This is a genomic window from Klebsiella sp. CB_Kp196 (assembly GCF_040061575.1).
GTDB classification, from domain to species: domain Bacteria; phylum Pseudomonadota; class Gammaproteobacteria; order Enterobacterales; family Enterobacteriaceae; genus Klebsiella; species Klebsiella michiganensis.
The window spans coordinates 1-57,671 of sequence record NZ_JBEAFH010000048.1; the positions used below are offsets into that span (position 1 = coordinate 1).

Consider the following 57,671-nt stretch of genomic DNA (forward strand, 5'->3'; position numbering starts at 1 on the left):
CTGTCACGCAGGGGGTCGCGGGTTCGAGTCCCGTCCGTTCCGCCACTTATTAAAAAATTAAGCCTGCTGATTAAGCAGGCTTAATGATAAGAAACTTTAGGGGCGTAGCTCAGTTGGTAGAGCACCGGTCTCCAAAACCGGGTGTCGCGAGTTCGAGTCTCTCCGCCCCTGCCATATATAATCCTTTGCTCAGGCAAAGGATTTTTTTTGCTTTAAATTTCCCGCCGATCGTCCTCCATCCCTGGAGGAGTGCGTTTATCCCAATATATTGTGCTTCAGGATCTCCCGAATCTGCGCTTGTTTATCGCTGTTCTGTAGCCAAATCGCATAGAGAGGCCTTGAAAGCGTCGCACTGTCGGTCACCGTATGCAGATTATTTTTCCCCTGTGCCCAGAGCACGGGCAGCCATGTACAGCCCTTAAGCGCGCTGAGCTGTTGGTAAGCTAACTCGGCAGAACTGGTGGTCAGCAGAGGAATATCATCATTTCCGATCAATCCCGCTTCGTTTTGTTGGAAATCGGGCCCCCATTCCAGGCGTAAATAATTCAATTCATTTGTGTATTTAGCCGGAGAGGCACAATAAAGCGCCAGGGTAAAATTACCCAGCAACTGGCTGCTTAGTTCATCCATCTTCGGCGATTCTGTCGTGATCAGGAGATCAAGCTGACGTTCGTGCAGCTGTTTGACCAGCGATTGCCGCTGCGCAATCCGCGCCTCAAACTGTAGGTTATAGGGCTCTGTATAGAGCTTTCCCAGCCATCCATTAAGCAGGCATTCCCACAGAGAAGCGCTGGCACCGATCGAAAATTCATTATGGCGGGAAGCATTCGCGACCTCCTTGCGCGCAGCTTGCCAGGTATTCATCAGGGTTTCGGCGTAGGGTAGCAGTTTCTCTCCGGCTGAGGTCAGACGGATATTATTACGATGACGGGTAAAAAGATTTACCCCCAGCTGGTTCTCCAGCTGACGAATACGAAAGCTAACTGCTGACTGCGTCAGATAAAGCGCCTCTGCGGCTCGGCCAAAGTGGCGAGTTCTGCTCACCTCAAGGAAAGTCTTGAGCAATTCCGTATCCACACTCTTCTCCGCAAAATTATTTGTCGTGATGATTTAAATGTTTTGTTTGACGCTCTGTCAAGCGTAACTAATACTCCGCGCCATAATTAGCTCGGCCAAAGAATCAGGAGCGTGTAGGATGGCGGAAAGCTTTACGACAACTAATCGTTTTTTCGACAATAAAAATTATCCGCGCGGGTTTTCCCGTCATGGAGATTTCACCATCAAAGAGGCGCAACTGCTGGAACGTCATGGTTATGCCTTTAATGAACTCGAACTAGGTAAACGCGAGCCTGTCACCGACGATGAAAAACAGTTTGTTTCGGTATGCCGTGGTGAACGTGAGCCCGCAACGGAAGCAGAACGCGTCTGGATTAAGTACATGGCGCGCATTAAGCGTCCGAAGCGTTTCCATACCCTGTCCGGCGGCAAGCCGCAGGTGGAAGGTACGGAAGATTACACAGAAAGCGATGATTAAGAAAAAGGGCGTAAGCCCTTTTTTTACGCCATCATTTTTTGTAGATGGCTCAACATTCTGTCTATTGCCCGATAGCCGAGAGCCTCCTGCAAATGATGACGTTCGATGCGTTCGACTGCCTCAATATCGGCAATAGTTCGGGAAACTTTAATCAGGCGCTGCCAGGCGCGGATTGAAAGACCGAGCTGTATTAGCGTCTGCTCCAGCCAGACAGCGTCATCTTTATGAAGCCGGCAGCAGATTTTCATCTCATCATTTCCCAGATGCGCGTTAAGTTTTTTCTGCCGCGATAGCTGCCTTTCGCGTGCGGCCAGAACACGTTGGCGTACGCAGGCGCTACTTTCCTCTTCGTTTGTTCCCTGGCTGAGCACCCCCGGCGGCGGAAGCGGGATCTCCAGGGAGAGATCGAATCGGTCAAGAAACGGGCCGGATAAACGACCCAGGTAGCGTAGCGTCTGTTCCGGTGAAGCGCGATTATGCTGGCCCTGATAGTGTCCTGTCGGGCTGGGATTCATCGCTGCAATAAGCTGGAAACGGGCTGGATAATCGATTTTGGCGCGCGTGCGTGAGATATGGATAACCCCTGACTCAATGGGTTCGCGTAACGCATCCAGCACCCTGCGTTCGAATTCAGGCAGCTCATCCAGGAACAGGACTCCGTTATGGGCAAGGGAGATCTCTCCCGGTGCCGGAATTGAGCCTCCGCCCACCATGGCCGCCAGGGAGGCGCTATGATGCGGGGCACGAAAGGGCCTGCGGCGCCAATTTTTCATGGCATGCCTGGAATCGACCAGGCTAAGTATTGCCGCGCTTTCCAGCGCTTCCTGATTACTCAGCGGCGGCAGTAGTCCCGGTAATCGACTGGCGAGCATCGTTTTTCCTGTGCCGGGCGGGCCTATCATCAGCAGGTTGTGACCACCTGCAGCGATGATTTCCAGCGCTCGTTTCCCCTGCCGCTGGCCAATAACATCACGCAGATCAACCGATGTTTCATCCGAATATTCCCCTTCTGGAAGGGGGTTAGCCAGGGTATGTCGACCTTCGAGAAAAGCGCAGACTTCCTGGAGATCGGTGGCGATAAGGCAGTCACTGCCGCCGATTAACCCCACCTCTGGAGAATTCTCATTAGAGATAACAATCTTCCGCCCCGCTTTTATGGCCTCCATGGCGCTGGATATGGCCCCAGGAACGCCACGCAGAGCGCCTGTAAGCGCCAACTCGCCGACAAACTCATATTGATTTAGCCTGGGGGCTTTTAGCTGCTCTGAGGCCACCAGAAGCGCGAGAGCGATAGGTAAATCATATCTTCCCCCTTCTTTTGGCAGATCGGCCGGGGCCAGATTGATGGTGATTTTTTTCGCCGGATAAGCGTAGCCGCTGTTGATAATCGCACTACGTACCCGGTCACGCGCTTCTCTAACCGTTGTTTCAGGCAGTCCTACCATTGTCAGGCCTGGGAGCCCGTTGCTGATATGAACTTCAACCGTGATAAGTGGGGCACCGATCCCGAGAGCGGCGCGGGTGTAAACAATGGCGAGTGACATAACACCTCCTGAGAACCAGGATTATGTCGGGGATTTGCTGTTGAGTAATTCGGCAATATTAAATTCTGCATGCTTGCTCCCAGCCAATTTCCCGGCAATTTCCGTGTTGCACTGGTGTTGGATGCCGGCTCGTAAAATGCTGTCATCAGGCAACAAGATGAGAAAGTGCTGTGGAGCACGCCACAAATTGAAATATTTTCATTTCATATTTTTCCCATTAAAAACAATTGTTTTTTCTTAAATGATTAGCAAGGTAAGGAATCAGGTCATAAAAAAATCTTGTGTTTAACGCGAAGTCTGTGGTACCTCTTTAGGTATTCCTTCGAACATGAAGCCAGAAAGAACATAAAATGACAGCCCTTCTACGAGTGATTAGCCTGGTCGTGATTAGCGTGGTGGTGATTATTATCCCACTGTGCGGGGCTGCACTTGGACGAGGAAAGGCTTAAAAAACAAGCCTTAACGAACTAAGACCCCCGCACCGAAAGGTCCGGGGGTTTTTTTATAACTTAAAAACAGAAAAGAGGAGCAGACGATGGCTGGTAGCATAAAATTCTGTTTCTCTCGATCTACGACGGGGAAGTAACTATGAATGGGGCGCGGTGGGTAGTACATGCTTTGCGAGCACAGGGAGTCGATACCGTTTTTGGCTATCCGGGTGGCGCAATTATGCCGGTTTACGATGCATTGTATGACGGCGGCGTGGAACACCTACTGTGTCGGCATGAGCAGGGCGCGGCTATGGCGGCTATCGGCTATGCCAGGGCTACCGGCAAAACCGGCGTGTGTATCGCCACTTCGGGGCCAGGTGCAACCAACCTGATCACCGGCCTCGCCGACGCGCTGCTTGATTCCGTTCCCGTTGTTGCTATCACCGGCCAGGTTGCGGCCCCGTTCATTGGCACCGACGCATTCCAGGAAGTTGATGTCCTCGGTTTATCGCTGGCATGCACCAAGCACAGTTTCCTGGTGCAGTCGCTGGAAGAACTGCCGCGCATCATTGCCGAAGCTTTCCACGTAGCAAACTCCGGTCGTCCCGGTCCCGTGCTGGTCGATATCCCAAAGGATATCCAGCTGGCTCAGGGCGATCTCGATCCGCATTTTTCCATGGTAGCTGACGACGTTGATTTTCCATATGCGGATATCGAATACGCTTTGCAGATGCTGACCCAGTCGCAGAAGCCGATGTTATACGTTGGCGGCGGCGTGGGGATGGCGCAGGCGGTACCGGCGCTGCGCGAATTTCTTGCCGTTACGCAAATGCCCGTGACGTCTACCCTGAAAGGGCTGGGTGCGGTAGCGGCGGATTATCCCTACTATCTGGGCATGCTGGGGATGCACGGTACTAAAGCGGCCAACCTTGCAGTACAGGAATGTGACCTGCTGATCGCGGTAGGCGCCCGTTTTGACGATCGCGTTACCGGCAAGCTGAATACGTTTGCCCCGCACGCCAAAGTTATCCATATGGATATCGATCCGGCTGAACTGAACAAGCTCCGTCAGGCACATATCGGCCTGACCGGCGATTTGAATGTGATGCTGCCCGCGCTCCAGCAGCCGCTGTCTATCGACGCCTGGCGCCAACGTAATGCGCAGCTGCGCGCCGAGCATGCCTGGCGCTACGACCATCCGGGAGACGCTATCTATGCCCCGCTGCTGCTGAAGCAGCTTTCCGATCGCAAACCCGCAGACTGCGTCGTGACAACCGATGTGGGCCAGCATCAGATGTGGTCAGCGCAGCATATGACCTATACGCGCCCGGAGAATTTCATCACTTCCAGCGGATTAGGCACTATGGGTTTCGGCTTGCCCGCAGCGGTAGGCGCGCAGGTGGCCCGTCCAGACGATACGGTTATCTGTATCTCCGGTGACGGCTCCTTCATGATGAACGTGCAGGAGCTGGGCACCGTAAAACGCAAGCAGCTGCCGCTGAAGATAGTCTTACTGGACAACCAGCGTTTAGGAATGGTTAGACAATGGCAACAGCTGTTTTTTCAGGAACGTTATAGCGAAACCACCCTTACCGATAACCCCGATTTCCTTACTCTGGCCAGCGCCTTCGGCATCCCTGGTCAACACATCACCCGTAAAGACCAGGTTGAAGCGGCACTCGACACCATGCTTTCGAGCCAGGGGCCTTACCTGCTTCATGTCTCAATCGACGAACTTGAGAACGTCTGGCCGTTGGTGCCGCCCGGTGCCAGTAATGCAGAAATGCTGGAGAAATTATCATGATGCAACATCAGGTCGCCTTGCAGGCTCGCTCTAATCCAGAAACGTTAGAACGCGTGCTGCGCGTCGTGCGCCATCGCGGGTTCCAGATTTGCGCGATGAATATGGCAACCGCCGCCGATGCCCGGAATATTAATATTGAACTGACCGTTGCCAGCCAGCGGCCCGTCGAATTACTGTTTAGTCAATTAAGCAAACTGGTGGACGTCGCCTGCGTCGAGATCCAGCAACCTACATCACAACAAATTCGCGCCTGAGCGCAAAGGAAGAACAATGACGACGAAAAAAGCTGATTACATTTGGTTCAATGGTGAGATGGTTCCGTGGGGCGAGGCGAAGGTTCACGTGATGTCCCATGCGCTGCACTACGGGACTTCCGTATTTGAAGGCATCCGTTGCTACGACTCTCACAAGGGACCGGTGGTGTTCCGTCACCGTGAACATATGCAGCGTTTGCATGACTCAGCAAAAATCTATCGTTTCCCGGTTTCTCAGAGCGTTGATGAGCTGATGGAAGCCTGCCGTGAAGTCATTCGTAAAAACAGTCTGACCAGCGCCTATATCCGCCCGTTAGTCTTCGTCGGCGACGTGGGCATGGGCGTCAACCCGCCTCCGGGCTATAACACTGACGTGATCATCGCGGCGTTCCCGTGGGGCGCCTACCTGGGTGCCGAAGCGCTGGATCAGGGGATCGATGCGATGGTTTCTTCCTGGAATCGCGCGGCGCCAAACACTATTCCGACCGCGGCCAAAGCCGGCGGTAACTATCTCTCTTCGCTGCTGGTCGGCAGCGAAGCGCGTCGCCATGGCTATCAGGAAGGTATCGCGCTGGACGTGAACGGCTACATCTCTGAAGGCGCCGGTGAAAACCTGTTTGAAGTGAAGGATGGCGTGCTGTTTACCCCGCCGTTCACCTCTTCCGCGCTGCCTGGCATCACCCGCGACGCTATCATCAAGCTGGCGAAAGATCTCGGTCTGGAAGTCCGCGAGCAGGTATTGTCCCGCGAGTCCCTGTACCTGGCCGACGAAGTGTTTATGTCCGGTACTGCCGCAGAGATCACGCCGGTACGCAGCGTTGATGGTATTCAGGTGGGTGAAGGCCGCTGCGGCCCGATCACCAAGCGCATTCAGCAAGCATTCTTTGGCCTCTTCACCGGTGAAACCGAGGATAAATGGGGCTGGTTGGATCAGGTTAATCAATAAGCATAAAAAAATGGGGCGACACGCAACGCCCCATTTCACCGAAACTGGGAGTAACTAAAGCATGCCTAAGTACCGTTCCGCCACAACCACTCACGGCCGTAATATGGCGGGTGCCCGCGCGCTGTGGCGCGCCACTGGAATGACCGACGATGATTTCGGTAAGCCGATTATCGCCGTGGTGAACTCTTTCACCCAGTTCGTGCCGGGCCACGTTCACCTGCGCGATCTCGGCAAACTGGTTGCTGAGCAAATCGAGGCCGCTGGCGGCGTCGCCAAAGAATTCAACACCATTGCGGTGGATGATGGGATCGCGATGGGCCACGGGGGTATGCTTTATTCACTGCCATCCCGCGAACTGATCGCCGACTCGGTTGAGTATATGGTTAACGCCCACTGTGCTGATGCGATGGTCTGTATCTCCAACTGCGACAAAATCACCCCGGGGATGTTAATGGCGTCTCTGCGCCTGAATATTCCGGTCATTTTTGTTTCCGGTGGCCCGATGGAAGCCGGGAAAACCAAACTGTCCGATCAAATCATTAAACTCGACCTCGTTGACGCGATGATTCAGGGCGCTGACCCGAAAGTCTCCGACGATCAGAGTAATCAGGTTGAGCGTTCCGCCTGCCCGACGTGCGGCTCTTGTTCGGGAATGTTCACCGCGAACTCCATGAACTGCCTGACCGAAGCGCTGGGCCTGTCGCAGCCGGGCAACGGCTCGCTGCTGGCGACTCACGCCGATCGTAAACAGCTGTTCCTCAATGCGGGCTCACGTATTGTTGAGCTGACTAAACGCTATTACGAGCAGGACGATGCCTCTGCGCTGCCGCGTAATATCGCCAATAAGGCGGCGTTTGAAAACGCCATGACGCTGGATATCGCCATGGGCGGTTCCACCAATACCGTACTGCATCTGCTGGCGGCGGCGCAGGAAGCGGAAATCGACTTCACCATGAGCGATATCGATAAACTTTCCCGCAAAGTGCCGCAGCTGTGTAAGGTCGCGCCAAGTACGCAGAAATATCATATGGAAGACGTGCATCGCGCGGGCGGCGTATTGGGTATTTTAGGTGAACTGGATCGTGCCGGGCTGCTGAACCGCGATGTGAAAAACGTGCTTGGTTTGTCCCTGCCGCAGACGCTGGAGCAGTACGATATCACCGTCACGCGGGATGAAGCGGTTAAGAAGATGTTCCGCGCTGGCCCTGCGGGTATCCGCACAACGCAGGCTTTCTCTCAGAACTGCCGTTGGGACACCCTGGATGACGATCGCGCAGAAGGCTGTATCCGCTCGCTGGAACATGCTTACAGCAAGGACGGCGGTCTGGCGGTTCTGTACGGCAATTTTGCCGAGAACGGCTGTATCGTGAAAACCGCCGGCGTTGACGACAGCATCCTCAAATTTACCGGCCCGGCGAAGGTATACGAAAGCCAGGACGCGGCTGTGGATGCGATCCTCGGCGGCAAGGTGGTCGCCGGTGACGTAGTCGTCATCCGCTATGAAGGGCCGAAAGGCGGGCCGGGGATGCAGGAGATGCTCTACCCGACGACCTTCCTGAAATCAATGGGCCTGGGTAAAGCCTGTGCGCTGATTACCGACGGGCGCTTCTCCGGAGGTACCTCGGGTCTCTCTATTGGTCACGTTTCTCCGGAAGCGGCCAGCGGTGGCAATATCGCGATCATTGAAGATGGCGACATGATTGCTATCGATATCCCGAACCGCGGCATTCAGCTGCAGCTGAGCGATGCCGAGATTGCGGCGCGCCGCGAAGCTCAGGAAGCGCGCGGTGATAAAGCATGGACGCCGAAAGATCGCGAGCGTCAGGTTTCCTTTGCCCTTCGCGCCTATGCCAGCCTGGCAACCAGCGCCGACAAAGGCGCGGTGCGCGATAAATCGAAACTTGGGGGTTAATGATGGCCGAGTCTCTACCCCTGTCCGCCGCCCCCGAGGGGGCGGAATACCTCAGAGCGGTACTGCGCGCGCCGGTATACGAAGCCGCGCAGATCACGCCGCTGCAAAAAATGGAAAAGCTCTCGTCGCGCCTCGATAACGTTGTGCTGGTGAAGCGTGAAGATCGTCAGCCGGTGCACAGCTTTAAGCTGCGCGGAGCCTACGCGATGATGGCGGGCCTGACGGAAGAGCAAAAATCGCATGGCGTGATTACCGCTTCGGCGGGTAATCATGCGCAGGGCGTGGCTTTCTCGGCATCTCGCCTGGGCGTGAAGGCGCTCATCGTCATGCCAACCGCCACCGCGGATATCAAAGTTGATGCGGTGCGCGGCTTCGGCGGCGAAGTGCTGCTGCACGGCGCGAACTTCGATGAAGCCAAGGCCAAAGCCATCGAACTGGCGCAGCAGCAGGGGTTCACCTGGGTTCCGCCCTTCGACCATCCGATGGTGATTGCCGGGCAGGGGACGCTGGCGCTGGAGCTGCTGCAGCAGGATGCCCATATCGATCGCGTATTTGTCCCGGTCGGCGGCGGCGGTCTCGCGGCCGGCGTGGCGGTGCTGATCAAACAGCTGATGCCGCAGATCAAAGTCATTGCGGTTGAGGCCGAGGATTCTGCCTGTCTGAAAGCCGCGCTGGATGCGGGTCATCCGGTCGATTTACCCCGCGTTGGGCTTTTTGCCGAAGGCGTGGCGGTGAAACGCATCGGCGATGAGACTTTCCGTCTGTGCCAGGAGTATCTCGACGACATCGTTACCGTCGATAGCGATGCCATCTGCGCGGCGATGAAAGACCTGTTTGAAGATGTGCGTGCGATAGCAGAACCTTCCGGAGCGCTGGCGCTGGCGGGGATGAAAAAATATGTCGCTCAGCATAATATTCGCGGCGAACGCCTGGCGCACGTGCTTTCCGGCGCGAACGTCAACTTCCACGGCCTGCGCTACGTTTCCGAACGCTGCGAGCTGGGGGAACAGCGCGAAGCGCTGCTGGCGGTCACCATTCCGGAAGAGAAGGGCAGCTTCCTCAAGTTCTGCCAGCTGCTGGGCGGCCGTTCGGTGACCGAGTTCAACTACCGCTTCGCGGATGCGAAAAATGCCTGCATTTTTGTCGGCGTGCGCCTGAGCCGGGGGCTGGAAGAGCGGAAAGAGATCCTCAACCTGCTGCACGACGGTGGCTACAGCGTAGTGGATCTCTCCGACGATGAAATGGCCAAGCTACACGTGCGCTACATGGTCGGCGGGCGTCCGTCTCAGCCGCTGCAGGAGCGTTTATTCAGCTTCGAGTTTCCGGAATCACCCGGCGCGCTGCTGAAGTTCCTGCATACCCTGGGCACCCACTGGAACATCTCTCTGTTCCACTATCGTAGCCACGGTACCGATTACGGCCGCGTGCTGGCGGCATTCGAACTGGGCGATCACGAGCCTGACTTCGAAACCCGCTTGCATGAGCTGGGCTACGATTGCCATGATGAAAGCAATAATCCAGCGTTCAGGTTCTTCCTCGCCGGTTAAGAAGCGCTGTACTTGTCAGGCCTACGATCGGCTTGTAGGCCGGTTCAGGCATCCGGCACTAGTGGCCAGGCAGCAAATTCCAGAACGCATTAATCAGCGGCTCATGCAGCCGCTTTTTTGGCGCGCAGACGCCCAGCTCAAACGGGGTTTTCTCGTCGCTACGCTCCAGAATCATCACGCGATTGCGCACTGGCTCAGGGCTGTTTTCCAGCACCACTTCCGGCAGCAGCGCGACGCCGCAGCCGAGCGCCACCATGGAGACCATGGCTTCATGCCCGCCCACCGTGGCGTAAATTGACGGATTACTGATTTTATGGCGGCGAAACCATAGCTCAATGCGGCGACGCACGGGGCCCTGGTCGGCCATAATAAAGGGTACCGTTGCCCAGTCAGGCTTCTCCACTGAGACCTGGTTACGAACCGGACAAGGCAGCGCCGGGGCGATCAGCACCACCGCCAGATTCTCCAGCATGGAAAAAGCCACCGCGCCGGGCAGCGTTTCCGGTTTCCCGGCAATCGCCAGATCGGCCTCACCCGTCACCACTTTTTCCATCGCATCAGCGGCATCGCCGGTGGTGAGCTTTATTTCCACTGAGGGATGCTCGGCGCGGAACCGATCGAGAATCGGCGGCAGATGGCTATAAGCGGCCGTCACCGAACAGAAGATATGCAGTTCGCCCGACAGCGACGGACCTTGCTGATCGATAGTGTGGCGCAGCTGCTGATACTGCAACAGGGTCTGCTGGGCAAACGTTCGTAGCTCTTCTCCCGCTTCGGTAAGCGTTACCGTGCGGTTATCGCGGACAAACAGCGGCTGCCCGAGGTCTTCTTCCAGGCGTTGAATTTGTCGGGAAAGCGTGGAGGGGCTGACGTGCATCGCCCGCGCGCTGCGGCCAAAATGGCGGCTTTCAGCCAGATGCAGGAAGGTTTTCAGATCGCGTAAATCCACCGGCGACACTCCACGATTTTACATTGCAGAAATTGCAACGTGACGTTGTGAATATATCAATTTCCGCAATAAATTTCCTGTTGTAATGTGGGTACATTCTCGCTGAAAGGCGAACCGAACAAAATAAGACACACAACATCACGAGGTATCACCATGGCTAACTACTTTAATACACTGAACCTGCGCCAGCAGCTGGCGCAGCTGGGCAAATGTCGCTTTATGGGTCGCGACGAATTCGCCGATGGCGCAAGCTACCTTCAGGGTAAAAAAGTGGTCATCGTCGGCTGTGGCGCTCAGGGCCTGAACCAGGGTCTGAACATGCGCGACTCCGGTCTGGATATCTCCTACGCGCTGCGTAAAGAAGCGATTGCCGAAAAGCGCGCATCATGGCGCAAAGCAACCGAAAACGGCTTCAAGGTGGGTACCTACGAAGAGCTGATCCCGCAGGCCGATCTGGTGGTTAACCTGACGCCGGACAAACAGCACTCTGACGTTGTACGTTCCGTTCAGCCGCTGATGAAAGACGGCGCGGCGCTGGGCTACTCTCACGGCTTCAACATCGTAGAAGTTGGCGAGCAGATCCGTAAAGATATCACCGTCGTGATGGTGGCGCCGAAGTGCCCGGGTACCGAAGTACGTGAAGAGTACAAACGCGGTTTCGGCGTTCCTACCCTGATCGCGGTTCACCCGGAAAACGATCCGAAAGGCGAGGGTATGGCCATTGCTAAAGCCTGGGCTGCGGCGACCGGCGGTCACCGTGCGGGCGTGCTGGAATCGTCCTTCGTTGCCGAAGTGAAATCCGACCTGATGGGCGAGCAGACCATCCTCTGCGGTATGCTGCAGGCCGGTTCTCTGCTGTGCTTCGATAAGCTGGTGGAAGAGGGTACCGACCCGGCATACGCCGAAAAACTGATTCAGTTCGGCTGGGAAACCATCACCGAAGCGCTGAAGCAGGGCGGTATCACTCTGATGATGGATCGCCTGTCTAACCCGGCTAAGCTGCGTGCTTACGCGCTGTCCGAACAGCTGAAAGAGATTATGGCGCCGCTGTTCCAGAAGCATATGGATGACATCATCTCCGGTGAATTCTCCTCCGGCATGATGGCTGACTGGGCCAACGACGATAAAAAACTGCTGACCTGGCGTGAAGAGACCGGCAAAACCGCGTTCGAAACCGCACCGCAGTTTGAAGGTAAAATTGGCGAGCAGGAGTACTTCGATAAAGGAGTTCTGATGATCGCAATGGTGAAAGCGGGCGTTGAGCTGGCGTTTGAAACCATGGTGGATTCCGGCATCATCGAAGAGTCCGCTTACTACGAATCACTGCACGAACTGCCGCTGATCGCCAACACCATCGCTCGTAAGCGTCTGTACGAAATGAACGTGGTTATCTCCGATACCGCTGAATACGGTAACTACCTGTTCTCTTACGCTTGCGTACCGCTGCTGAAAGAGTTCATGACCACCCTGCAGACCGGCGACCTGGGCAAAACGATTGCCGAAGGCGCGGTAGACAACGCTCAGCTGCGCGACGTGAACGAAGCCATTCGCAGCCACGCTATCGAGCAGGTTGGTAAGAAACTGCGCGGCTATATGACCGATATGAAGCGTATTGCGGTAGCGGGCTAATTCCCCGTCGTCTTTCAACTTGCAGATGCGTTGGCTGCGTTCGTACACCCCAGTCACATAGTTATCTATGCTCCTGGGGCTGTACTCACTTGCCGCCTTCCTGCAAGCTGAAATTCTTAGGGGAAAGCTGTGAGATAAAAAAACCGGTGCAATAAGACACCGGTTTTTTAATTGCGGTACAGCACCTTGATGATGTGATAACCAAACTGGGTGTGCAGCGGGCCGGTCGGCTCCAGCACCGGACAGGAGAAGACGACTTTATCAAACGCCGGCACCATCTGGCCCTGGCGGAATTCACCTAAATCGCCGCCGCGTTTGCCTGACGGGCAGATCGAGTGCTTCTTCGCCAGTTTACCGAAATCGGCGCCGTTTTTAATTTGCTCCAGAAGATCCAGTGCCAGCTGCTCTTCTTTAACCAGGATATGCAGTGCTGCTGCCGTTTTTGCCATGATCGTACCTTGATGGAATAGGAGATGAATCAGGGCGCAATAGTAGCATGGGCTAGCGGCGATACAGCACCTTAATGATGTGGTAGCCGAATTTGGTTTTGACCGGTCCGTAAGGCTTGAGCAGCGGGCAGCTGAAGACCGCCTTATCGAACGGCCCGACCATAACGCCTTGATTAAACTCCCCGAGATCGCCGCCGTTGCGTCCGGATGGGCACTTTGAATAGCGCTTTGCCAGATGATCGAAGCTCACGCCACGTTCCAGTTTGGCGAGGATCTCTTGCGCCAGCTTCTCTTCTTTTACCAGGATATGCAGGGCTGCTGCGCTCTTTGCCATTATTTTGCTCTCATGTCTCAAAGATATCCCGTTACTTTACCATCCGCTTTGGTCGCGGACCTATACTCTTCGCCATCGCGGGACAGGTGTCTCGCCTGATAGACGGAAGCGGGAGATGGGCAACACTTTTCTTCGGCGTTTTCCTTCTGGCCGGGGACAGCCGTCCTGTCCTTATCGTCGTGGAGCGAGATAACATGGATACAATGAAAAAACCTGAATTTTCAGTCGGCTGGCTTTCCGGGCTGAGCGAGATTGTGCGCGATCCGCTGCTCTATGAATTACTGAAATATTGTCCTCTGGAGATCATGCGGCGCTGGCGCTTCGAAGACATTCCGCGCGGTGATTTTATCTGCCGACAGGGGGAAGTGTGCCAGCGTTTTTCGCTGATTATCGCCGGTGAGGTAGACGTTTTCTATGAGGCTGAAGACGGGCGCCGCTACCGCCAGGCCCGCTACCGTAAAGGCGACATGGTGGGCGAACTCGAGATCTTTGAGTCGCGTCATTACATCTGCTCGGTGGTGGCGGTGGACCATGTGCAGCTCCTGAGCCTGTCGCAGGAACATTTCTGCCGCTGGCTGGCGCTGGATAACCACTTTAACCAGCGGATGCTGCGCTTCTTTAGCCAGCAATATTATCAGCTGTCGAAAAAGGCCAGCAGCGACAATCTCTACTCGCTGCATCAGCGGGTGTGTCAGGCGCTATGGCTGCGTTATCAACAGGATGGCGCGAATGAAATCTTGCTGGATAAGCAGAATCTCAGTCAGGAGTTCGCGGCGACGACCCGCAGCATTAACCGTATTTTGCATGACCTGAAAGCGCTACAGATTATTGATACCGATGGTGAACGCATTGTGTTGTTAGCTCCTGAAAAACTGAAGCAGGAGGCTGATATCGGATAACCGCAAGAGAAGGAGGCGGGAGAATGTCGCTGCAACCCCATATCCAGTTAAGCAAAGAGATGACCGGCGCGCGGTACGCGCTGCTGCCGGGCGACCCGCAGCGGGTCGACCGCATCGTCAATTTTCTTGATAATCCACAGCTGCTCGGTCAGAACCGGGAGTTTCGCGCCGCGCGCGGCTGGTATCAGGGCATCGAGATTTTGGTGCTCTCCACCGGCATCGGCGGACCCTCCACGGCGATCGCCATTGAAGAGCTGCGCCAGATTGGCGTAACAACCCTGATTCGTATCGGCAGCTGCGGCGCATTGCAGGATAATCTTGCGCTCGGCGATGTGATTATCGCTCACGCTGCGGTGATGGATGATGGTACCAGCCGAACCTATGCGCCGGCGGGCTATCCGGCCTGCGCCGACCCGCTGCTGACCTGGGAACTGGTGGCGCAGGCGCGGCAAATGAACATCCCCGCCGCGTGCGGGCTGGTGCGCAGCCACGACAGTTTCTATACCGATCGTGAGGCGCAACTGGATGCGCAGTGGTCGGCGCGAGGCGTTCTGGGCGCGGATATGGAGAGCGCCGCCCTGATGACTATCGGCGCTCTGCGCGGCCTACGTACGGCATCATTACTCAATGTGGTTGTTGCCCACAACGGTTGCCTGGATAGCAGCATCAATGATTATGTCCAGCAGGAGGCGCTGTGCCAGCAGGGCGAAGAACGGCAAATTACCCTGGCGCTGCGCGCCATTTATTCCGCTAGCCAGCAAGGAGGTCTGTGATGGACTTTTTTAGCATTAACAATGTGATGGTCAACATTCCTCTCGGCGAAGGCGGCTATGCGCTATCGTGGATTGAGGCTATCGGTACCGTATTCGGCCTGCTGTGCATCTGGTGCGCCAGCCGGGAAAAAATCATCAACTATCTGTTTGGCCTGATTAACGTCACGCTGTTTGCGGCGATCTTTTTCCAGATCCAGCTCTATGCCAGCCTGCTGCTGCAGGTCTTTTTCTTCGCTGCTAATATTTACGGCTGGTACGCGTGGAGCCGGCAAAACGAGGCGCAGGAGGCCGCGCTCAAGGTACGCTGGCTTTCCCGTCAGCAAACGCTGGCGCTGGGCGGCGTCTGCGCGGTGGCGATTGTGCTGATGACGCTGTTTATCGATCCGGTGTTCGCGACGCTCACTCGTATCATGATTGCTCTGCTGCAAACGTTCGGTATGCAGGTCGCGATGCCCGACCTCCAGCCCGACGCCTTCCCGTTCTGGGATTCCACCATGCTGGTGTTGTCGATTGCCGCCATGGTGCTGATGACGCGTAAATTCGTCGAAAACTGGCTGCTGTGGGTGGTTATCGACGTAATTAGCGTGGTTATCTACGCGGTACAGGGCGTTTACGCCATGTCGCTTGAGTATGTCCTGCTGACGGCGATCGCGGTAATGGGTTCATACAGCTGGATCAAGAGCGCACAGCGTAACGGCTATACGCCGCTTGCCGCGGCCGCATCCTGATTGACCGATTTCCAGGCTGCCTGAATGGGCAGCCTGTTGCTCTCTGTGCCCCTCTTTCTGCTACAATCCCCACCCCGTTCGAAGATTGAGCAAAAGACTCCCATGCGTTTAAATCCTGGCCAACAACAAGCCGTCGAATTCGTTACCGGACCGTGCCTGGTGCTGGCGGGTGCCGGTTCCGGTAAGACCCGCGTGATTACCAATAAAATCGCCCACCTGATCCGCGGCTGCGGCTATCAGGCGCGTCATATCGCGGCGGTCACCTTTACCAACAAGGCGGCGCGCGAAATGAAAGAGCGCGTCGGGCAAACGCTGGGACGCAAAGAGGCGCGCGGTCTGATGATTTCCACCTTCCACACGCTGGGGCTGGATATCATCAAACGCGAATACGCCGCGTTAGGGATGAAATCAAACTTCTCGCTGTTCGACGATACCGACCAGGTGGCGCTGTTAAAAGAGCTCACCGAAGGGCTGATCGAAGACGATAAAGTGGTGCTGCAGCAGCTGATCTCGACGATCTCCAACTGGAAAAACGATCTGCAAACCCCTGCCCAGGCCGCCGCTGGGGCGAAAGGGGAACGGGATCGGATCTTTGCTCACTGCTACGGGCTGTACGACGCGCACATGAAAGCCTGCAACGTACTAGACTTTGACGATCTGATCCTGCTGCCAACGCTGCTGCTGCAGCGCAACGAAGAGGTGCGGGAGCGCTGGCAGAATAAGATTCGCTATCTGCTGGTGGATGAATACCAGGACACCAACACCAGCCAGTACGAGCTGGTGAAACTGCTGGTGGGACAGCGGGCGCGCTTTACCGTGGTCGGCGATGACGATCAGTCGATCTACTCCTGGCGCGGCGCGCGGCCGCAGAACCTGGTCCTGCTAAGCCAGGATTTCCCGGCGCTGCAGGTGATCAAGCTGGAGCAAAACTACCGTTCTTCCGGGCGCATCCTGAAGGCGGCTAACATCCTGATTGCCAATAACCCACACGTTTTCGAGAAGCGTCTGTTTTCCGAACTGGGCTATGGCGTAGAGCTGAAGGTGCTCTCTGCCAATAACGAAGACCATGAGGCGGAGCGCGTTGCCGGTGAACTGATCGCGCATCACTTTATTAATAAAACCGCCTATAAGGACTACGCGATTCTGTATCGCGGCAACCATCAGTCGCGGGTTTTTGAAAAGATGCTGATGCAGAACCGCATCCCGTACAAAATTTCCGGCGGCACGTCGTTCTTTTCCCGCCCGGAAATTAAAGACCTGCTGGCCTATCTGCGCGTGCTGACTAATCCCGATGATGACAGCGCTTTCATGCGCATCGTCAATACGCCAAAGCGTGAAATCGGTTCGGCGACGCTGAAAAAGCTGGGTGAATGGGCGATGGGGCGCAATAAAAGCATGTTTACCGCCAGCTTCGATATGGGCCTGACCCAGACCCTGAACGGACGCGGCTATGAGTCTTTGACCCGCTTTACCCACTGGCTGCGGGAGATCCAGCAGCTTTCAGAGCGTGAACCGATTGCCGCCGTCCGCGATCTGATCCGCGGCGTGGATTATGAATCCTGGCTCTATGAGACCTCGCCCAGCCCGAAAGCCGCCGAAATGCGGATGAAAAACGTCAATACGCTGTTCACGTGGATGACCGAAATGCTCGAAGGCAGCGAGATCGATGAACCGATGACGCTCACTCAGGTCGTTACCCGCTTTACCCTGCGCGATATGATGGAGCGCGGCGAGTCGGATGAGGAGACGGATCAGGTGCAGCTGATGACGCTTCACGCGTCAAAGGGGCTGGAGTTCCCCTACGTCTACCTGGTTGGTATGGAAGAGGGGCTACTGCCGCACCAGAGCAGCATTGATGAAGACAACGTCGATGAAGAGCGCCGTCTTGCCTACGTGGGTATCACCCGTGCGCAGAAAGAGCTGACTTTTACCCTGTGCAAAGAGCGCCGTCAGTACGGCGAGCTGGTGCGGCCGGAGCCGAGCCGTTTCCTGCTGGAACTGCCGCAGGACGACCTGATTTGGGAGCAGGAGCGCAAAGTGATTTCGCCGGAAGAGCGCATGCATAAAGGCCAGGCGAACGTCGCCAACATCAGGGCGATGCTGGCGAAAGCGCGTAAATAGCGGCTAGCGGCTGTTTTGCTGTTGAATCTGGAACTGACGTAGCGCTTTGCGACCGGGTGCGCCGTCTGAACCGGGTTGACTGACGACAATGGCCGCCACTTCATTGCCCAGCCGCGTTGCCTGCTGCAAATCCATTCCACAGGCCAGCCCGGCGATCGTACCGGCACAGTGGCTGTCTCCTGCGGCAATCGTGTCGTGGACCTTCACGCGGCAGGCCGGAATATGCTGCGGTGCTGCGTCAGGTTCAACCACCCATGCGCCATCCTTATCAAACCGACAGATCGCCCGAATATGCCAGTCGCTGGCGAGCCGTGAGGCGGCATCAAGGGTCGCGCTATCCAAATCGTATAAACGCGCGCACAGCACGCTGAGTTCATCGCGATTCAGGGTGAGCAGGGGGCGTTTGCGCAGCAGCGCCTGGATAAAGTGAATATCCAGGTCGCACAGACGCGGGCCAAAATCGACGAACAGCGTTTTATCTTCCGTCTGGGCAAGGATCCACTGGCGCAGCGCTTCGCTGGCCAGTTCGTATCCCGAGACGTAAATAATCGCCTCCTTCGGCAGCGGTATTTGCGCTAATAGTTCATCAGTCCAGTGCTGTTCGCAGCCCTCAATGGTGATAAACGTCCGCTCTTTGCTGGCTTCGACAAGAGCCAGACACCAGCCGTTATCGTGGGTGGGATGGCGCAAGAGGACGGGCAAGTTTTCCAGCGCCATTTTTTGCGCAACGGCCTGCCCCCAATCGCCATTGCCTACCGGTATGGCGTTAATGGGAAACAGTTCGAGGCGCGAGAGCGCGCGGGCGACGTTGAACGCACAGCCGCCAATCTGCCGTCCGCCGTCGCGGGCGGAGACATCGCTACCGCTTTGCGGCAGCGCATCGAGATGGAGAATAATGTCGCCAAAAGCGGCGCCGATAACCACGATCGGCCGCTGAGGCGATAGCAGGTCAGCGCTGATTGTCACGGCAGGCCCCCTTTCTCGTTCCGAAGGCGAGATACAGCGCCAGGCTCAGAATAAAAGAGACGAATAACCCGAGGCTGGAGTCCGCGAAAATACCGACCGCGAAAGGTCCGTCGATAAAACCGGTTTTAGAGACCATCAATCCTGCCAGCGCACCGACAATCCAGCAGCCCAGCGCGGTACGGTTTGCGCCGCTCTCCCTGAATAAATCAGCTTCAGGATATCCGGCACGGCGGCGCAGCCGATAAAAATCGACCATAAAGATGGCGGCCCAGGCGGCCAGAAATACGCCGCAGAAAATCAAAAACGCGATAAACGGCCCGAGAAAATCTTTCGAGACAAACAGCACGTAGAGGGCAATCCCCAGCACCAGCACGGCGTCGAGGGCCACGGCGGAACGCTGCTGTAGCTTAATCCCCATGCTTAACAGGTTAAGGCTGGCGGAATAGAGGCTCAACACGGCGATGGTCACGACCCCGGCGGTAGCCGCGGCCAGATAGGGGATTGCCATCCACGAAGGCAGCAGTTTACCGATCGCTGAAATGGGGTTCTCGCTGGAGGCCAGATCGGGGATCTGCGCGGTAAGCAGTATTCCGGTGAGCATCAGCAACAGCAGCGGGAGGGCGGCGCCGCTGACCACGGCGAGAAAAATAGGCTTTTCCCCGGAGTCAGGGCGCTGATCGCGACTATAGTCGGCGCCGGCGATAGCCCAGCTGATGCCGGTGCCTGCGGCAATAATAGACACGGCAGGCAGAAAGCCGGTCAGCCAGCTGCCTGAAGGCAGCGCGAGGATGGCCTGCCAGTCCGCGGTGAAGAGTAAATAGATCACCACCAGCAGCGTCATGGCGCCAAAGATCCGGGTGATCCATTTTTGCATCATCAGCACGGCGTTTTGCCCGAGCACGCTGACCAGTACGGTCAGCCCGCCAAACAAGAAAAGCGACAGCGCGGTGGTGGTCAGACTCTCTTCAAAACCCATGGCGGCAAACAGCGCGACGAGGGTGAGCGTGCCGGTAATGATATTGACTGCTTCCCAGCCCATCAGATTCACCCAACAGAAGCTGGTGGGGGCGATATTACCGCGTTTGCCAAAAATGACGCGGGAGAGGGTTAGCGTCGTCGTACGACCAATTTTTCCGGCGATGCTGGTGATGCCGACCAGCGCAAAGGAGGCGACGCCCGCCACGGCGGCAAGAATCGCCTGCCAGAATGAGAGGCCGAACGACACAATCACCGCGCCGTAAACGACGCCAAGAATGCCAATATTCGCGGCGCACCAGACGAAAAACAGCTGGACCGGTTTCTGGGTCTGGTGGACCGGGGGGACCAGACCGATCCCTAATTCTGCCATTCCGGGATCTGCCGCCTGGATATTTCCATCGTATGAAGCTTTGCTGTCCATAGTGATACCCTCTGTGAATTATGCGAAGCGGTAGCCTGCAAGCCGCTGTGCGTAAGGCGTGAAGTCGATGCTGTTGGCCTGCTTAATCCGTTGTATATGTTCTTCAGGAAAAGCCTCTATGCCATGAAGCGCGCCGCAGATGGCGGTGGCCATCGCGCCAATGGTGTCGGTGTCGCCGCCTAAATTGGCTGCCAGCATAGCGCATTTCATAGGCTGCGTTTTTGCCAGCTCAACCAGAGCAATCGCTGCGGGGACGGACTCGATAATATCCATACCGGCGCCGATGTCCTCATAAATCCGTTCAATACCCGTCAGATGGTCAGTCTCCCCGGCGATCGTTTCCAGCGCCAGGTGGATACGGTTTCCCAGCAGTGGACTAAAAGTGGACTCATAATGGCGCTGCGTCTCATTGGCGAGCGACGCCAGCTCCGTTTTGATTAACGGCCATTCGGCCCCTTCAATAGCGCGGCCGATCGCCCATGCAATGACCACCGCGCCGGCGATAGCGATGTCTGATTTATGCGTCGGCAGGCAGGATAGCCGCACTTGCTCAATGAAAAACGTTCTGTCCCCGGTGGGCAGTAGACAGCCCATCGGCGCCACGCGCATTGCCGCGCCGTTGGTTACGCCGTTGGCCGCGATCTCCTCCAGCGGCTGCCCCTGTTCAAGCGCGATCAGGGAAGCCTTCGAGGTCGGGCCAAGAATATTTTTTTCAAAGGCCTGACAGCGTCTGGCCCACAGCAGAATATGCCTGGCGATGACCAGTGGATCGGTCACGCCGTTGGTTTCATTCAGGGCATCCATGAGTGCGATGCACTGATGGGTATCATCGGTGAACTCAGCGGCGCGAAATTCGCAGGCCGCAATATTCTCTTTCGGTCCGGGGAGGAAGCGCTCAATCCAGCCAAAATGGTTGATAATTCGGCGCTTAGGCCACAGTTCGGAAGGCATACCCATCGCATCACCAATGGCTTGCCCATAAAGGCAGCCGAGGATGCGGTTTTCGGTGGTATAGGTAGGGTGAATAGCAGACATCATCGGCTCCCTGGAAGAAATGAATAAAAGTTATACTAAAAGTAGATCCAGATTAAGTCCAGTTAAAGTCCTTTGTGGCCATGCTGTGATCGAAGACGCATTCTGAAAGAAAAGTGAGAAGCTAAAAAAGGGTGGGGAGACGTTATGAGGGGGCTATTGATTCCAGTATGGATCCACTATGATAAATCCACTGCCACTGAATTCCGGAAGACTACGACATTATGCCGCAATCGCTGCTTGAGTATATAAAAGGGCGTCTGAATGCAGAGGCTCCCGCGCCGCTTTATATTCAACTTAAACAAGCTATTGAAGCGGCAATGACCGAGCGGTTGCTGACGCACGGCAGCATCCTGCCTTCCGAACGCAAAATGTCGCAGACGCTTGAGCTATCGCGCGTGACGGTCGTGAAGGCGCTTGATGCGCTGCTGGAGGCCGGGCTGGTTATTAAACGCCACGGAAAAGGGACCGAGGTGAATCTGCCGGTAAGCTATAACCTTGCCAGCGGCGGATTTTCTGCCCAGCTACAAAATTCAGGCGCGGTGTCCAACCGATGGCTGGTGAGGGAAAAGCTGGCGGCGGATGATTTTCTGGCCCGTGAGCTGGAGATCGCGGTCGGCGATCGGGTGGCGAAAATCAAACGCGTCCGTCTGGTCGATGCCCTCCCGGTGTCTCTCGAAACCATGTTTATCCCCGAGCGTTTCTTACCCCGCCCGGATCTACTTGAAGGTTCGCTGTACGCGCACTGGGCGGAAAATGATATTTATCCCGATCTTCAGGATTACTCACTGACGGTGCATATTCCTTCGGCGGAAGAGCTGAATTTGCTCGACCTGCCGCAAGGCGTGCCATTGATGAAAATTACGCTGAAAAGCCGCAATGCTCAGGGAGAGGTGCTTGAGTACGGAACCGCATTCTGCCTGAGCAATTACTTTAATTTTGATTTCAGAGTGAAGCTGCAATAAGCGCTTTGGCATGGCCGGTGTATAAAACCCGCCATCGCTTTATGCGAGAGCGGATCGTAGCCGACTACTGCTCGTTAAGCCGCAGCGGCCAGTGAACGTAGCTCTGCCACTGGCACTCCTGTTCGACCATTTCCCGGCCCAGCGGATGATTCTCCAGCCAGCCCTGCGGCAGCGTTAACGTCAAATTTTCATCTTCGGCAGCCAGCGTAAGCATCGGCAGCAGATCGTCGCGTCGGCGGCTGGCAAACAGAATCGCCAGACGCAGCAGACGGCACATATGCTCCGCGACTCTCGGAGGCACCGCGTTTTGTTGATGAATGGATGAAAGGTCGACGGCGTTGGTTTGGTTTAACAGCAGCGTTGCCAGCAGCTTCTTTTGTGCGGGGGTAAAGCCGGGCAGGTCAAGATTGCGCACCAGCCAGGCGGCGTGCAGGGGGGCCTGCTTGTACTCCACGCTCAGACCAATTTCATGCAGCTGGCAGGCACTTTGCAGCAAATCGAAGCATAGCGGCTCAATTTCCCAGCTGTTTTCCACCTGATGAACGAAATGGGCGGCCAGTTGGGCAACGCGCTGTGCCTGTTCAGTATCAACCAGAAACCGGCGCTGAATATTGCGTAAGGTACGACTGCGAATATCCTGATCGATCGACAGGTGCAGCATGCCGTAGACCAGACCTTCACGCAGCGCGCCGCCGGCGAGCGTCATACACTGAATATTCAGCTCGCTGAAGATGGCCATAAGAATCGCCAGCCCGCTGGGAAAGACGAGCGCCCGTTCAAGCGTCAGGCCTTCGATCTCCAGCTCTTCCAGACGACCGCACTGAATGGCGCGCTGTTTGAGCTGCTGTAGCTTGGCTAAGGTGATGCGTTCATCCATCCCCTGCGCCATCATGATTTCCTGTAACGCCTGAACCGTACCGGATGCCCCGACGCACACTTTCCAGCCGTGATAGCGCAGCACATCGGCGACGGGACGCAAAACTTCACGCGCGGCGGTTTCGGCCTGGTCAAAGTTCTCTTTGGTCAGGCTGCGATCGGCAAAGTAGCGTTCCAGCCAGGTCACGCAGCCCATGGACAGGCTGAAAAGCGAGGTGGTTTGCGCGCCGGTACCGGTAACCAGTTCGGTGCTGGCGCCGCCAATATCCACGACCAGACGCTGATCTGCGCCGCCTGTTGTATGCGCAACGCCCTGATAAATCAGGCGCGCTTCCTCTTCACCGCTGATAACCTGAACCGCGCAGCCGAGGATTTCCCGCGCTTTCTCCAGAAACTCACCGGCGTTAACCGCCAGGCGCAGCGTCGCCGTGGCGACCACGCGGATTTGCGTCGGGGGGATATCCTGCAAACGCTCGGCAAACAGGCGTAAACATTGCCAGCCGCGCTCCATGGCTTCCGCCGAGAGCGTATTGTCGCCGCTGAGTCCAGCGGCCAGACGGACTTTGCGTTTGATACGACTCAGGGTCTGGATGCTTCCGGCAACCTCGCGTACAACCAACATATGAAAGCTATTGGAGCCAAGATCGATAGCGGCATAGAGCGAGGTGGAGCTCATACACTTCATCCTTCAAGTTGCCTCTGTGTTGGCTGCGTTCTCTTACCCGAATCACTTACCAGCGTCAGCTTGCCGCGATTCGCTTTCCTGCGGCCTTGATGCAACTTGAATGATTTTGTGTATGGCATAGTGCTTTAACCTGAACGACGACGATTACGTGGCGGACCGTTACGACGCGGGCCGTTGCCCGGGCGCGGGCGCGTAAGACGTAGCGGTCTGGGCAGTTCAGTCATCAGCGCGTCCGAATTGTATTTGCTGACCGGAATTGAATGGCCGATATAGGTTTCAATTGCCGGCAGATTCAGCGCGTACTCTTCACAGGCCAGGCTGATGGAGTGACCGCTGGCGCCAGCGCGGCCGGTACGGCCAATACGGTGAACGTAGTCTTCGCAATCGTCCGGCAGGTCGTAGTTAAAGACGTGCGTAACGGCCGGAATATGCAGACCGCGGGCGGCAACGTCGGTTGCGACCAGAATGTCGATATCGCCGCGGGTAAATTCATCGAGAATGCGCAGGCGTTTTTTCTGCGCAACGTCGCCGGTTAACAGACCAACGCGATGGCCGTCCGCCGCCAGGTGACCCCAGATATCTTCACAACGATGTTTGGTGTTGGCGAAAATAATCGCGCGATCCGGCCACTCTTCTTCCAGCAGCGTCTGCAGCAGGCGCATTTTTTCTTCGTTGGAAGGATAGAACAGCTCTTCTTTAATACGGTGGCCCGTTTTCTGCTCAGGCTCAACTTCGACGTACTCGGCGTTGTTCATTTGTTCGAACGCCAGTTCACGGACGCGATAAGAAAGGGTGGCAGAGAACAGCATGTTCAGGCGCTGATTCGCTGGCGGCATACGGCGGAACAGCCAACGGATATCTTTAATAAAGCCGAGATCGTACATGCGATCGGCTTCGTCAAGCACGACAACCTGAATGGCGCCGAGGTTAATATGGTTCTGTTTGGCGTAGTCGATAAGGCGACCGGTGGTACCGATCAGAATATCCACGCCGCTTTCCAGCACTTTCAGCTGCTTATCGTAGCCGTCGCCGCCGTAAGCCAGGCCGAGTTTCAGACCGGTAGCCTGCGCCAGCGGTTCGGCGTCAGCGTGGATCTGAACCGCCAGTTCACGAGTCGGCGCCATGATCAGCGCGCGCGGCTGGTTGACCTGGCGGTCAGCGATCGCCGGGTGAGTGAGAAGATAATGAAACGTTGACGTCAGAAACGCCATCGTTTTACCGGTACCGGTTTGCGCCTGCCCGGCGACATCGCGACCTTCCAGCGTAAGCGGGAGGGCGAGTGCCTGAATGGGTGTACAATTATGAAACCCTTTCTTTTCAAGGGCTTCAATCACTGCCGGGTGCAGGGCGAAGTCGGAAAACTTCTGTTCTGTTAAATGTGTTTTGCTCATAGTGTGGTAGAATATCAGCTAACTATTGCATTAAGAAAGCGTATCCGGTGAAATAACGTCAACCTTTCGTTGGCTATGTATGAAATTATTCAAGGTGCGTCTGCGGCAACTGAACGAATCTTCGAAAGCTTAGACTACTAAGCGAGGCGAGGGTGACAAATCTGCGATAAGCCGGTTTGAACGCTGGTTGCTTTATCTTTTGCGGGGCAAAGTTCATGATGGGCATTGTGATGCAGAGAGATAAAAGAGGCATTCTGAAGAACAGCGTGCATAACGTAGCATCGACACGTCGTTGATGGCCGCGACACCAACACACCAGGCTTATTCCTGTGGAGTTAAATATGAGCGATAAAATTATTCACCTGACTGACGACAGTTTTGACACGGACGTACTCAAGGCTGACGGGCTAACCCTCGTCGATTTCTGGGCAGAGTGGTGTGGTCCGTGCAAAATGATCGCCCCGATTCTGGATGAGATCGCTGAAGAGTATCAGGGCAAACTGACCATTGCGAAACTGAACATCGATCAGAACCCGGGTACTGCGCCGAAATACGGCATTCGCGGCATCCCGACCCTGCTGCTGTTCAAAAATGGCGAAGTGGCAGCGACCAAAGTTGGCGCGCTGTCCAAAGGACAGCTGAAAGAGTTCCTCGACGCCAACCTGGCGTAAGCGGCTTGTTCTCCCGGCGTCCAGCGTCCAATTTTTTGCGGATCTCTGGACGCCCGGCGAGAGTCGTGCTAAGTTAATCTCAGACTTCGTTTTAAACATACCTTTGTTTGAATCTTGTTTTACCCAAAGCGTCCCGCAAAAATGCGCGTGAGGCTTATAATCCGGGCTTATCACTCATTCCGTTTAGTCGTTTCAGTTCTGCGTTCTTTCCTGTGACCAGGCAACGTACAGACACGAGATGAAGGCCGTTAACAGGCATGGATGTTCCTGCCATACCATTCACAACATTAAGTTCGAGAATTACCCCGAGTTTAAGAACCCACACCATTATGAATCTTACCGAATTAAAGAATACGCCGGTTTCTGAGCTGATTACTCTCGGCGAAAATATGGGGCTGGAAAACCTGGCCCGTATGCGTAAGCAGGATATTATTTTTGCCATCCTCAAGCAGCATTCGAAGAGTGGCGAGGATATCTTTGGCGATGGCGTACTGGAGATACTGCAGGATGGATTTGGTTTCCTCCGTTCAGCAGACAGCTCCTACCTCGCCGGTCCCGACGACATCTACGTATCCCCCAGCCAAATCCGCCGCTTCAACCTCCGCACTGGTGACACCATTTCCGGTAAGATTCGTCCTCCTAAAGAGGGTGAGCGTTACTTTGCGTTGTTGAAAGTTAACGAAGTTAACTACGATAAGCCGGAAAACGCGCGTAACAAGATTCTGTTCGAGAACTTAACCCCTCTGCACGCAAATTCACGTCTGCGTATGGAGCGTGGTAACGGCTCAACGGAAGACTTAACCGCTCGCGTCCTGGATCTGGCATCGCCGATCGGCCGCGGCCAGCGTGGTCTGATTGTTGCGCCGCCGAAGGCCGGTAAAACCATGCTGCTGCAGAACATCGCGCAGAGCATTGCGTACAACCATCCTGATTGCGTTCTGATGGTACTGCTGATCGACGAACGTCCGGAAGAAGTGACCGAGATGCAGCGTCTGGTTAAAGGTGAAGTTGTCGCTTCTACCTTTGACGAGCCGGCATCTCGCCACGTTCAGGTTGCCGAGATGGTTATCGAGAAAGCGAAGCGTCTGGTTGAGCATAAGAAAGACGTTATCATCCTGCTCGACTCCATTACCCGTCTGGCGCGTGCCTACAACACCGTCGTCCCGGCTTCCGGTAAAGTGTTGACCGGTGGTGTGGACGCCAACGCCCTGCATCGTCCGAAGCGTTTCTTCGGTGCCGCGCGTAACGTGGAAGAGGGCGGCAGCCTGACGATTATCGCTACGGCGCTGATCGATACTGGTTCTAAAATGGACGAAGTTATCTACGAAGAGTTTAAAGGCACCGGTAACATGGAGCTTCACCTCTCTCGTAAGATCGCAGAAAAACGCGTCTTCCCGGCTATCGACTACAACCGTTCCGGTACCCGTAAAGAAGAGCTGCTCACCACTCAGGAAGAGCTGCAGAAGATGTGGATCCTGCGTAAAATCATTCACCCGATGGGTGAGATCGACGCGATGGAATTCCTCATCAATAAACTGGCGATGACTAAAACTAACGATGACTTCTTCGACATGATGAAGCGCTCGTAAGCTAAGAACGCCAGAGAACGCCACGCTATTGCGTGGCGTTTTGTTTTCCGGGTTTGTATGATCCAGGAAGGGAAAACAAAATGGGTCTTAACGTATGATATGCGCAGGATGATGGCAGGCAGAGACGGCTTTAACAGTCTAAAATTTCTACAATAAATTTGTAATGTTCTGCTTTGCCCCTTCTGGAGTTGAGGCATCATCGTTATACTTCCCGGATTAACTATGCTGAGAGCACATGCGTTGTGAATTTACTCACTGCTATTACTGAATTAATCAGTATTTTCTTATTCACCACCCTGTTTATATTTATCGCTCGCAAGGCGGCAAAAAGAGTTGGGCTGGTGGATAAACCTAACTATCGCAAACGGCATCAGGGTTTGATTCCGTTAGTCGGTGGTATTTCAGTTTTCGCAGGTATTTGTTTTACGTTTGCTATCGCCGATTATTACATTCCCCACGCTCGGTTATACCTGGGATGTGCCGGGGTGCTCGTGCTGGTCGGTGCGCTGGACGACCGCTTTGATATCAGCGTAAAAATTCGCGCGGTTATTCAAGCCGCTATCGCCGTCATTATGATGATGGTGGGTAATCTTCATCTTAGTAGCCTCGGTTTTATATTCGGCTCATGGGAGCTGGTGCTCGGCCCTTTTGGCTTCTTCCTCACGCTATTCGCCGTCTGGGCGGCGATCAATGCCTTCAATATGGTTGATGGTATCGATGGGCTGCTTGGCGGTCTGTCGTCAGTCTCTTTCGCGGCAACGGGCATTATCCTGTGGTTTGATGGCCAGTACAGCCTGGCGATGTGGTGTTTTGCGATGATCGCCGCCATTTTGCCCTATATTTTACTTAACCTCGGTGCGCTTGGTCGTCGCTATAAGGTCTTTATGGGTGATGCCGGCAGCACCATGATTGGCTTCACTATCATCTGGATCCTGCTGGAGACCACGCAGGGAAAAACGCATCCTATCAGCCCGGTCACGGCGCTGTGGATTATCGCTATTCCGTTGATGGATATGGTGGCGATTATGTACCGTCGCCTGCGCAAAGGGATGAGCCCATTCTCCCCGGACCGTCAGCATATTCATCATTTAATCATGCGCGCCGGGTTTACTTCCCGTCAGGCGTTTGTGCTGATCACCCTGGCCGCCGCGCTGCTGGCCCTGGTTGGCGTGGTGGCGGAATACACCCGCATTGTTCCTGAATGGGTGATGTTAATACTCTTTTTGTTAGCCTTCTTTCTTTATGGCTACTGCATTAAACGCGCCTGGAAAGTGGCGCGCATGGTTAAGCGCATTAGACGCAGAATACGGCGACACAGCGGCAATAATCCAAATTAACCAAGTCAATCTGGGGACGTGATGACTCAACCATTACCGGGAGCACAAACAGTGAACGTTGAGAACGAGCTGGATATTCGCGGGCTGTTTCGCGCCTTATGGGCCGGAAAAAGCTGGATAGCAGGTATCGCAGTGCTCTTTGCACTGATTGTTCTGGTTTATACCTTTTTTGCTCGTCAGGAGTGGAGCGCGACGGCGATTACCGACCGACCGACGGTGAACATGCTGGGGGGATACTATTCACAACAGCAGTTCTTACGCAATCTCGATATCAAGGCCAATCTCGTCTCTGTCGATCAGCCTTCGGTCATGGACGAAGCATATAAAGAGTTCATCATGCAGCAGGCGTCGTGGGATACCCGCCGCGACTTCTGGTTGCAAACGGACTACTACAAGCAGCGCCAGTCGGGTAACGCTCGCGCCGATGCCGCGCTGTTGGATGACCTGATTAACGATATCCAGTTCATGCCCGGCGATGCGCTAAAAAGCATCAACGATAGCGTGAAGCTGACGGCAGAAACCGCGCCTGATGCCAACAATCTGCTGCGCCAGTATGTGGCTTTCGCCAGCCAGCGTGCGGCAGGGCATCTGAATGATGAGCTCAAAGGCGCCTGGGCCGCGCGTACCGTACAGATGAAAGCGCAGGTGAAGCGCCAGGAAGAGGTGGCGCGAGAGATTTTCAATCGCCGCATGCACAGCGTGGAACAGGCGCTGAAAGTCGCGCAGCAGCACAACATCTCCCGCAGCGAAACCGATATTCCACCAGACCAGCTGCCGGATTCCGAGCTGTTTTTACTGGGGCGTCCAATGCTGCAGGCCCGGCTGGAAAATCTGCAGGCGGTGGGGCCGCAGTACGATCTTGATTATGACCAAAGCCGCGCCATGTTAACGACGTTGAACGTGGGGCCGACCCTGGACCCGCGTTTTCAGACTTACAGGTATTTGCGAACGCCTGAAGAACCGGTAAAACGCGATAGCCCGCGCCGCGTGTTTCTGATGGTGATGTGGGGGATTGTGGGCGCGCTCATCGGCGCAGGCGTTGCGTTATCGCGTCGCCGTGTCCAGTGAATGCGGCCTGTGGTGAAGGACATTCAGCCTTTATCACCTAATCGAAGAGAATCGATGTGAAAGTACTAACGGTATTTGGCACGAGACCAGAAGCTATCAAGATGGCGCCTCTGGTTCATGCGCTGGCAAAGGATCCTCATTTTGAGGCGAAAGTTTGCGTGACCGCGCAGCATCGGGAGATGCTCGATCAGGTGTTGAAACTTTTTTCTATTGTTCCGGAATACGACCTTAACATTATGCAGCCGGGTCAGGGATTGACGGAGATTACCTGTCGCATCCTTGAAGGTTTAAAGCCGGTGCTGGAGTCGTTTAAACCAGACGTGGTGCTGGTGCATGGCGATACCACCACGACGATGGCGGCAAGTCTGGCCGCTTTCTATCAGCGGATCCCGGTAGGACACGTGGAAGCCGGGCTGCGCACGGGCGATCTGAGCTCGCCGTGGCCGGAGGAGGGGAACCGTACGTTGACCGGGCATCTGGCGACGTACCACTTTGCGCCGACGGAAACCTCAAGGCAGAACCTGCTGCGGGAAAACATCGCCGACAATCGGATCACGGTAACCGGTAATACGGTTATTGACGCGCTATTCTGGGTGCGCGACCGGGTGTTGAGCGATGAAGCCCTGCACAACGAGCTGACTCAGCGTTATCCCTTCCTCGCCAACGGCAAGAAGATGATTCTGGTCACCGGACACCGTCGGGAAAGCTTTGGCCGCGGTTTCGAGCAAATCTGCCATGCGCTGGCGGAGATCGCCGCGAACAATCCGGACGTACAGATCGTCTATCCGGTGCATTTGAATCCGAACGTCAGCGAACCGGTGAAGCGCATTCTCGGCCACGTTGAGAACGTCATACTTATTGAGCCGCAGGATTATTTGCCGTTTGTCTGGCTGATGAACCGCGCGTGGTTGATCCTGACCGATTCCGGCGGTATCCAGGAAGAGGCGCCCTCGCTCGGGAAACCGGTGCTGGTGATGCGTGAAATGACCGAGCGCCCGGAGGCGGTCAGCGCGGGCACCGTGTGCCTGGTGGGTACCGATAGCCAGCGCATCGTCAATGAGGTCACGCGCCTGCTGCAAGATGAGTCCGCGTATCAGGCCATGAGCCGGGCGCATAACCCGTATGGCGATGGACATGCGTGTCATCGTATTTTGTCTGCACTTAAAAATAATCAGGTAACGCTATGAATTTTTCTACCATTTCAGTGATTGGCCTTGGATATATTGGCCTGCCAACCGCTGCCGCGTTCGCCTCCCGGCAAAAGCGGGTGGTCGGCGTTGATATCAATCAACACGCCGTGGAGACCATTAACCGTGGTGAAATTCATATCGTGGAGCCGGATCTGGCGAGCGTCGTCAAAACGGCGGTCGAGCAGGGCTACCTGAGCGCCACTACCGCGCCGGTAGAAGCCGACGCTTACCTGATTGCGGTGCCGACGCCGTTTAAAGACCTGCATGAACCGGATATGGTTTTCGTCGAGTCGGCGGCGAAATCTATCGCACCGACGCTGAAGAAAGGGTCGTTGGTTATCCTTGAGTCCACCTCGCCGGTGGGTTCAACCGAGCAGATGGCGGGCTGGCTGGCGGAAATGCGCCCCGATCTGAGCTTCCCGCAGCAGGTTGGCGAAGCGGCGGACGTCAATATCGCCTACTGTCCGGAGCGCGTGTTGCCGGGACAGGTGATGGTTGAGCTGATTAAAAACGATCGCGTGATTGGCGGCATGTCGCCGGTTTGCTCAGCCCGCGCCAGCGAGCTGTATAAAATTTTCCTCGAAGGCGAATGCGTGGTGACCAACTCGCGCACCGCCGAAATGTGCAAGCTGACTGAAAACAGTTTCCGCGACGTTAATATCGCTTTTGCCAACGAACTTTCGCTAATTTGCGCCGATCAGGGGATCAACGTCTGGGAACTGATTCGTCTGGCGAATCGTCATCCGCGCGTCAATATCCTCCAGCCGGGACCGGGCGTTGGCGGCCACTGCATCGCGGTCGACCCGTGGTTTATCGTGGCGCAAAACCCGCAGCAGGCGCGGCTTATCCGGACCGCGCGTGAAGTTAACGACCACAAACCAGAATGGGTGATCGATCAGGTCAAAGCGCGGGTCGCCGACTGCCTCGCCGCCAGCAACAAACGCGCCAGCGAGCTAAAAATCGCCTGTTTTGGCCTCGCGTTTAAGCCGAATATTGATGACCTGCGCGAAAGCCCGGCCATGGCCATTGCCGCGCAGATCGCCCGCTGGCACGGCGGCGAAACCCTGGTCGTTGAGCCAAATATTCATCAGCTGCCGAAAAAGCTCGACGGACTGTGCGCTCTGGCGTCGCTGGACGAGGCGCTGGCGAGCGCCGATGTGCTGGTGATGCTGGTCGATCATAAAGAATTTAAAGCGGTTGGCGGGGAGAGCGTTAGTCAGCAGTTTATCGTCGATACCAAAGGGGTGTGGCGGTGAGAGGGCGTCTGGTAAAAGATGAAAGTGTTCGCAGCTTCGCGCGCTTTCATCGTGACCAAAACTTAACAGATCTATTTTATGTTCGCCCGCGCCAGTATTGAGCCCCTTGAGTGGGAAAACCGCTTCTTCGGCGTCAATAGCGCCATTCTCCGCTTTGGCGACGATGCGCCGCCGCTGACGGTGCAAGCGCTGGCGGGATGGTCGCGGGTGCAGGCGAAAGTCGCGGCGGATGATGCCGCGCGCCTGGATGCGCTGCAGGCATTAGGCTTCCGGCTGGTGGAGGGCGAGGTCGATCTTGCGCTTTCGCCCGCGGCTTCTGATGATATCGGCGCCGAGCCGGCGACTGAGGTGGATATCCCCCGGCTGCGCGAACTGGCGGCGCTGGCCTTTGCGCAGAGCCGTTTTCGCGCCCCCTGGTACGCCGACGATGCCAGCGGTCGTTTCTATGCCCAGTGGATTGAAAATGCGGTGCGCGGAACCTTCGATCACCAGTGTCTGGTGCTTCGCGCCCCTGACGGCGATATCCGCGCGTTTGTCTCCCTGCGCCAGCTCAGCGAGCGCGAGGCGAGGATTGGCCTGCTGGCCGGACGCGGCGCCGGAGCGGAATTAATGCAGGCGGCGCAGCGCTGGGCCGTGCTGCGCGAGCTGACGACACTGCGGGTGGCGACCCAGATGGGCAACACCGCCGCGCTTAAACGTTACATTCTTAGCGGTGCCAATGTCGAAAGCACCGCGTACTGGTTATACAGGTGACATGATGATTCCATTTAACGCGCCGCCGGTGGTGGGTACCGAGCTTGATTATATGCAGTCCGCGATGGGGAGCGGCAAGCTGTGCGGCGATGGCGGTTTTACCCGCCGCTGCCAGCAGTGGATGGAGCAGCGTTTCGGCACCGCGAAAGCGCTGCTGACGCCATCCTGCACCGCTTCGCTGGAAATGGCCGCGCTGCTGCTGGATATTCAGCCGGGCGATGAAGTGATTATGCCGAGCTATACCTTCGTCTCCACCGCCAACGCCTTTGTGCTGCGCGGCGCGAAAATCGTCTTCGTTGATATTCGTCGCGATACCATGAATATCGATGAAACGCTGATTGAAGCGGCCATCACCGAGAAAACCCGCGCGATTGTACCGGTCCACTACGCCGGCGTGGCCTGCGAGATGGACACCATTATGGCTATCGCCAGCAAGCATAATCTGTTTGTGGTGGAGGATGCTGCTCAGGGCGTGATGTCGACCTATAAAGGCCGGGCGCTCGGCACTATCGGCCATATTGGCTGCTTCAGCTTCCATGAAACCAAAAACTACACCGCGGGCGGTGAAGGCGGCGCAACGCTGATTAACGATCGCACGCTGATAGAGCGCGCGGAGATCATTCGTGAAAAAGGCACCAACCGCAGCCAATTTTTCCGTGGCCTGGTGGATAAATATACCTGGCGCGATATCGGCTCCAGCTACCTGATGTCCGATTTACAGGCGGCCTATCTGTGGGCGCAGCTGGAAGCGGCGGAGCGGATTAACCAGCAGCGTCTGGCGCTGTGGCAGAACTACTACGACGCCCTGCTGCCGCTGGCGCGCGCCGGGCGTATCGATCTGCCCATCGTGCCTGCCGACTGCGGGCAAAATGCGCATATGTTCTATATCAAGCTGCGCGATATTGACGATCGCAGCAAGCTGATCGCCTGGCTGAAAGAGGCGGAAATTCTGGCGGTATTCCACTATATCCCGCTGCACAGCTGCCCGGCCGGGGAGAACTTCGGCGAGTTCCACGGGACGGATCGCTACACGACCCAGGAGAGCGAACGCCTGCTGCGCCTGCCGTTATTCTACAATTTGTCGAACGTTAACCAGCGCACGGTGATTAACTCGCTGCTGAGCTATTTCTCCTGATATGTCGCTGGCAAAAGCGTCTCTGTGGACCGCGGCGTCCACGCTGGTCAAAATCGGCGCCGGTCTGCTGGTGGTAAAACTGCTGGCCGTGTCGTTCGGCCCGGCTGGCGTGGGGCAGGCGGGTAACTTCCGCCAACTGGTGACCGTGCTTGGCGTGCTGGCGGGGGCCGGGATATTCAACGGCGTCACGAAGCTGGTGGCGCAGCATCATGACGATCGCCGGCAGTTGAACAACGTCGTTGGCACCGCTTCAGCGATGGTACTCGGTTTCTCCACCCTGCTGGCGCTGATCTTCCTGCTGGCGGCCGCGCCAATAAGCCAGGGGCTATTCGGTCATCAACATTACCAGAATCTGGTACGGCTGGTGGCGCTGGTGCAGATGGGGATTGCCTGGGCGAATTTCCTGTTAGCGCTGATGAAAGGCTTTCGCGATGCGGCGGGTAATGCGCTGTCGCTTATCGCCGGGAGCCTGATTGGCGTGGCGGCGTACTATGCCTGCTACCGTTTTGGCGGTTATCAGGGCGCATTGCTGGGGCTGGCGCTGGTGCCGGCGCTGGTGGTGGTGCCGGCTGCTATCGTACTGTGGCGTCGCGGCAATATTCCGCTAAGCGCGCTGCGCCCGCGCTGGGACAACGGCCTGGCGGGGCAGCTGTCGAAATTTACCCTGATGGCGCTGATTACCTCGGTGACGCTGCCGGTCGCCTACGTGATGATGCGTAACCTGCTGGCGGCCCACTATGGCTGGGACGCGGTGGGGATCTGGCAAGGGGTGAGCAGCATCTCCGACGCCTATTTGCAGTTTATTACCGCGTCATTTAGCGTTTATCTTTTACCAACGCTGTCCCGTCTGACGGCGAAAGCGGATATCACCCGCGAGATTGGCAAATCGTTAAAATTTGTCCTCCCGGCGGTGGCGGCAGCGAGCTTAACGGTGTGGCTGCTGCGTGATTTCGCTATCTGGCTACTTTTTTCCGACCGCTTTACGGCGATGCGCGATCTGTTTGCCTGGCAGCTGGTGGGCGATGTGTTAAAGGTCGGGGCTTATGTTTATGGCTATCTGGTGATCGCCAAAGCCTCGCTGCGTTTTTATATTCTGACGGAAATCAGCCAGTTCACGCTGTTGACCGCATTCTCGCACTGGCTTATCCCGGCGCACGGCGCAATCGGCGCGGCGCAGGCGTATATGGCTACCTATATTGTTTATTTCGCCCTCTGCAGCGGCGTGTTTTTACTTTGGCGTAAACGGGCATGACAGCACTGATACATATACTGGGATCGGATATCCCGCACCACAACCAGACCGTGCTGCGGTTCTTTAATGATGAGCTGGCCGTGGATGACGAACAGGCTCGCCTGTTTATGGTTGTCGGTGATGCGACAGAAATTTGCGCCGCTTATCCCGCACTCTCCATTCGCTGCTATCCGGGGAAAAAGTCGCTGGCAAAGGCGGTTATCGCGCTGGCAAAGGCGAACCGGCAGCAGCGCTTTTTCTTTCACGGCCAGTTTAATACCGGCCTGTGGCTGGCGTTGCTCAGCGGCGGGATCCGCCCGGCGCAGTTTAACTGGCATATCTGGGGAGCGGATCTGTACGAGAACTCCGCCAGCCTGAAGTTTCGCCTGTTTTATCCCCTGCGGCGCCTGGCGCAGGGCCGGGTAGGTCGCGTGTTTGCGACCCGGGGCGATCTGAGCTGGTTCGCCGCCCGCCATTCTGGCGTAGCGGGAGAGCTGCTCTACTTTCCAACCCGCATGGATCCGGCGCTGAATTCGCTCGCCGATAGCGCGCCGCGCGGCGACACGCTGACTATCCTGGTGGGTAATTCCGGCGACCGTAGCAACGAGCATATTGCGGCGCTGCGTGCGATTCGCCAGCAGTTTGGCGATACGGTTAACGTTGTCGTGCCGATGGGTTATCCGGCAAATAATGGCGACTACATCAACGAAGTCCGCGCGGCCGGCGCGGCGCTGTTCAGCCCGCAGCATTTCCAGGTATTGAGCGACAAGCTGGCGTTTGATGACTACCTTGCCCTGCTGCGCCGCTGCGATCTTGGCTACTTCCTGTTTGCCCGCCAGCAGGGTATCGGCACGCTGTGCCTGCTGATTCAGGCGGGGATCCCCTGCGTGCTGAACCGGGAGAATCCCTTCTGGCAGGATATGTCGGAGCAGCATATTCCGGTACTCTTTACCAGCGATACGCTGGACGTGAGCGTTGTGCGTGAAGCGCAGCGCCAGCTGGCTGGCGTGGATAAAAATCAAATCGCCTTCTTCCGGCCGAATTACCTGACGGGCTGGCGACGAGCGTTGCGAATTGCTGCGGGGGTGGACGCATGACATTAATGCAATTTAGCGGGCTGCTGCTGGTCTGGCTGCTGTCGACGCTATTTATCGCCACCGCCACGTACTTTGAATTTCGTCGCGTACGCTTCAACTTCAACGTCTTTTTCTCGCTGCTGTATCTGCTGACGTTTTTCTTTGGCTTCCCGCTGACCAGTATTCTGGTGTTCCGCTTTGACGTCGCGGTCGCCCCGCCGGAAATTCTGCTGCAAACCCTGCTGGTTTCCGTCTGCTTTTATGCGGTTTATTACGTGACTTATAAAACGCGGCTACGGTCGGCGACGCACGGTCATCCGCATCGTCCGCTGTTTACGATGAATCGCGTGGAGACCCACCTCACCTGGGGCATTTTGCTGGGGCTGGCGCTGCTTTGCGTCGGCATCTTCTTTGCGCATAACGGCTTCCTGTTATTCAAGCTCAACTCCTACAGCCAGATCTTCTCCAGCGAAGTCTCCGGCGTGGCGCTAAAGCGCTTCTTCTACTTTTTCATCCCGGCAATGCTGGTGGTCTATTTTCTGCGTCAGGATTATAAAGCGTGGATATTCTTCCTTGTCAGCACCGTCGCCTTTGGCCTGCTGACCTACGCCATCGTTGGCGGCACCCGGGCGAATATCATTATCGCGTTTGCCATCTTCCTGTTTATCGGCATCATTCGCGGCTGGATTAGCCTGTGGATGCTGGCGGCGGCGGGCGTGCTGGGCATCGTCGGTATGTTCTGGCTGGCCCTGAAGCGCTATGGCATGAACGTCAGCGGCGATGAGGCGTTTTATACTTTCCTCTATCTGACCCGCGACACCTTCTCGCCGTGGGAGAATCTGGCCCTGCTGCTGCAAAATTACGACAAGATTGAGTTCCAGGGGCTGGCGCCAATCATCCGGGATTTTTACGTCTTTATCCCCAGCTGGTTGTGGCACGGTCGTCCGACAATGGTGCTCAATACCGCGAACTATTTCACCTGGGAAGTATTGAATAATCATTCTGGTCTGGCGATTTCGCCGACCCTGATTGGCTCGCTGGTGGTGATGGGCGGCGTCTGGTTCGTCCCGCTGGGCGCGGTGGCGGTTGGGCTGATTATTAAATGGTTTGACTGGCTGTACGAGCTTGGCAACCGGGAAACGAACCGCTATAAAGCGGCGATTCTGCACAGTTTCTGTTTTGGCGCTATCTTCAACATGATCGTGCTGGCGCGTGAAGGGCTGGATTCATTTGGCTCTCGCGTGGTTTTTTTCCTCGTTATCTTTGGGATCTGCCTGCTGGCGGCAAAACTGCTGTACTGGTTCCTGGATAGCGTGGGGCTGATTCACCGGCGGGCCAAACCGCTGACGCAACCTCAAGTCTGATAAGGGTGTACATGACTGAGACCACATCCGCGCCGTTGTACCTGCTGAGAGGGCTACAACTCATTGGTTGGCGCGATATGCAACACGCTCTGGATTATCTGTACGCCGATGGTGAGATCCGCACGGGAACGCTGGTGGCGATTAATGCAGAGAAGATGCTGGCGGTAGAAGACAGCCCCGAGGTCCGGGCGCTGATTGAAGCGGCAGAATTCAAATACGCTGATGGCATCAGCGTAGTACGTTCATTACGTAAAAAATACCCTCAGGCTCAGGTCTCGCGCGTCGCCGGAGCCGATTTATGGGAAGCCCTGATGGCGCGCGCAGGCGCTCAGGGAACGCCGGTATTTTTGATCGGCGGCAAGCCTGAGGTGCTGGCGCAGACGGAGCAGCAGCTTCGCCAGCGCTGGAACGTGAATATCGTTGGAAGCCAGGATGGTTATTTTGCCGCTGACCAGCGTCAGGCGCTATTTGAGCGTATCCGCGATAGCGGGGCGAAGATCGTCACGGTGGCAATGGGCTCGCCGCGTCAGGAGATCCTGATGCGCGACTGTCGGGACGTTTATCCGCAGGCGCTGTATATGGGCGTGGGCGGCACCTACGATGTCTTTACCGGCCACGTCCAGCGGGCGCCGAAGTTCTGGCAGGACCTGGGTCTGGAGTGGTTCTATCGCCTGGTTTCGCAGCCGAGCCGCATAAAAAGGCAGGCGCGCCTGCTGCGCTATTTACGCTGGCATTACACCGATAAGCTGTGACATTCCACTGCAAGCGGGTGGGTTTACCTGGGTATTCTGTGTAATGTCTTCACTCGCCTGATACTTTATTTGCCATTTCCCTCAAATTCATTAACCATTCGCATGCTTAAAACGCGACGGTCAGTTTACCGTCGCGCAGGCAGGGCTATTTATTCAATAAAAATAACCGGCATAGACACATCCCGGTTGGGATGCGCTTAAACCCGGAGCAGGGCAAACACAAGAGGCTATATGACTGAGAAAAAAGCGGAACTTCAGCGGGGACTGGAGGCGCGGCACATTGAGCTAATCGCTCTTGGTGGGACAATTGGCGTCGGGTTATTTATGGGCGCGGCCAGTACGCTGAAGTGGGCCGGACCTTCGGTTCTGCTGGCGTATATTATCGCCGGGCTCTTTGTCTTCTTCATCATGCGTTCGATGGGCGAAATGCTGTTCCTCGAACCGGTAACCGGATCGTTCGCCGTTTACGCACACCGCTATATGAGCCCATTTTTCGGCTATCTCACCGCCTGGTCCTACTGGTTTATGTGGATGGCGGTCGGGATATCGGAGATTACGGCTATCGGGGTTTATGTGCAGTTCTGGTTCCCGGATATGGCGCAGTGGATACCGGCGCTGATTGCCGTCGGGCTGGTGGCGCTGGCGAACCTCGCGGCGGTACGGCTGTACGGCGAAATTGAATTCTGGTTTGCCATGATTAAGGTCACCACCATTATTGTGATGATCGTGGTGGGGCTGGGCGTTATTTTCTTTGGCTTTGGCAACGGCGGGCACGCCATTGGCTTTGGCAATCTGACCGAGCACGGTGGCTTCTTCGCCGGCGGCTGGAAGGGCTTCCTGACGGCGCTGTGCATCGTGGTCGCGTCTTATCAGGGCGTCGAGCTTATCGGGATTACCGCCGGTGAAGCGAAGAACCCGCAGGTTACGCTGCGTAGCGCGGTTGGCAAGGTACTGTGGCGAATCCTGATTTTCTATGTAGGGGCGATTTTTGTGATCGTCACTATTTTCCCGTGGGATCAAATTGGCTCCAACGGCAGTCCGTTCGTACTGACCTTTGCCAAAATCGGCATCACCGCGGCGGCGGGCATTATCAACTTTGTGGTGCTCACGGCGGCGCTTTCCGGCTGTAACAGCGGTATGTACAGCTGCGGCCGCATGCTCTACGCGCTGGCAAAAAACCGTCAGCTGCCCGCGGCCATCGCCAAAGTCTCGCGCAACGGCGTGCCGTCAGCGGGCGTGGCGCTGTCGATCCTGATTCTGCTGGTCGGCTCGTGCCTGAACTACATTATCCCTAATCCACAGCGAGTTTTCGTCTACGTTTACAGCGCCAGCGTGCTGCCGGGGATGGTGCCGTGGTTTGTGATTCTGATTAGCCAGCTGCGTTTTCGTCTCGTGCATAAAGAAGCGATGGCCAGCCATCCGTTTCGCTCGCTGCTGTTCCCGTGGGCGAACTATTTGACCATGGCGTTCCTGATTTGCGTGCTGATAGGGATGGGATTTAACGACGATACGCGTATGTCGCTCTTTGTCGGAATGATTTTCCTCGCCGCCGTGACGCTTATTTATAAGGTATTTGGCCTTGGCCGACGCGGAAATGTTGATAATGTGGCGCAATAAGCAACAAAACGCACAAAGCATGAGCAAACAATAATTTTCTTTAAAAAGGCACTAGACAGCGGGGTAGGAAGTCCGTATTATCCGACCCCGCAACGGCGCTAAGCGCCCGTAGCTCAGCTGGATAGAGCGCTGCCCTCCGGAGGCAGAGGTCTCAGGTTCGAATCCTGTCGGGCGCACCATTTACCCGGTGCTGGAGCTGCGGTGGTTTCAATACCGCGTAAAAGATTTGCAGTGGTGGCTATAGCTCAGTTGGTAGAGCCCTGGATTGTGATTCCAGTTGTCGTGGGTTCGAATCCCATTAGCCACCCCATTATTTAGAAAGTTGTGATATTGCGAAGGTGGCGGAATTGGTAGACGCGCTAGCTTCAGGTGTTAGTGTTCTTACGGACGTGGGGGTTCAAGTCCCCCCCCTCGCACCACGACTTTATAAAGAATTGAACTAAAAATTCAAAAAAGCAGTACATCGGCGAGTAGCGCAGCTTGGTAGCGCAACTGGTTTGGGACCAGTGGGTCGGAGGTTCGAATCCTCTCTCGCCGACCAATTTTGAACCCCGCTTCGGCGGGGTTTTTTGTTTTCCGCTTTTGCAAAAACGTTCCTATCTCCCTGATATCGCAAAAAATATCTCGCTAATCAGCATGCGATTTATTGTCCAGAATAGTCCCAATTCCTTGTGCGGATAGATGCATTTTCTACCGATCCTGTGCGATAATAAACGGGTAGATGCTCATTCCATCTCTTATGTTCGCCTTAGTGCCTCATAAACTCAGGAATGATGCAGAGCCGTTTTACGGTGCTTATCGTCCACTGACAGATGTCGCATTTTATATGCTAAATCATTCATGATGTGTCGAGACGGCCAGCACGGGAATCCCCCGGAGCTTACAAAGGTAAGTGACTGGGGTGAGCGTGTGCAGCCAACGAAGAGACAGCGTGAAGGATGAAGCATATAGCCTCATCAAACACCATGGACACTACGTTGAGTGAAGCACCCAATTTGTTGTCAAACAGACCTGTTTTAACGCCTGCCCTGGTTTCAGAGCAGGCGTTTTTTTCTTTTCAGGGATAGAGAAACGCTCAGGCGGGAAGAGAAGAGATTCTCGCCCCCGATGGAGGCGAGAAGGGCATTACTGCTGCGGGTTGTTTTGCAGGGTTAACAGCAGGCCGTCGCGACGCATCGTCGCCGCTTCTTCCGGCTGATGCAGGCGGTCAAGTGTATCGGCCAGCCACGCGTAGTCAAACGCATCCGGGCGCTGCTTGAGCGCTGCGCGGAACGCGATGCTGGCTTCCTGCCACTCGCCGTGACGCATGAGCGATTGTCCCAGCGTACTCCACAGCAGCGGACGGTCGCCGACCGTTTTGATCTGCTGGCGCAGCACCTTTTCCAGCTGTTCCGGATTATTCGTTTTCAGCCGCGGGATCGGCATCACCAGACGATCGTCGTAGTGCTTTTTCAGACCTTCGATAATAATCTGCTGCGCGGTATCATGGTCGTCGCTTTCGATAAGGCGATTAGCCATTGCCACCTGTAGCGCCACCTGGCTGCGGGTTTTTCGGTTCTGGCTTTTCCACCAGTCGCGCAGACCTTCGCTGCCGCCATCGGCCAGCGTTTTATCCATCAGGCCAATCCACGCCAGCTGTTCCAGTTCGGCACGGTGCTCCTCATCGCTGACGTTGGCTTTCGCCATTGATGGAAGAATATCCAGCAGCGAATTCCAGGCGCCGGTACGAATGTAGGCCTGCTCGGCGAGGCGCAGGACCTCCGGATGACGCGGCGTGATCTCCAGCAGCTTGTCGATGCCGTGGCGGGCGGCGTGGTTTTCATTACGCGCCAGCTGCAGGCGTACGCGGGTGATTTCGACAGGTATCAGGTCGTCGCCGGCGAGCTCTGTCGCGCGCTCCAGATGCTGGTTGGCGCGGGCTTCATCGCCACGCTGCTGGGCGGCTTCTGCCGCCAGCAGGTAGTTCACAACGGGCTGCTCAGCGTGATCGGCATTTTTCGCCATCAGCTTCTCAACCTGCTGATAATCGCCCTCCGCCAGCTTCAGCAGCGCCTGCTCGGTTTGCTTACGCGCGCGGCGACGCTTGCGGCCCACGAACCAGCCGCGGGTATGCGCGCCGGTGCGGAAAATGCGCCGCAGCAGCCACTCAATGGCAAACAGCACCACCATGGTGAGGATCATGATGATCGCTAACCCGGTGACGCTGGTTTCAATGTTGTAATTATCGGTCTGGATCAGGACGTAGCCCTGATGACCCGCGATCATCGGACCGACCACGATCCCGGCAAGCAGCAGCGCGAAGAGTAAGAGAATTTTCAACATGCGTTACTCTCCTTGTGGCGCAGGCGTTGGCGCGTGGGCAGCAGGTGCCGGCGCGGGAGCCGGGGCGCTGGCCTGGGTTTCAGCCGGCTGCGCCATCAGATTACGTACCCGCGTTTGCATCAGTTTCTCAAGCAGCGCCTGGCTCTGCAGGCTCTCCGGTACGTTCATGGTGATGCTTTGCTGGCTGAGCTTATCCACGTCCTCAAGGAAGGCTTTGGTGGTGGCATCTTCAGTGTCGTAGTAAGCACGAACCCACGTCGAGACGTTATCCAGAGCCTGTTTGTAGGTTTCTTCCTGATGACGCGGAACCGCCTGCGCCGCGACCAGCAGACGGGAGCGGATGTTTTCGCGCAGATAAACGTCCTGGTTTGGCGCCAGCAGCGGCACGGCGGTCTCATCGCGGCGGCGAACGGTAATAAAGCTGTCCATAAAGTTCTGCCAGCTTTTTTGCAGGTTTACCCGCCACTCGCTAATGGAGCTGGATAGCTCATCGCTATCGGAATCCATCGGGGTGTCATCGTCGTTGTTGTCCGCCAGGCGTAAATTATCGATCTGGTTGGCGAGCTGGTTCACTTTCAGAATGATGCCGTCGTAGTCGACCTGACTCACGGCGGAAAGCGAAGCAATATCGTCGGTAATGGCGCGACGGGCGGAAATCAGGCTCGGATCGTTCATATCGGCGAGGCTGGCATCAGCGCTTTTCAGCAGCGCGGCGGCGGTCGTCACGTCCTGATCGCTCCACAGCTTACGTCCGGCCAGTTTTACGAGGAAATCAGCCTGCGCGAGCAGCCAGGTTTTTGCATCGCTGCCGGAAATGACCGCGACCTTCTCCTGCACTTCTTCCAGCTTCTTCGCCAGAGAATCCTGCTGACGCTGCGCTTCCGTCAGCTGGTCGGCCTGCTGCTTGATGATGCCTTCAAGCTCGCTTTTTTGGCTCTCCTGCGCTTTTTGCAGCGCGGCGATCTGGCTGGATAGCCCGGCGCTGGCTTCGCTCTGGCGGGTTGCCTGAGTCTTCGTCAGACCATAAAGGCCTACGCCAGCGGCGAGGGCGATAGCGATAGCTATAGCGCTCAGGGCGAGGCTGGTTTTACTGCCGCCGTTTTTCTTTTCGACATTCTTCTCTGGCTGTGGCGTCGTTTCCACGGCCTCCCTGGTCTCTTCAACCACGGCGGATTGATTCTGTTGTTCCGTCATTATGGCTTCCAATGTTGAGAGTTATTGTAATGCGCGTAGCAGCGCATCGTTGTCGGCGCTATCGGCAACCTGGATATCCTGCCAGCCCAATTCCCTGGCCTGCTCGGCCAGACGTTCACTGACAACGAAAATGCGACAGCTCAGGAGCCAACGTTCGCGATACCACTGTGGTATTAGCGTCCAGAGCTGCTGCAGCATCTCGCCGCTGGTGATGACCAGCGTCGAAACCCCGCGAGACTGCCAGCGCATTGCTTCTTCTGCGCCATCGTAGTGCCTTGCACTACGTTGATAACATTCACAAAAAGTGACATCAGCACCGCGTTCGCGAAGCGTGTCACCGAGTAATTCCCGCCCGCCGTTGCCGCGCAGGATGAGCGCTTTTTTCCCCGCAATGTTTTGTAATTCAGGTAATTGTAGCAAGACTTCGCTGATTTCCCGATCTAACGGGTAGCGAACTTGTCGATTACTGACCTTATGCAGGGCCAGCGCGGTGGTGCGGCCAATGGCAAAATAGTCGGGCGCCGTGGGCCAGCGCAGCCCCTGCTGCTGGAGGCGAGCGTGGGCAAACTCGACGGCATGCTGAGATAGCGCGAAGAGCAAATCGCCTGCGGCGAGGCTTGCCAGCTGGCCGCCCAGCTCAGGGAGCTGACGGCCCGGGGTAAACTCAATGAGCGGAAAGCTCCAGGCCACGCGTCCCAGCGCGCGCAGGCGGCTGACTAACTCTTCGCCTTGCGGCAGCGGACGGGTAACCAGAATGCTCATTGAGGCGCTTCTCCTGCGTAGACGACGGCGAGAATGTCGCGAGCGCCGTTATCCAGAAGTTCTTCGGCAAGGGCGACGCCCAGCGTTTCGGCATCTTCCGGGCGACCGCGCCGCTCGCCGCGTACCGTGTGTGAGCCATCCGGCGCGCCAACCAGCGCGCGCAGCCATAGCTCACCGTCGATCAGTTCGGCATAGCTGCCGATAGGCACCTGACAGCCGCCTTCAAGCCGGGTGTTCATCGCCCGTTCAGCGCGGACGCGGATGGCCGTTTCCGTATGATTCAGCGGGGCCAGCAGCGTTTTGGTCCATTCGTCGTCAAGGCGACACTCAATGCCGACCGCGCCCTGGCCGACGGCGGGCAGAGATTGCTCCGGGGACAGCGGTTGACGAATACGCGCCTCAAGGTTCAGGCGCTTAAGCCCTGCGGCGGCCAGAATAATGGCGTCGTACTCGCCGCTATCAAGCTTGCCCAGACGCGTGCCAACGTTGCCGCGCAGGGAGCGGATCGTGAGATCCGGCCGCGCGGCGGCCAGCTGACACTGACGGCGTAAACTTGAGGTGCCAACGATGCTGCCGTGGGGGAGTTCATCAATGGAAGCGTAGTGATTCGAGACAAAGGCATCGCGCGGATCTTCGCGTTCACAGATGGTCACCAGCCCCAGCCCTTCGGGAAACTCCACCGGCACGTCCTTCATAGAATGGACGGCAATGTCGGCGCGACCTTCCAGCATGGCCAGCTCTAACTCTTTCACAAAGAGGCCCTTACCGCCCACTTTTGCAAGGGGCGTATCAAGGATCACGTCGCCGCGGGTGACCATAGGCACCAGCTCAACGGAAAGCCCCGGATGATAGGACTCCAGGCGCTCTTTCACATAATGTGCCTGCCATAGCGCAAGCGGGCTTTGCCGTGTGGCAATTCTCAAAACTTTGTCTAACATGCTTGTTACCGTCATAGTCGACCACTGACCATCCTAACATTGTTGTCTTAGGGATGTTAGTTTTGTGGGGTTAAGGGTCGCGGCCATTTTTTTAGCCTTTCATGCGTTTGCGGGTTGCCGCAAACGTAGTGAAGAATTTACACGTAGTAAAGGGTGCTACACTTGTATGTAGCTCATCTTTCTTTACGGTCAATCAGCAAGGTGTTAGATTGATCACGTTTTAAACCATTTGTCAGTCAGCAGTTCATCACAACCACACCGACGACGAATGGTGACGGTTTTTGTTGAAATACTGAAACTCTCCGTACTATTGTACGTCGGGTTTTTGAACATCAGGCGATATGTCTTGTACCTCTATATTGAGACACTGAAACAGAGACTGGATGCCATCAACCAATTGCGCGTGGATCGCGCCCTTGCTGCCATGGGACCCGCTTTCCAGCAGGTTTACAGTCTACTGCCGACATTACTACATTATCATCATCCGCTGATGCCGGGTTACCTTGACGGTAACGTTCCCCGTGGCATTTGCCTCTACACGCCTGATGAAACCCAACGTCACTATCTTGATGAACTCGAGCTCAACCGTGGAATGCTGGCCAAAGAGCCGCCGAAAGGCGAGCTGCCGATCACCGGCCTTTACTCTATGGGCAGTACTTCTTCCGTCGGCCAAAGCTGCTCTTCCGACCTGGATATCTGGGTTTGCCACCAATCATGGCTGGATAGCGAAGAGCGCCAGCTGCTGCAGCGCAAATGTAGCCTGCTCGAGAGCTGGGCCGCGTCGCTGGGCGTTGAGGTCAGCTTCTTCCTGATCGACGAAAACCGCTTCCGCCATAACGAAAGCGGCAGCCTGGGCGGTGAAGACTGCGGCTCAACCCAACACATCCTGCTGCTGGATGAGTTTTACCGTACCGCGGTGCGCCTTGCCGGGAAACGTATTCTGTGGAATATGGTGCCGTGCGATGAAGAAGAGCATTACGACGATTACGTGATGAGCCTCTACGCGCAGGGCGTGCTGACGCCGAACGAATGGCTGGATCTCGGCGGCCTGAGCTCCCTCTCGGCAGAAGAGTACTTCGGCGCCAGCCTGTGGCAGCTGTATAAAAGCATCGACTCGCCCTATAAGGCGGTGCTGAAGACGCTGCTGCTGGAAGCGTACTCCTGGGAGTATCCCAACAACCGTCTGCTGGCGAAAGATATCAAGCAGCGCCTGCATGATGGTGAAATCGTCTCGTTTGGCCTTGACCCTTACTGCATGATGCTGGAGCGCGTCACGCTCTATCTGCAGGCCATCGAAGATGAAACGCGCCTCGATCTGGTGCGTCGATGTTTCTATTTAAAAGTGTGCGAGAAGCTGAGCCGCGAGCGCGCCTGCGTCGGCTGGCGCCGTGAAGTCGTCAGCCACCTGGTGAAAGAGTGGGGCTGGGATGAAAAGCGTCTGATGATGCTCGATAACCGGGCCAACTGGAAGATTGACGAAGTCCGTAAAGCGCACAACGAACTGCTTGATGCGATGATGCAGAGCTATCGCAACCTGATTCGCTTTGCGCGCCGTAATAACCTGAGCGTTTCCGCCAGCCCGCAGGATATTGGCGTGCTGACGCGTAAGCTGTACGCCGCCTTTGAAGCGCTGCCGGGGAAAGTGACCCTGGTAAACCCGCAAATTTCGCCGGATCTGTCTGAGCCGAATCTGACTTTCATCCACGTGCCGCCGGGCCGTGCCAACCGTACCGGCTGGTATGTCTATAACCGCGCGCCGGACATGGAATCGATCATCAGCCATCAGCCGCTGGAATATAACCGTTATCTTAATAAGCTGGTGGCCTGGGCCTGGTTTAACGGCCTGCTGACGTCACGCACACGCCTGTTTATTAAGGGCAACGGGATTGTCGACCTGGCGAAACTGCAGGAGATGGTGGCCGATGTGGCGCATCACTTCCCGCTGCGCCTGCCGTCTCCGACGCCGAAAGCGCTGTATAGCCCCTGCGAAATTCGCCACCTGGCGATTATCGTCAACCTCGAATATGACCCGACGGCGGCCTTCCGCAATCAGGTGGTGCATTTCGACTTCCGCAAGCTGGATGTTTTCAGCTTCGGCGAAGAGCAAAAGTGCCTGATTGGCAGCATCGATCTGCTGTATCGCAACTCGTGGAACGAGGTGCGCACGCTGCACTTTAACGGCGAGCAGGCGATGATCGAAGCGCTGAAAACCATTCTTGGCAAGATGCACCAGGACGCCGCGCCGCCGGATAGCGTGGAAGTTTTCTGCTATAGCCAGCATCTGCGCGGCCTGATCCGCACTCGCGTGCAGCAACTGGTGTCTGAATGCGTTGAGCTGCGTCTTTCCAGCACCCGCCAGGATACCGGCCGTTTTAAAGCGCTACGCGTTTCCGGGCAGACCTGGGGACTCTTCTTCGAGCGTCTTAACGTCTCGGTACAGAAACTGGAAAACGCCATCGAATTCTACGGCGCGATTTCGCATAACAAACTGCACGGCCTGTCGGTGCAGGTGGAAACCAACCACGTCAGGCTGCCGCAGGTGGTGGATGGTTTTGCCAGCGAAGGGATTATTCAGTTCTTCTTTGAAGATGCGGATAACGATAACGGATTTAACATCTATATCCTTGATGAGAGCAACCGCGCCGAGGTGTATCACCACTGCGAAGGTAGCAAAGAAGAGCTGGTACGCGACGTCAGCCGCTTCTACTCTTCGTCGCATGACCGCTTTACCTACGGCTCCAGCTTTATCAACTTTAACCTGCCGCAGTTTTATCAAATCGTCGATGTCGACGGCCGCGAACAGGTGATCCCGTTCCGCAGCCAGGTGATTGCCGCGGCGACCCTTGCTGCAGGTGAGGATTCCGCGACATCATCGATGTTGCAGCACTACTCATGACCCGCCGCGTAGACCTGTCATTCGGCGCAGGTAAATTTCCCGGGGGCGCTTCGCTTGCCTGGGCTTCGGGGTGATATGGGTTTTGTCGCCCGGATACGGCGTTAGCCGCAATCCGGGGAACTCGAATCACGCGCGTTTAGCGAAAACTCACCGCTTCACCGGCCTGCGCGGTCGCCGCCTGTTCCAGCAGATCCCAGAAGGTTTCGCCGCTGCGGTCGCATACCCACTCGTCGCCTTTCAAGTCGAAATGGTAGCCGCCTTGTTTTGTCGCCAGCCATACCTGGTGCAGCGGCTCCTGGCGGTTGATAATAATTTTGCTGCCGTTTTCAAAGCTGATAGTCAGCACGCCGCCGTTGATTTCGCAGTCGATATCGCTGTCGCCATCCCAGTCGTCGAGACGCTCTTCGATGGTCATCCACAGGGTATCGGCCAGGCGATGGAATTCACTGTCGTTCATGGTTCTTTCCCGCTTTTTTGATCGTGGCGGCAGTATAGCGCAATCTACGATGACTTCGGCAGATGGCGAAGGCGGATCAGCAGTAGAGACGTCACGATCGCCATCGCCAGCAGCCCGTAACGCGCGCTCAGCATCCGGCTCTGTTGATAATGCTGAAGAAGGCCAGAGAGATCGCCGGGCGCCAGGTTTTGTGTCTGGATAAGCTGATGGAAAGTCCGATCACTCGTCCAGGGGATAAACGTGAGATGACTGATGGCCTGTCGGGCGGCCAGGCCCATTGCCGGGTCGTGCTGTACCTGATATTTCATCAGGAAGGTCAACACCGTGAGCATGACGGTACTGATTAACGCCATTCCTAATGCCTGCCCGATATCGCGCGAGGCGGCCTGAACGCCGCCGGACTGTTCGGCGTGCCGATTCCCTGCGCCAGTGGTGACCAGTATCGGGGCATTGGCCGCGATGGTGCCCATCCCCGCGCCGATTAAACAAAGCCCTGACGCCATCAGTACAGGGGTAAACCCCGTTACGTGCAGCGCCGCGGCGGCGACCAGAGCGCCGGCGATTCCCGCCGTCAGCCCCATCTGGCACTGGCGGCGAGGGTTTCGCTGCTGAATAAACAGCGGCAGGCCCAGCGAACAGGCGGCGAGACATATCGCAAAAGGGAGTATCAGCAGCCCTGTTTCCATCGCCGATACGCTTTTAACAATCTGCGCAAAACTCACCACGGTAAAAATAGCCGAACTGTAGGCAAAAAATATCCAACCGGTGAGATAGAGCCCGTGGCGCACCAGGCGGGTTTTCAGGAAAACCGCGGGGAGCAGAGCGTGGCCGGTAGTGGCTTCAAAATGACGTTCCCAGCGCAGCATCATCATCAGCACCATCAGGCCGCAGAGAATAACGAAAGGGGCGGGGCTCAGGCCGAGAACGCTCACTGCCGGGTCGAAGGGCATAACCAGCCCCCAGACCGGGATGCGCAGAATACCGAAAATCGTCAGGAACAGCCCCAGGGTGCCTAACAGAAAGCCCGGGGTATCGAAGGCGATAGCGGCGCGTTTGTTTTCTGATGCCGGGATGATGACGGAGCAGAGCAGGATAAGCAGCGCCAGCAGGCCAAGCGAGGCAAACGCGATGCGCCAGCCGACGTGGTCCAGCAAATATCCGCATACAATTGGACCACAGGCGAATGAAATGCCGCTGGAGGCGCCCAGAGCGCCAAAGGCGGCAACCCGTCGTCGCTGCTGATACAGGGCAGAGATCAGGCCAAAAACGGCGGGGATCATCAGGCTACCGCCTATCCCGGCGGTCAGACGCGCGCCCCAGGTGAAGAGCGCGATCGATGGCGAAAAAAAGGCGCAGGCTTCGGCGAGGATAAAAATCAGGCAGCCGATGCGAAACAGCATTCGCCAACCCCAGATACACCCCAGCATTCCGCCTGCCACCATAAACGTGCCCGCAATCAACGGATACATGGTATTCGCTGTACTGACCTGCCCAAGCGTGGCGTGCAGATCGTTCATTAGCGCCTGCGTGGCGATACTTAACGTCACGTTATCGGCGGAAGCCAGAAACTGTGCGCAGCATAAGACAACCAAAGGTAACCAGTTTGTCGGTGTAGGGGTGGTGGTCACAGCGTGTTCCTTTTTGATAGAAACGACAAAACGCGCCCTTCCTCGCGGGAGGGGCGCGTTATTGTTAGTTATCTTTCGATCTTAACTCAGATTTTCGACTTCTTCGCACGCGGCTCTTCTCCTGCTGCGTCATCAGAACCCCTGGCGCGGACGGGAAGATTGCGCGTCCCGAATAAAAACAGCAGCGTCATGACCGCGGTGGCGACCATACCCGCTCGCGTGGCTTTCAGGCGGGCGGTTTTATAGACCTGGTTGAGTTCCGTTACATCCTTCTGATTCACGCCCTGGTCCAGCATCAGCGTTGAGAAACCCGTATCGCTGAGATAAGGAATAACGGAAAGATTTGCCACCTTCTGCTGTGTATCCTGGCTTAGCGAAGCGTCGTGGCTGGCCATATCCTGTACCGTCATGGTGACCGCCGTCAGCATCACCATACCGCAAACCGCTACGCCGATTGCCTGGCCGACGTTACGCGAAGTCGCCTGCACGCCGCCGGACTGCTGCGCATCGCGCGCCGGCAGAGCGCTGGTAACAATATAGCTGGAATAGGCGGAAACGATGCCCATACTGACGCCAATCAGACACATCCCTATCGGCACGATCATGCTGAAATCGGACGGGCCAAAGCCGAAGATGCACAACACGGAGCCCAGCGTGCCGATGAGCAGCGCGCTCTGGCACATCCGTTTCGGATTCGCGTTTTTCCAGACGATCGGCAGCCCCAGCGAAAAGACCACGACGCCCAGCGCAAACGGCAGAATGAGCAAGCCGGTTTCAATACCGTTCAGCCCGGCAACCACCTGTACAAAGCTCACGGTCACAAAAATACCGGAACCGTAGGCGAGGAAGATAAACGCCGTCAGATAGAGACCGTTACGCACCTGCGGCGTTGCGAGGAACGACAGCGGGATCAGCGCGCTGCCGGTGGTGGCTTCGCGATGGCGCTCCCACTTCAGCATAATCGCCAGCACGATCAGGCCAAACAGGACGAGGAACGGCGCCGGGCTAAGACCCATGACGGTGAACGGCGCGTTAAACGGCGTAAACAGACCCCAGCTCGAGACTTTCAGGAAGCCGAGGATCACGCTGAACAGGCCGATAACCGTCAGGACGACGCCCGGCAGATCGAACACCACTTTGCGTTCAGGTTTTGCCGGCGTAGGGACGAGGAAAGAGCCGCTGAAGATCACGATGCACAGGCCGGCGATAGCGGCAAACGCGGCGCGCCAGCCGAGGTGGTCAACCAGCAGGCCGCAAATCAGCGGGCCGGCGGCGAAGGAGACGCCGCTAGCTGCGCCGATAGCGCCAAAGGCGATCGCCTGCTGGCGGCCTTTATAGTTACTGGCGATAAGCCCCAGCACCGAAGGGATCATAAAGCTTCCGCCAATACCGGAAAGCAGACGGGCGCCGTAGGTGAAGACCAGCATGTTCGGTGAGAAATAAGCGGTCAGCTCGGCAAGAAACAGCAGCGCGCAGCCGATGCGGAAGGTTTTCTTCCAGCCGACGATAAGTCCGGCCATCCCGGCGGCGACCATCAGAGAGCCCGCGGCCAGCGAATACATCGCGTTGGCGATGCTGATGAGATCCATTGACGCGTGCAGGTCTTTGACCAGCGCGCCGGTAGCGATGCTCAGCGTGGCATTATCGCCGGATGTCGAAAGCTGAGCGAGGCACAGCACCAGCAGCGGCAACCATTTCATCGCCGTATCGGCGGCCGCGTTGCGCGACATGCCGGGAGAGTTAATTACTGAATTTGTCGTCATGATCGTGTTCTGTGGTTAATTTCAGGCAATCTACACATCATCCTTCAAGCTGCCTCTGTGCTGGCTGCCTGCGTTCACCCCGGTCGCTTACTGTAATAAGTGACCGAGGATTCTCTCAGGTGCCGCCTTGATGCAATGTGAATGATTTTGTGCAATAGCTATCCGCCCGACGTCGCCGCCGGGTGGATAATGTTCGCAACAGGATTACTGGATTTGCTGTTTCTTACCGCCCAGCACGGTGCCCCAGACCTTCACATCTTTAAGCTGAACCGGCTCGATGGCCTGCGGATCCTCTTCCAGCACGGTGAAGTCGGCATATTTACCGCATTCGATGCTGCCGATCAGATGGTCCATTTTCATGGTCCATGCCGCGCCGAGGGTCATCGCGTGCAGCGCTTGATCGACGGAGATTTTTTCCGCTTCGCCCAGTACGCGCCCGGATGCCGTCAGGCGGTTCACCGCGCACCAGCCGGTGAACAGTGGGTTGATGGGGGTGATGCCGCAATCGCTGTGGAAGGCGAAAGGAATACCGTGGCGCACCGCGCTGCCGCAGGCGTCCATACGCATTGCGCGCTCCGGGCCCATGGTTTGGCTGTAGTGCTGATCGCCCCAGTAATAGATGTGGTTGCTGAAAAAGTTCACGCCCATACCCATCTCTTTGATGCGTTTGAACTGATCTTCACGCAGCATCTGCGCGTGCTGCATCACCGCGCGGTGGTTCACTGCCGGAATACGATTCAGGGTTTTCTCGACGGCTTTAATGAACGCTTCCGAGGCCTCGTCGCCGTTACAGTGGCAGTGAACCTGGTAGCCGCGGGACATGATGTCGTAGACCTGCTGCTCCACCTCTTCCGGCGTAGCGTTCCACGCGCCGTTGTGGCCATCCAGATAATAGAAGGGCTCCAGCATCCGTCCTGACCCACCCTGGATAGAGCCGTCGAGGAAGATTTTCATCGGGCCGAAGTGCATTTTTTCGTGCCCGTGACGCATGACGTCCGGGGCGAAATCCAGCGCTTCCTGGAAGGGTTTTTTGACGAAAGGAGGACCGTAGGCCACCAGCAGACGAATCGGGAAGTCCTCTTCACGGGTCATGCGGATGTAGTTGGTCATCAGCTCGGGATTGCTGAAATCGGTCAGACCCATATCGGCTGCGCTGGTGCAGCCTGCGCGAAACGCTTCCTGGCCGAAATTGGCGATGGCGATTTCGGTGGTGAGTTCGTCCCAGAAACCATATTTATTCAGGATTGGCCCCATGGCGGCGAACTCCACCAGCTCGCCGTGCAGCGTACCGTCCTGATTTTTCACCACGCCTTCAATCTGGCAGTCGTCAAATATTCCGCAGTCGTGCAGCGCGGCGGTATTGGCGCCCATCAGGTGGATGCTCATATGGATAACCGCGACCGGACGGGTGGTTGAGACGCGGTCCAGATGTTCGCGACCCAGCTTTTCGCTGCCGAAATAAATGGGATCAACGCCCCATGCGATCAGCGGCGCGTGCGGATCGGTCATCTCACGTTCCACCGCCTGCAGCGCGCTGACGACGTCGTCAAAAGAGCGGCAGCCTTTCCAGACTTTACCGGTATGGTCCGGGCGATCGTAGTAACCCACATAGGGGAATTGCCACATACCGCCGCCGGTGACGTGCGAGTGGGCTTCAATCAGGCCGGGCATTAACACTTTATCGGCAAAGGTCTCGTCCAGCTGGTATTCGCCAAAGCCGGTGAGTTCTTCAAGCGTGCCGGTGCCTAAAATACGGTCGCCGCGCACCGCGACATGGGTGGTCTCCGGGCGGTTCGGGCACATCGTAATGATTTTTTTAGCGGCAAAAATCGTGATTTCTGATGCTGACATAGTAGGCTCAATCATTCAGGGTTCAGAGAGCAATGAAAGGTGTCGCTTTCATCATGAGTATTAATGCGCCTATGCTAATTGTCATATTGGATGTATAACAGGACCAAAAACCCACGATATTAAGGTGCCAATTTGTCGGTTGCTCTGCCTTTTGATTTAACGGGAATAAAGCTGGATGCTGGCAGAAAGCGTAGCGAGCAGCTTTATCGCGCCCTGAGAGAGAAGATGGTGAATACGCCCGGTCTTCACGGGGCTAAACTACCCGCGACGCGTGAGCTGGCGCGGCTGCTGGGGGTTTCTCGCAATACGGTGGTCTCGGTCTACGAGCGTTTATATGCCGATGATTTAATTGAAACCCGACAGGGCGACGGCACCTATATACGTTATCGCGGGCAGGAGGTTGACGAAGGCCCCGACGTCCCTGAAATTCCTGCCTTACGCGTCGACTCGCGCCTGCCGCTGACGGCGCGGTTTAATCGCCATTTTGTGCACGATGGCCCGCCGAAGGCTTTTCGCATCGGCATGCCCGCGATTGACCATTTCCCGTTTGATACCTGGTCGCGCCTGCAAAACCGCTTCTGGCGGCGGCGACCCATTGCGCAAATGGGTTACGGCGTTCCGGCGGGCGATTTACAGCTGCGCGAGCTTATCGCCAGCTATCTGCATACCTCGCGCGGCCTGAAGTGCGATCCGGCTCAGGTGATTATTACCCTTGGCGCACAGCAGGCGATAATGCTCTGTTCCGCGCTGCTGCTGCGCGTCGGGCAGGACGTCATTATGGAAAACCCCTGCCACTGGGCGGCGGCGGGCGTATTCTCCTGCCTTGGTTTGAATATTAAAGCGATTAACGTTGATGATGAGGGGCTTCAGACGGCGCAGTTGACGGATTATCCCGACGCCCGGATGGTCTACGTGAGCCCGTCATGCCAGTACCCGACGGGCGCGACGCTCTCGCTATCGCGGCGGATGACGCTGCTGGAGTGGGCCAGAAAGCATCAGGCGTGGATTATGGAGGATGATTACGACGGCGAGTATCGCTATAACGGCACGCCGCTGATGCCGCTCGCCGCGCTGGATAACCGCCATCGGGTGATTTATATCGGTTCGTTTTCCAAAGTGATGTATCCCGCGCTACGCCTGGGCTACATGGTGGTTCCGCAACAGCTGGTGGAACCGCTGAACCTGCTGCGTACGCTATCCACCCGCCAGCCGCCAATGAACGACCAGCAGGTGATGGCGAGCTTTATTTCGGAGGGGCATTTCCAGCCCCATATCCGGCGAATGCGCAGAATCAGTAAAAGCCGTCGCGATCTGCTGCTGGCCGAGTGGAATCAGCATCTGAGCCATATTGGCGTGATGCCGGAAGTGGCCTCGGGGCTACATGCGGCGATTACGCTGGATGATGCTGAAACAGAAACCCGTCTCGTTAGCCAGGCCCAGGCGGCAGGCGTGGAAATTACGCCGCTGAGCGCATTGTGGATCCCCGGTACGCCTGAAAGCCGCCATCATTACGGCGTGGTGCTGGGATTTGCCGGCGTGATGGAAGCGGATATTGTGCAGTCGATACAGGTGCTAAAAAAATGCTGGCAGTGACCCTGCTAAAATGAATACTCAGCGTATATCTACCAACGCGTTTGCGCTGTAACCCTGGTGGAAATCCGCTTTTCAGATGTCATAAAGCTGCCCTAAACGCTTGCTTTTACGTCTTCTCCTGCGATGATAGAAAACAGAAAGAATGAATTACGGGCTACTATCCATGAAAAACGTTTTCCCAGCGCTTGCCGTTTTATTTGCGGTCCTCAGCCTCACCGGCTGTGGTCTGAAAGGGCCGCTCTATTTCCCGCCAGCGGATAAAACGGCGCCTCCGCCGACTAAACCGGTTGATAGCGGTATCCAGAGCTCTACGCCGGATCGTAACGATCGCGGTGATAGCGGTGGTCCGACCCAGGTGAATTACTGACAGTTCCGCGCTGCTGGAGTAGATGATGCAGTTCTCTAAAATGCATGGCCTTGGCAATGACTTTATGGTTGTTGACGCGGTAACTCAGAATGTTTTTTTCTCACCGGAACTGATTCGTCGTCTGGCGGATCGGCATCTTGGTGTGGGCTTCGATCAGCTGCTGGTGGTTGAGCCGCCCTACGATCCGGAGCTCGACTTCCACTATCGCATCTTCAATGCCGACGGTAGCGAGGTGGCGCAATGCGGCAACGGCGCGCGCTGTTTCGCCCGCTTTGTGCGCCTGAAAGGCCTGACCAATAAACGTGACATCCGCGTCAGTACCTCGAACGGCCGTATGGTATTAAGCGTAACGGAAGACGATCTGGTGCGCGTGAATATGGGTGAGCCAAACTTCGAACCGTCGCAGGTGCCGTTCCGCGCCAACAAAGCGGAAAAGACCTATATCATGCGCGCCGCTGAACAGACAGTATTGTGCGGCGTGGTGTCCATGGGCAACCCGCACTGCGTTATCCAGGTCGATGATGTGGAAACCGCGACGGTGGAAACGCTCGGCCCGGTGATGGAAAACCACGAGCGCTTCCCGGAGCGGGCGAACATCGGCTTTATGCAGGTGGTCAGCCGCTCCCATATTCGCCTGCGCGTGTATGAACGCGGCGCGGGTGAAACGCAGGCCTGCGGCAGCGGCGCCTGCGCGGCGGCGGCAGTCGGTATCCAGCAGGGGTTACTGGGCGAGGAGGTCCGCGTGGAATTACCCGGCGGGCGTCTTGATATCGCCTGGAAAGGTCCGGGCCAACCGCTGTATATGACTGGCCCGGCGGCACATGTCTATGACGGATTTATTCATTTATGAAACAAGTCGGGGAAGAACAGCAGGAACTCGCCAGCGAGCTGAACGATCGCGCAGTGGTGGACTATCTGTTGCAACATCCTGAATTCTTTATTCGTAATGCGGCGCTGGTGGAGCATATGTCGGTGCCGCATCCGGTACGTGGTTCGGTCTCGCTGGTGGAATGGCACATGGCGCGGGCGCGGAACCATATCAACGTGCTGGAAGAGAATATGACGCTGCTGATGGCCCAGGCGACGGCTAACGAAAGCCTGTTTCAGCGCCTGTTTGATCTCCAGACGCGGCTGGCGGCGGCCGATAGCCTTGATGAAATGCTGAACCGCTTTCATCGCTGGGCGCGCGAGCTGGGGCTGGCGGGCGCGACGGTGCGCCTGTTTCCCGACAGCTGGCGGCTCGGCGCGCCCTCCAAATTCACTCATCTGGCGATAAGCCGTCAGGCGTTTGAGCCGATTCGCATTCAGCGTCTTGGGCAACAGCGCCATTATCTTGGCCCATTAAACGGCCCGGAACTGCTGGTGGTGCTGCCGGAAGCAAAAGCCGTGGGTTCGGTGGCGATGTCGCTGCTGGGGGGAGATGAAGCGCCCGGCGTGATGCTGTTCAGCAGTCGCGACCCTCAGCACTATCAGCAAGGTCAGGGAACGCAGCTTTTGCAGGAAATTGCGTCGATGCTCCCGGGGTTGCTGGAGCGCTGGATCGAGCGCGCATGACCGACTCTCCGCTGTTTACGCCCGTAGAACGCTTTTTACGCTATCTCGGCGTGGAGCGTCAGCTGAGCCCGATAACGCTGCTGAACTACCGCCGCCAGCTTGAGACGCTTATCGCGCTGGCGGATAGCGACGGGCTGAA

The 57,671-nt window shown here is 56.5% G+C and carries 50 protein-coding genes and 5 tRNA genes (1 of these 55 running past the window's edge); 37 read left to right on the forward strand and 18 right to left on the reverse strand.

Annotated elements, in window-relative coordinates; all coding sequences use genetic code 11:
- The first annotated feature begins 98 nt into the window (after positions 1-98).
- A tRNA-Trp gene (locus ABLU87_RS15770) sits at positions 99-174 on the forward strand.
- Between the two features lie 81 nt (positions 175-255).
- Here the strand turns inward: ABLU87_RS15770 and hdfR are convergent.
- Entirely contained in the window at positions 256-1,077 is an 822-nt protein-coding gene (gene hdfR / locus ABLU87_RS15775) for an HTH-type transcriptional regulator HdfR (RefSeq protein WP_004097454.1), read from the reverse strand.
- Between the two features lie 118 nt (positions 1,078-1,195).
- Between hdfR and ABLU87_RS15780 the strand changes: the two genes are divergently transcribed.
- Entirely contained in the window at positions 1,196-1,534 is a 339-nt protein-coding gene (locus ABLU87_RS15780) for a DUF413 domain-containing protein (RefSeq protein WP_004097464.1), read from the forward strand.
- A 23-nt stretch (positions 1,535-1,557) separates the two neighbouring features.
- Here ABLU87_RS15780 and ABLU87_RS15785 read toward each other — a convergent pair whose 3' ends face one another.
- Positions 1,558-3,078 (reverse strand): YifB family Mg chelatase-like AAA ATPase, encoded by a 1,521-nt coding sequence (locus ABLU87_RS15785; protein WP_025108421.1) that lies wholly within the window; start codon positions 3,076-3,078, stop codon positions 1,558-1,560.
- A gap of 350 nt (positions 3,079-3,428) precedes the next feature.
- On the opposite strand from ABLU87_RS15785, the gene ilvL reads away from it, so the two are divergent.
- The 6 genes from ilvL (at position 3,429) to ilvA (ending at position 9,972) form a co-directional block, all read left to right on the forward strand.
- A complete protein-coding gene (ilvL, locus tag ABLU87_RS15790; RefSeq protein WP_071993465.1) occupies positions 3,429-3,527 on the forward strand; it encodes an ilv operon leader peptide in 99 nt (32 codons plus the stop codon).
- Positions 3,528-3,666: 139 nt separating this feature from the next.
- Positions 3,667-5,313, forward strand: coding sequence for an acetolactate synthase 2 catalytic subunit (ilvG, locus tag ABLU87_RS15795; RefSeq protein ID WP_025108420.1), 1,647 nt, complete (start codon positions 3,667-3,669; stop codon positions 5,311-5,313).
- The gene (gene ilvM / locus ABLU87_RS15800) at positions 5,310-5,567 is read left to right on the forward strand and encodes an acetolactate synthase 2 small subunit (RefSeq protein WP_004097471.1); all 258 of its coding nucleotides are present in this window, start codon (positions 5,310-5,312) and stop codon (positions 5,565-5,567) included. The genes ilvG and ilvM overlap by 4 nt, the downstream gene beginning before the upstream one ends.
- Before the next feature lie 16 nt (positions 5,568-5,583).
- Positions 5,584-6,513: a branched-chain amino acid transaminase gene (locus tag ABLU87_RS15805; RefSeq protein ID WP_004097473.1), complete on the forward strand. Its 930-nt coding sequence runs from the start codon at positions 5,584-5,586 to the stop codon at positions 6,511-6,513.
- Between the two features lie 61 nt (positions 6,514-6,574).
- Complete coding sequence (gene ilvD, locus ABLU87_RS15810) at positions 6,575-8,425, forward strand: dihydroxy-acid dehydratase (protein ID WP_064406523.1); 1,851 nt, start codon at positions 6,575-6,577, stop codon at positions 8,423-8,425.
- 2 nt (positions 8,426-8,427) lie between these two features.
- Positions 8,428-9,972, forward strand: coding sequence for a threonine ammonia-lyase, biosynthetic (ilvA, locus tag ABLU87_RS15815; protein WP_122117184.1), 1,545 nt, complete (start codon positions 8,428-8,430; stop codon positions 9,970-9,972).
- Between the two features lie 58 nt (positions 9,973-10,030).
- On the opposite strand, the gene ilvY is transcribed toward ilvA, so the two are convergent.
- Complete coding sequence (gene ilvY, locus ABLU87_RS15820; RefSeq protein WP_004097479.1) at positions 10,031-10,921, reverse strand: HTH-type transcriptional activator IlvY; 891 nt, start codon at positions 10,919-10,921, stop codon at positions 10,031-10,033.
- Positions 10,922-11,074: 153 nt separating this feature from the next.
- Here ilvY and ilvC point away from each other — a divergent pair, with 153 nt between their 5' ends.
- Entirely contained in the window at positions 11,075-12,550 is a 1,476-nt protein-coding gene (ilvC, locus tag ABLU87_RS15825; RefSeq protein ID WP_106672585.1) for a ketol-acid reductoisomerase, read from the forward strand.
- 167 nt (positions 12,551-12,717) lie between these two features.
- Here the strand turns inward: ilvC and ppiC (ABLU87_RS15830) are convergent, their stop codons facing one another.
- Both ppiC (ABLU87_RS15830) and ppiC (ABLU87_RS15835) read right to left on the reverse strand, forming a co-directional pair.
- A complete protein-coding gene (ppiC, locus tag ABLU87_RS15830; RefSeq protein ID WP_004097481.1) occupies positions 12,718-12,999 on the reverse strand; it encodes a peptidylprolyl isomerase PpiC in 282 nt (93 codons plus the stop codon).
- 52 nt (positions 13,000-13,051) lie between these two features.
- The gene (gene ppiC / locus ABLU87_RS15835; RefSeq protein WP_004127352.1) at positions 13,052-13,333 is read right to left on the reverse strand and encodes a peptidylprolyl isomerase PpiC; all 282 of its coding nucleotides are present in this window, start codon (positions 13,331-13,333) and stop codon (positions 13,052-13,054) included.
- Positions 13,334-13,527: 194 nt separating this feature from the next.
- Between ppiC (ABLU87_RS15835) and ABLU87_RS15840 the strand changes: the two genes are divergently transcribed.
- From ABLU87_RS15840 to rep, 4 genes are all read left to right on the forward strand, one after another.
- Positions 13,528-14,232, forward strand: a complete 705-nt coding sequence (locus ABLU87_RS15840) for a Crp/Fnr family transcriptional regulator (RefSeq protein ID WP_004097483.1) — start codon at positions 13,528-13,530, stop codon at positions 14,230-14,232.
- A gap of 23 nt (positions 14,233-14,255) precedes the next feature.
- Positions 14,256-15,005 carry a nucleoside phosphorylase gene (locus ABLU87_RS15845; protein ID WP_046878137.1) on the forward strand — a complete coding sequence of 250 codons (750 nt, stop codon included), beginning with the start codon at positions 14,256-14,258 and terminating at the stop codon, positions 15,003-15,005.
- Entirely contained in the window at positions 15,005-15,733 is a 729-nt protein-coding gene (gene pnuC, locus ABLU87_RS15850; protein ID WP_004097491.1) for a nicotinamide riboside transporter PnuC, read from the forward strand. Before ABLU87_RS15845 ends, pnuC begins: the two co-directional genes overlap by 1 nt.
- A 102-nt stretch (positions 15,734-15,835) precedes the next feature.
- The gene (rep, locus tag ABLU87_RS15855) at positions 15,836-17,854 is read left to right on the forward strand and encodes a DNA helicase Rep (RefSeq protein ID WP_014227450.1); all 2,019 of its coding nucleotides are present in this window, start codon (positions 15,836-15,838) and stop codon (positions 17,852-17,854) included.
- A gap of 3 nt (positions 17,855-17,857) precedes the next feature.
- Here rep and ABLU87_RS15860 read toward each other — a convergent pair whose 3' ends face one another.
- Genes ABLU87_RS15860 through ABLU87_RS15870 form a run of 3 tightly spaced genes read right to left on the reverse strand, consistent with a single transcriptional unit; the run spans position 17,858 to position 21,254 of the window.
- Positions 17,858-18,820 carry a PfkB family carbohydrate kinase gene (locus ABLU87_RS15860; protein WP_025108416.1) on the reverse strand — a complete coding sequence of 321 codons (963 nt, stop codon included), beginning with the start codon at positions 18,818-18,820 and terminating at the stop codon, positions 17,858-17,860.
- On the reverse strand, positions 18,804-20,219 hold the full coding sequence (locus tag ABLU87_RS15865) for a cytosine permease (protein ID WP_014837065.1): 1,416 nt from the start codon (positions 20,217-20,219) through the stop codon (positions 18,804-18,806). Before ABLU87_RS15865 ends, ABLU87_RS15860 begins: the two co-directional genes overlap by 17 nt.
- 18 nt (positions 20,220-20,237) lie before the next feature.
- Positions 20,238-21,254 (reverse strand): ADP-ribosylglycohydrolase family protein, encoded by a 1,017-nt coding sequence (locus ABLU87_RS15870; RefSeq protein ID WP_122117181.1) that lies wholly within the window; start codon positions 21,252-21,254, stop codon positions 20,238-20,240.
- A gap of 221 nt (positions 21,255-21,475) precedes the next feature.
- Here ABLU87_RS15870 and ABLU87_RS15875 point away from each other — a divergent pair, with 221 nt between their 5' ends.
- Entirely contained in the window at positions 21,476-22,216 is a 741-nt protein-coding gene (locus ABLU87_RS15875; RefSeq protein WP_025108414.1) for a GntR family transcriptional regulator, read from the forward strand.
- Positions 22,217-22,280: 64 nt separating this feature from the next.
- Here ABLU87_RS15875 and gppA read toward each other — a convergent pair whose 3' ends face one another.
- Together gppA and rhlB are read right to left on the reverse strand one after the other, a co-directional pair.
- Positions 22,281-23,777 carry a guanosine-5'-triphosphate,3'-diphosphate diphosphatase gene (gene gppA, locus ABLU87_RS15880; protein ID WP_160743202.1) on the reverse strand — a complete coding sequence of 499 codons (1,497 nt, stop codon included), beginning with the start codon at positions 23,775-23,777 and terminating at the stop codon, positions 22,281-22,283.
- 125 nt (positions 23,778-23,902) lie between these two features.
- On the reverse strand, positions 23,903-25,168 hold the full coding sequence (gene rhlB, locus ABLU87_RS15885; protein ID WP_004127388.1) for an ATP-dependent RNA helicase RhlB: 1,266 nt from the start codon (positions 25,166-25,168) through the stop codon (positions 23,903-23,905).
- 341 nt (positions 25,169-25,509) lie between these two features.
- Here rhlB and trxA point away from each other — a divergent pair, with 341 nt between their 5' ends.
- The 17 genes from trxA to ABLU87_RS15970 all read left to right on the forward strand — a co-directional run bounded on the left by trxA (position 25,510) and on the right by ABLU87_RS15970 (position 40,748).
- On the forward strand, positions 25,510-25,839 hold the full coding sequence (gene trxA, locus ABLU87_RS15890; RefSeq protein ID WP_004097507.1) for a thioredoxin TrxA: 330 nt from the start codon (positions 25,510-25,512) through the stop codon (positions 25,837-25,839).
- Positions 25,840-26,168: 329 nt separating this feature from the next.
- Positions 26,169-27,428: a transcription termination factor Rho gene (gene rho / locus ABLU87_RS15895; protein ID WP_002883293.1), complete on the forward strand. Its 1,260-nt coding sequence runs from the start codon at positions 26,169-26,171 to the stop codon at positions 27,426-27,428.
- A gap of 242 nt (positions 27,429-27,670) precedes the next feature.
- Entirely contained in the window at positions 27,671-28,765 is a 1,095-nt protein-coding gene (gene wecA, locus ABLU87_RS15900) for a UDP-N-acetylglucosamine--undecaprenyl-phosphate N-acetylglucosaminephosphotransferase (RefSeq protein ID WP_004097511.1), read from the forward strand.
- A gap of 21 nt (positions 28,766-28,786) precedes the next feature.
- Positions 28,787-29,833, forward strand: a complete 1,047-nt coding sequence (gene wzzE, locus ABLU87_RS15905) for an ECA polysaccharide chain length modulation protein (protein WP_014227454.1) — start codon at positions 28,787-28,789, stop codon at positions 29,831-29,833.
- Positions 29,834-29,889: 56 nt separating this feature from the next.
- Positions 29,890-31,020, forward strand: a complete 1,131-nt coding sequence (gene wecB / locus ABLU87_RS15910) for a UDP-N-acetylglucosamine 2-epimerase (non-hydrolyzing) (protein ID WP_004097518.1) — start codon at positions 29,890-29,892, stop codon at positions 31,018-31,020.
- Complete coding sequence (gene wecC / locus ABLU87_RS15915; RefSeq protein ID WP_014837068.1) at positions 31,017-32,279, forward strand: UDP-N-acetyl-D-mannosamine dehydrogenase; 1,263 nt, start codon at positions 31,017-31,019, stop codon at positions 32,277-32,279. Before wecB ends, wecC begins: the two co-directional genes overlap by 4 nt.
- A gap of 78 nt (positions 32,280-32,357) precedes the next feature.
- Positions 32,358-33,032, forward strand: coding sequence for a dTDP-4-amino-4,6-dideoxy-D-galactose acyltransferase (gene rffC, locus ABLU87_RS15920; protein WP_122117182.1), 675 nt, complete (start codon positions 32,358-32,360; stop codon positions 33,030-33,032).
- A 4-nt stretch (positions 33,033-33,036) separates the two neighbouring features.
- Positions 33,037-34,167, forward strand: a complete 1,131-nt coding sequence (gene rffA, locus ABLU87_RS15925; protein ID WP_004097526.1) for a dTDP-4-amino-4,6-dideoxygalactose transaminase — start codon at positions 33,037-33,039, stop codon at positions 34,165-34,167.
- A 1-nt stretch (position 34,168) separates the two neighbouring features.
- Complete coding sequence (gene wzxE, locus ABLU87_RS15930) at positions 34,169-35,419, forward strand: lipid III flippase WzxE (protein ID WP_014227457.1); 1,251 nt, start codon at positions 34,169-34,171, stop codon at positions 35,417-35,419.
- Positions 35,416-36,495, forward strand: coding sequence for a TDP-N-acetylfucosamine:lipid II N-acetylfucosaminyltransferase (locus ABLU87_RS15935; RefSeq protein ID WP_116280840.1), 1,080 nt, complete (start codon positions 35,416-35,418; stop codon positions 36,493-36,495). The genes wzxE and ABLU87_RS15935 overlap by 4 nt, the downstream gene beginning before the upstream one ends.
- Positions 36,492-37,838 (forward strand): ECA oligosaccharide polymerase, encoded by a 1,347-nt coding sequence (gene wzyE / locus ABLU87_RS15940; protein ID WP_014227459.1) that lies wholly within the window; start codon positions 36,492-36,494, stop codon positions 37,836-37,838. The genes ABLU87_RS15935 and wzyE overlap by 4 nt, the downstream gene beginning before the upstream one ends.
- A gap of 11 nt (positions 37,839-37,849) precedes the next feature.
- Complete coding sequence (gene wecG, locus ABLU87_RS15945; protein ID WP_014227460.1) at positions 37,850-38,590, forward strand: lipopolysaccharide N-acetylmannosaminouronosyltransferase; 741 nt, start codon at positions 37,850-37,852, stop codon at positions 38,588-38,590.
- 231 nt (positions 38,591-38,821) lie between these two features.
- On the forward strand, positions 38,822-40,207 hold the full coding sequence (locus ABLU87_RS15950) for an amino acid permease (RefSeq protein ID WP_014227461.1): 1,386 nt from the start codon (positions 38,822-38,824) through the stop codon (positions 40,205-40,207).
- 102 nt (positions 40,208-40,309) lie between these two features.
- Positions 40,310-40,386 (forward strand) — tRNA-Arg (locus ABLU87_RS15955).
- Between the two features lie 55 nt (positions 40,387-40,441).
- Positions 40,442-40,517, forward strand: a tRNA-His gene (locus tag ABLU87_RS15960).
- A gap of 22 nt (positions 40,518-40,539) precedes the next feature.
- Positions 40,540-40,626 (forward strand) — tRNA-Leu (locus ABLU87_RS15965).
- A 45-nt stretch (positions 40,627-40,671) separates the two neighbouring features.
- A tRNA-Pro gene (locus ABLU87_RS15970) sits at positions 40,672-40,748 on the forward strand.
- A gap of 584 nt (positions 40,749-41,332) precedes the next feature.
- Here the strand turns inward: ABLU87_RS15970 and hemY are convergent.
- Genes hemY through hemC form a run of 4 tightly spaced genes read right to left on the reverse strand, consistent with a single transcriptional unit; the run spans position 41,333 to position 45,423 of the window.
- Positions 41,333-42,529: a protoheme IX biogenesis protein HemY gene (hemY, locus tag ABLU87_RS15975; RefSeq protein ID WP_048263613.1), complete on the reverse strand. Its 1,197-nt coding sequence runs from the start codon at positions 42,527-42,529 to the stop codon at positions 41,333-41,335.
- Between the two features lie 3 nt (positions 42,530-42,532).
- On the reverse strand, positions 42,533-43,723 hold the full coding sequence (hemX, locus tag ABLU87_RS15980; RefSeq protein WP_004097536.1) for a uroporphyrinogen-III C-methyltransferase: 1,191 nt from the start codon (positions 43,721-43,723) through the stop codon (positions 42,533-42,535).
- 21 nt (positions 43,724-43,744) lie between these two features.
- The gene (gene hemD, locus ABLU87_RS15985; protein ID WP_004097542.1) at positions 43,745-44,485 is read right to left on the reverse strand and encodes a uroporphyrinogen-III synthase; all 741 of its coding nucleotides are present in this window, start codon (positions 44,483-44,485) and stop codon (positions 43,745-43,747) included.
- A complete protein-coding gene (gene hemC / locus ABLU87_RS15990) occupies positions 44,482-45,423 on the reverse strand; it encodes a hydroxymethylbilane synthase (protein ID WP_196942141.1) in 942 nt (313 codons plus the stop codon). The genes hemD and hemC overlap by 4 nt, the downstream gene beginning before the upstream one ends.
- Positions 45,424-45,769: 346 nt before the next feature.
- On the opposite strand from hemC, the gene cyaA reads away from it, so the two are divergent.
- The gene (cyaA, locus tag ABLU87_RS15995) at positions 45,770-48,319 is read left to right on the forward strand and encodes a class I adenylate cyclase (RefSeq protein WP_009651720.1); all 2,550 of its coding nucleotides are present in this window, start codon (positions 45,770-45,772) and stop codon (positions 48,317-48,319) included.
- A 136-nt stretch (positions 48,320-48,455) separates the two neighbouring features.
- Here cyaA and cyaY read toward each other — a convergent pair whose 3' ends face one another.
- The 4 genes from cyaY to ABLU87_RS16015 form a co-directional block, all read right to left on the reverse strand.
- Positions 48,456-48,776: an iron donor protein CyaY gene (cyaY, locus tag ABLU87_RS16000; protein WP_004097546.1), complete on the reverse strand. Its 321-nt coding sequence runs from the start codon at positions 48,774-48,776 to the stop codon at positions 48,456-48,458.
- A gap of 44 nt (positions 48,777-48,820) precedes the next feature.
- Positions 48,821-50,404 carry an MFS transporter gene (locus ABLU87_RS16005; RefSeq protein ID WP_122116954.1) on the reverse strand — a complete coding sequence of 528 codons (1,584 nt, stop codon included), beginning with the start codon at positions 50,402-50,404 and terminating at the stop codon, positions 48,821-48,823.
- Between the two features lie 86 nt (positions 50,405-50,490).
- Complete coding sequence (locus tag ABLU87_RS16010; RefSeq protein ID WP_122116953.1) at positions 50,491-52,167, reverse strand: MFS transporter; 1,677 nt, start codon at positions 52,165-52,167, stop codon at positions 50,491-50,493.
- Between the two features lie 204 nt (positions 52,168-52,371).
- Positions 52,372-54,018 (reverse strand): amidohydrolase, encoded by a 1,647-nt coding sequence (locus ABLU87_RS16015; RefSeq protein WP_122116952.1) that lies wholly within the window; start codon positions 54,016-54,018, stop codon positions 52,372-52,374.
- Between the two features lie 132 nt (positions 54,019-54,150).
- On the opposite strand from ABLU87_RS16015, the gene ABLU87_RS16020 reads away from it, so the two are divergent.
- The 5 genes from ABLU87_RS16020 to xerC form a co-directional block, all read left to right on the forward strand.
- Positions 54,151-55,611 (forward strand): PLP-dependent aminotransferase family protein, encoded by a 1,461-nt coding sequence (locus tag ABLU87_RS16020; protein WP_025108405.1) that lies wholly within the window; start codon positions 54,151-54,153, stop codon positions 55,609-55,611.
- 163 nt (positions 55,612-55,774) lie between these two features.
- Positions 55,775-55,978 (forward strand): lipoprotein, encoded by a 204-nt coding sequence (locus ABLU87_RS16025; RefSeq protein WP_009651708.1) that lies wholly within the window; start codon positions 55,775-55,777, stop codon positions 55,976-55,978.
- A gap of 25 nt (positions 55,979-56,003) precedes the next feature.
- A complete protein-coding gene (gene dapF, locus ABLU87_RS16030; protein WP_004127458.1) occupies positions 56,004-56,828 on the forward strand; it encodes a diaminopimelate epimerase in 825 nt (274 codons plus the stop codon).
- The gene (locus tag ABLU87_RS16035) at positions 56,825-57,532 is read left to right on the forward strand and encodes a DUF484 domain-containing protein (protein WP_025108404.1); all 708 of its coding nucleotides are present in this window, start codon (positions 56,825-56,827) and stop codon (positions 57,530-57,532) included. Before dapF ends, ABLU87_RS16035 begins: the two co-directional genes overlap by 4 nt.
- Positions 57,529-57,671 carry the 5' portion of a tyrosine recombinase XerC gene (gene xerC / locus ABLU87_RS16040; protein ID WP_046878126.1) on the forward strand. The gene runs 760 nt beyond the window's last position, so 143 of the gene's 903 nt are visible here — the first part of the coding sequence; the start codon lies at positions 57,529-57,531; the stop codon falls past the right edge of the window. Before ABLU87_RS16035 ends, xerC begins: the two co-directional genes overlap by 4 nt.

Bases quoted from the DNA above. Each gene is read 5' to 3' on its own strand.
- ABLU87_RS15780 (WP_004097464.1), top strand. From the start codon at position 1,196: ATGGCGGAAAGCTTTACGACAACTAATCGTTTTTTCGACAATAAAAAT.
- ABLU87_RS15785 (WP_025108421.1), bottom strand. From the start codon at position 3,078: ATGTCACTCGCCATTGTTTACACCCGCGCCGCTCTCGGGATCGGTGCC.
- ilvL (WP_071993465.1), top strand. From the start codon at position 3,429: ATGACAGCCCTTCTACGAGTGATTAGCCTGGTCGTGATTAGCGTGGTG.
- ilvG (WP_025108420.1), top strand. From the start codon at position 3,667: ATGAATGGGGCGCGGTGGGTAGTACATGCTTTGCGAGCACAGGGAGTC.
- ilvM (WP_004097471.1), top strand. From the start codon at position 5,310: ATGATGCAACATCAGGTCGCCTTGCAGGCTCGCTCTAATCCAGAAACG.
- ABLU87_RS15805 (WP_004097473.1), top strand. From the start codon at position 5,584: ATGACGACGAAAAAAGCTGATTACATTTGGTTCAATGGTGAGATGGTT.
- ilvD (WP_064406523.1), top strand. From the start codon at position 6,575: ATGCCTAAGTACCGTTCCGCCACAACCACTCACGGCCGTAATATGGCG.
- ilvA (WP_122117184.1), top strand. From the start codon at position 8,428: ATGGCCGAGTCTCTACCCCTGTCCGCCGCCCCCGAGGGGGCGGAATAC.
- ilvC (WP_106672585.1), top strand. From the start codon at position 11,075: ATGGCTAACTACTTTAATACACTGAACCTGCGCCAGCAGCTGGCGCAG.
- ppiC (WP_004097481.1), bottom strand. From the start codon at position 12,999: ATGGCAAAAACGGCAGCAGCACTGCATATCCTGGTTAAAGAAGAGCAG.
- ppiC (WP_004127352.1), bottom strand. From the start codon at position 13,333: ATGGCAAAGAGCGCAGCAGCCCTGCATATCCTGGTAAAAGAAGAGAAG.
- ABLU87_RS15840 (WP_004097483.1), top strand. From the start codon at position 13,528: ATGGATACAATGAAAAAACCTGAATTTTCAGTCGGCTGGCTTTCCGGG.
- ABLU87_RS15845 (WP_046878137.1), top strand. From the start codon at position 14,256: ATGTCGCTGCAACCCCATATCCAGTTAAGCAAAGAGATGACCGGCGCG.
- pnuC (WP_004097491.1), top strand. From the start codon at position 15,005: ATGGACTTTTTTAGCATTAACAATGTGATGGTCAACATTCCTCTCGGC.
- rep (WP_014227450.1), top strand. From the start codon at position 15,836: ATGCGTTTAAATCCTGGCCAACAACAAGCCGTCGAATTCGTTACCGGA.
- ABLU87_RS15865 (WP_014837065.1), bottom strand. From the start codon at position 20,219: ATGGACAGCAAAGCTTCATACGATGGAAATATCCAGGCGGCAGATCCC.
- ABLU87_RS15870 (WP_122117181.1), bottom strand. From the start codon at position 21,254: ATGTCTGCTATTCACCCTACCTATACCACCGAAAACCGCATCCTCGGC.
- ABLU87_RS15875 (WP_025108414.1), top strand. From the start codon at position 21,476: ATGCCGCAATCGCTGCTTGAGTATATAAAAGGGCGTCTGAATGCAGAG.
- gppA (WP_160743202.1), bottom strand. From the start codon at position 23,777: ATGAAGTGTATGAGCTCCACCTCGCTCTATGCCGCTATCGATCTTGGC.
- rhlB (WP_004127388.1), bottom strand. From the start codon at position 25,168: ATGAGCAAAACACATTTAACAGAACAGAAGTTTTCCGACTTCGCCCTG.
- trxA (WP_004097507.1), top strand. From the start codon at position 25,510: ATGAGCGATAAAATTATTCACCTGACTGACGACAGTTTTGACACGGAC.
- rho (WP_002883293.1), top strand. From the start codon at position 26,169: ATGAATCTTACCGAATTAAAGAATACGCCGGTTTCTGAGCTGATTACT.
- wzzE (WP_014227454.1), top strand. From the start codon at position 28,787: ATGACTCAACCATTACCGGGAGCACAAACAGTGAACGTTGAGAACGAG.
- wecC (WP_014837068.1), top strand. From the start codon at position 31,017: ATGAATTTTTCTACCATTTCAGTGATTGGCCTTGGATATATTGGCCTG.
- rffC (WP_122117182.1), top strand. From the start codon at position 32,358: ATGTTCGCCCGCGCCAGTATTGAGCCCCTTGAGTGGGAAAACCGCTTC.
- rffA (WP_004097526.1), top strand. From the start codon at position 33,037: ATGATTCCATTTAACGCGCCGCCGGTGGTGGGTACCGAGCTTGATTAT.
- wzxE (WP_014227457.1), top strand. From the start codon at position 34,169: ATGTCGCTGGCAAAAGCGTCTCTGTGGACCGCGGCGTCCACGCTGGTC.
- ABLU87_RS15935 (WP_116280840.1), top strand. From the start codon at position 35,416: ATGACAGCACTGATACATATACTGGGATCGGATATCCCGCACCACAAC.
- wzyE (WP_014227459.1), top strand. From the start codon at position 36,492: ATGACATTAATGCAATTTAGCGGGCTGCTGCTGGTCTGGCTGCTGTCG.
- wecG (WP_014227460.1), top strand. From the start codon at position 37,850: ATGACTGAGACCACATCCGCGCCGTTGTACCTGCTGAGAGGGCTACAA.
- ABLU87_RS15950 (WP_014227461.1), top strand. From the start codon at position 38,822: ATGACTGAGAAAAAAGCGGAACTTCAGCGGGGACTGGAGGCGCGGCAC.
- hemY (WP_048263613.1), bottom strand. From the start codon at position 42,529: ATGTTGAAAATTCTCTTACTCTTCGCGCTGCTGCTTGCCGGGATCGTG.
- hemX (WP_004097536.1), bottom strand. From the start codon at position 43,723: ATGACGGAACAACAGAATCAATCCGCCGTGGTTGAAGAGACCAGGGAG.
- hemD (WP_004097542.1), bottom strand. From the start codon at position 44,485: ATGAGCATTCTGGTTACCCGTCCGCTGCCGCAAGGCGAAGAGTTAGTC.
- hemC (WP_196942141.1), bottom strand. From the start codon at position 45,423: ATGTTAGACAAAGTTTTGAGAATTGCCACACGGCAAAGCCCGCTTGCG.
- cyaY (WP_004097546.1), bottom strand. From the start codon at position 48,776: ATGAACGACAGTGAATTCCATCGCCTGGCCGATACCCTGTGGATGACC.
- ABLU87_RS16010 (WP_122116953.1), bottom strand. From the start codon at position 52,167: ATGACGACAAATTCAGTAATTAACTCTCCCGGCATGTCGCGCAACGCG.
- ABLU87_RS16015 (WP_122116952.1), bottom strand. From the start codon at position 54,018: ATGTCAGCATCAGAAATCACGATTTTTGCCGCTAAAAAAATCATTACG.
- ABLU87_RS16025 (WP_009651708.1), top strand. From the start codon at position 55,775: ATGAAAAACGTTTTCCCAGCGCTTGCCGTTTTATTTGCGGTCCTCAGC.
- dapF (WP_004127458.1), top strand. From the start codon at position 56,004: ATGCAGTTCTCTAAAATGCATGGCCTTGGCAATGACTTTATGGTTGTT.
- ABLU87_RS16035 (WP_025108404.1), top strand. From the start codon at position 56,825: ATGAAACAAGTCGGGGAAGAACAGCAGGAACTCGCCAGCGAGCTGAAC.